The 57,671-nt window shown below is 73.0% G+C and carries 49 protein-coding genes (2 of these 49 cut by a window edge); 31 read left to right on the forward strand and 18 right to left on the reverse strand.

The window, feature by feature from the left end; genetic code table 11:
* From HDG69_RS01395 to HDG69_RS01435, 9 genes are all read left to right on the forward strand, one after another.
* Positions 1–56: the end of an aminotransferase class I/II-fold pyridoxal phosphate-dependent enzyme gene (locus HDG69_RS01395; RefSeq protein WP_171781996.1), read on the forward strand. It extends 1,159 nt beyond the left edge of the window; 56 of the gene's 1,215 nt are visible here — the last part of the coding sequence; its start codon lies off the left edge, out of view; it ends in the stop codon at positions 54–56.
* Between the two features lie 94 nt (positions 57–150).
* The gene (locus HDG69_RS01400; RefSeq protein ID WP_171781997.1) at positions 151–1,407 is read left to right on the forward strand and encodes an MFS transporter; all 1,257 of its coding nucleotides are present in this window, start codon (positions 151–153) and stop codon (positions 1,405–1,407) included.
* A gap of 6 nt (positions 1,408–1,413) precedes the next feature.
* Entirely contained in the window at positions 1,414–2,244 is an 831-nt protein-coding gene (locus HDG69_RS01405) for a MerR family transcriptional regulator (RefSeq protein WP_171781998.1), read from the forward strand.
* 149 nt (positions 2,245–2,393) lie between these two features.
* A complete protein-coding gene (locus HDG69_RS01410) occupies positions 2,394–4,055 on the forward strand; it encodes an ATP-binding cassette domain-containing protein (protein ID WP_171781999.1) in 1,662 nt (553 codons plus the stop codon).
* A 76-nt stretch (positions 4,056–4,131) separates the two neighbouring features.
* On the forward strand, positions 4,132–5,196 hold the full coding sequence (locus HDG69_RS01415; protein ID WP_171782000.1) for a LacI family DNA-binding transcriptional regulator: 1,065 nt from the start codon (positions 4,132–4,134) through the stop codon (positions 5,194–5,196).
* A 77-nt stretch (positions 5,197–5,273) separates the two neighbouring features.
* The gene (locus HDG69_RS01420) at positions 5,274–6,566 is read left to right on the forward strand and encodes a sugar ABC transporter substrate-binding protein (RefSeq protein WP_171782001.1); all 1,293 of its coding nucleotides are present in this window, start codon (positions 5,274–5,276) and stop codon (positions 6,564–6,566) included.
* A gap of 202 nt (positions 6,567–6,768) precedes the next feature.
* The gene (locus tag HDG69_RS01425) at positions 6,769–7,611 is read left to right on the forward strand and encodes a carbohydrate ABC transporter permease (RefSeq protein ID WP_171783119.1); all 843 of its coding nucleotides are present in this window, start codon (positions 6,769–6,771) and stop codon (positions 7,609–7,611) included.
* Between the two features lie 2 nt (positions 7,612–7,613).
* Positions 7,614–8,525: a carbohydrate ABC transporter permease gene (locus tag HDG69_RS01430; protein WP_171782002.1), complete on the forward strand. Its 912-nt coding sequence runs from the start codon at positions 7,614–7,616 to the stop codon at positions 8,523–8,525.
* Between the two features lie 14 nt (positions 8,526–8,539).
* The gene (locus HDG69_RS01435) at positions 8,540–9,484 is read left to right on the forward strand and encodes a glycoside hydrolase family protein (protein ID WP_171782003.1); all 945 of its coding nucleotides are present in this window, start codon (positions 8,540–8,542) and stop codon (positions 9,482–9,484) included.
* A 50-nt stretch (positions 9,485–9,534) separates the two neighbouring features.
* Here HDG69_RS01435 and HDG69_RS01440 read toward each other — a convergent pair whose 3' ends face one another.
* Together HDG69_RS01440 and HDG69_RS01445 are read right to left on the reverse strand one after the other, a co-directional pair.
* Complete coding sequence (locus tag HDG69_RS01440) at positions 9,535–10,188, reverse strand: trimeric intracellular cation channel family protein (RefSeq protein WP_171782004.1); 654 nt, start codon at positions 10,186–10,188, stop codon at positions 9,535–9,537.
* A gap of 75 nt (positions 10,189–10,263) precedes the next feature.
* The gene (locus tag HDG69_RS01445; RefSeq protein ID WP_343036202.1) at positions 10,264–10,722 is read right to left on the reverse strand and encodes an alpha/beta fold hydrolase; all 459 of its coding nucleotides are present in this window, start codon (positions 10,720–10,722) and stop codon (positions 10,264–10,266) included.
* 126 nt (positions 10,723–10,848) lie between these two features.
* Here HDG69_RS01445 and pdhA point away from each other — a divergent pair, with 126 nt between their 5' ends.
* The 3 genes from pdhA to HDG69_RS01460 are packed head-to-tail and all read left to right on the forward strand — an operon-like array spanning position 10,849 to position 14,485.
* On the forward strand, positions 10,849–12,000 hold the full coding sequence (pdhA, locus tag HDG69_RS01450; protein ID WP_171782005.1) for a pyruvate dehydrogenase (acetyl-transferring) E1 component subunit alpha: 1,152 nt from the start codon (positions 10,849–10,851) through the stop codon (positions 11,998–12,000).
* Positions 11,997–13,001 carry an alpha-ketoacid dehydrogenase subunit beta gene (locus tag HDG69_RS01455; RefSeq protein WP_171782006.1) on the forward strand — a complete coding sequence of 335 codons (1,005 nt, stop codon included), beginning with the start codon at positions 11,997–11,999 and terminating at the stop codon, positions 12,999–13,001. Before pdhA ends, HDG69_RS01455 begins: the two co-directional genes overlap by 4 nt.
* A gap of 23 nt (positions 13,002–13,024) precedes the next feature.
* Positions 13,025–14,485, forward strand: a complete 1,461-nt coding sequence (locus HDG69_RS01460) for a dihydrolipoamide acetyltransferase family protein (protein ID WP_171782007.1) — start codon at positions 13,025–13,027, stop codon at positions 14,483–14,485.
* 42 nt (positions 14,486–14,527) lie between these two features.
* Here the strand turns inward: HDG69_RS01460 and HDG69_RS01465 are convergent, their stop codons facing one another.
* From HDG69_RS01465 to HDG69_RS01490, 6 genes are read right to left on the reverse strand one after another with little or no spacing between them, the layout of a single operon-like run.
* Complete coding sequence (locus tag HDG69_RS01465) at positions 14,528–15,559, reverse strand: hypothetical protein (protein WP_171782008.1); 1,032 nt, start codon at positions 15,557–15,559, stop codon at positions 14,528–14,530.
* On the reverse strand, positions 15,556–16,563 hold the full coding sequence (locus tag HDG69_RS01470) for a vWA domain-containing protein (protein WP_171782009.1): 1,008 nt from the start codon (positions 16,561–16,563) through the stop codon (positions 15,556–15,558). Before HDG69_RS01470 ends, HDG69_RS01465 begins: the two co-directional genes overlap by 4 nt.
* Entirely contained in the window at positions 16,560–17,612 is a 1,053-nt protein-coding gene (locus HDG69_RS01475) for a VWA domain-containing protein (protein ID WP_171782010.1), read from the reverse strand. Before HDG69_RS01475 ends, HDG69_RS01470 begins: the two co-directional genes overlap by 4 nt.
* A gap of 1 nt (position 17,613) precedes the next feature.
* Complete coding sequence (locus tag HDG69_RS01480) at positions 17,614–18,102, reverse strand: hypothetical protein (protein ID WP_171782011.1); 489 nt, start codon at positions 18,100–18,102, stop codon at positions 17,614–17,616.
* Positions 18,092–19,000, reverse strand: coding sequence for a DUF58 domain-containing protein (locus tag HDG69_RS01485; protein ID WP_171782012.1), 909 nt, complete (start codon positions 18,998–19,000; stop codon positions 18,092–18,094). Before HDG69_RS01485 ends, HDG69_RS01480 begins: the two co-directional genes overlap by 11 nt.
* Before the next feature lie 4 nt (positions 19,001–19,004).
* Positions 19,005–20,033, reverse strand: coding sequence for an AAA family ATPase (locus HDG69_RS01490; protein ID WP_171782013.1), 1,029 nt, complete (start codon positions 20,031–20,033; stop codon positions 19,005–19,007).
* Positions 20,034–20,249: 216 nt separating this feature from the next.
* Between HDG69_RS01490 and HDG69_RS01495 the strand changes: the two genes are divergently transcribed.
* A complete protein-coding gene (locus HDG69_RS01495; protein WP_171782014.1) occupies positions 20,250–21,011 on the forward strand; it encodes a hypothetical protein in 762 nt (253 codons plus the stop codon).
* A 196-nt stretch (positions 21,012–21,207) separates the two neighbouring features.
* A complete protein-coding gene (locus HDG69_RS01500) occupies positions 21,208–22,497 on the forward strand; it encodes an ABC transporter substrate-binding protein (RefSeq protein WP_171782015.1) in 1,290 nt (429 codons plus the stop codon).
* Positions 22,498–22,579: 82 nt separating this feature from the next.
* On the opposite strand, the gene HDG69_RS01505 is transcribed toward HDG69_RS01500, so the two are convergent.
* Positions 22,580–23,647, reverse strand: a complete 1,068-nt coding sequence (locus tag HDG69_RS01505; RefSeq protein WP_171782016.1) for a substrate-binding domain-containing protein — start codon at positions 23,645–23,647, stop codon at positions 22,580–22,582.
* An 88-nt stretch (positions 23,648–23,735) separates the two neighbouring features.
* On the opposite strand from HDG69_RS01505, the gene HDG69_RS01510 reads away from it, so the two are divergent.
* The 4 genes from HDG69_RS01510 to HDG69_RS01525 all read left to right on the forward strand — a co-directional run bounded on the left by HDG69_RS01510 (position 23,736) and on the right by HDG69_RS01525 (position 31,743).
* Positions 23,736–25,781 (forward strand): DUF2264 domain-containing protein, encoded by a 2,046-nt coding sequence (locus tag HDG69_RS01510; RefSeq protein ID WP_343036203.1) that lies wholly within the window; start codon positions 23,736–23,738, stop codon positions 25,779–25,781.
* Complete coding sequence (locus tag HDG69_RS01515; RefSeq protein ID WP_171782018.1) at positions 25,778–26,779, forward strand: hydroxyacid dehydrogenase; 1,002 nt, start codon at positions 25,778–25,780, stop codon at positions 26,777–26,779. The genes HDG69_RS01510 and HDG69_RS01515 overlap by 4 nt, the downstream gene beginning before the upstream one ends.
* 129 nt (positions 26,780–26,908) lie before the next feature.
* Positions 26,909–29,635, forward strand: coding sequence for an exo-rhamnogalacturonan lyase family protein (locus HDG69_RS01520; protein ID WP_171782019.1), 2,727 nt, complete (start codon positions 26,909–26,911; stop codon positions 29,633–29,635).
* A 74-nt stretch (positions 29,636–29,709) separates the two neighbouring features.
* Entirely contained in the window at positions 29,710–31,743 is a 2,034-nt protein-coding gene (locus HDG69_RS01525) for a cytochrome c oxidase assembly protein (protein WP_171782020.1), read from the forward strand.
* 8 nt (positions 31,744–31,751) lie between these two features.
* On the opposite strand, the gene HDG69_RS01530 is transcribed toward HDG69_RS01525, so the two are convergent.
* A complete protein-coding gene (locus HDG69_RS01530; protein ID WP_171782021.1) occupies positions 31,752–32,924 on the reverse strand; it encodes an FAD-dependent oxidoreductase in 1,173 nt (390 codons plus the stop codon).
* A 172-nt stretch (positions 32,925–33,096) separates the two neighbouring features.
* Here HDG69_RS01530 and HDG69_RS01535 point away from each other — a divergent pair, with 172 nt between their 5' ends.
* From HDG69_RS01535 to HDG69_RS01545, 3 genes are read left to right on the forward strand one after another with little or no spacing between them, the layout of a single operon-like run.
* On the forward strand, positions 33,097–35,226 hold the full coding sequence (locus HDG69_RS01535) for a prolyl oligopeptidase family serine peptidase (RefSeq protein WP_171782022.1): 2,130 nt from the start codon (positions 33,097–33,099) through the stop codon (positions 35,224–35,226).
* A 56-nt stretch (positions 35,227–35,282) separates the two neighbouring features.
* Positions 35,283–36,656 carry a heparan-alpha-glucosaminide N-acetyltransferase domain-containing protein gene (locus tag HDG69_RS01540; protein WP_171782023.1) on the forward strand — a complete coding sequence of 458 codons (1,374 nt, stop codon included), beginning with the start codon at positions 35,283–35,285 and terminating at the stop codon, positions 36,654–36,656.
* A 52-nt stretch (positions 36,657–36,708) separates the two neighbouring features.
* Positions 36,709–38,199: a mannitol dehydrogenase family protein gene (locus tag HDG69_RS01545; protein ID WP_171782024.1), complete on the forward strand. Its 1,491-nt coding sequence runs from the start codon at positions 36,709–36,711 to the stop codon at positions 38,197–38,199.
* Position 38,200: 1 nt separating this feature from the next.
* Here HDG69_RS01545 and HDG69_RS01550 read toward each other — a convergent pair whose 3' ends face one another.
* Positions 38,201–39,181, reverse strand: coding sequence for a helix-turn-helix transcriptional regulator (locus HDG69_RS01550; RefSeq protein ID WP_171782025.1), 981 nt, complete (start codon positions 39,179–39,181; stop codon positions 38,201–38,203).
* A 99-nt stretch (positions 39,182–39,280) separates the two neighbouring features.
* On the opposite strand from HDG69_RS01550, the gene HDG69_RS01555 reads away from it, so the two are divergent.
* On the forward strand, positions 39,281–39,742 hold the full coding sequence (locus HDG69_RS01555) for a VOC family protein (protein WP_171782026.1): 462 nt from the start codon (positions 39,281–39,283) through the stop codon (positions 39,740–39,742).
* Between the two features lie 45 nt (positions 39,743–39,787).
* On the opposite strand, the gene HDG69_RS01560 is transcribed toward HDG69_RS01555, so the two are convergent.
* Positions 39,788–40,753 (reverse strand): sugar-binding domain-containing protein, encoded by a 966-nt coding sequence (locus HDG69_RS01560; RefSeq protein ID WP_171782027.1) that lies wholly within the window; start codon positions 40,751–40,753, stop codon positions 39,788–39,790.
* Positions 40,754–40,916: 163 nt separating this feature from the next.
* On the opposite strand from HDG69_RS01560, the gene HDG69_RS01565 reads away from it, so the two are divergent.
* The 3 genes from HDG69_RS01565 to HDG69_RS01575 are packed head-to-tail and all read left to right on the forward strand — an operon-like array spanning position 40,917 to position 44,133.
* Positions 40,917–42,305, forward strand: coding sequence for an ABC transporter substrate-binding protein (locus tag HDG69_RS01565; protein WP_343036204.1), 1,389 nt, complete (start codon positions 40,917–40,919; stop codon positions 42,303–42,305).
* On the forward strand, positions 42,305–43,261 hold the full coding sequence (locus tag HDG69_RS01570) for a carbohydrate ABC transporter permease (RefSeq protein WP_171782029.1): 957 nt from the start codon (positions 42,305–42,307) through the stop codon (positions 43,259–43,261). The genes HDG69_RS01565 and HDG69_RS01570 overlap by 1 nt, the downstream gene beginning before the upstream one ends.
* Complete coding sequence (locus tag HDG69_RS01575; RefSeq protein ID WP_171782030.1) at positions 43,258–44,133, forward strand: carbohydrate ABC transporter permease; 876 nt, start codon at positions 43,258–43,260, stop codon at positions 44,131–44,133. Before HDG69_RS01570 ends, HDG69_RS01575 begins: the two co-directional genes overlap by 4 nt.
* On the opposite strand, the gene HDG69_RS01580 is transcribed toward HDG69_RS01575, so the two are convergent.
* Complete coding sequence (locus tag HDG69_RS01580; protein WP_171782031.1) at positions 44,126–44,794, reverse strand: TetR family transcriptional regulator; 669 nt, start codon at positions 44,792–44,794, stop codon at positions 44,126–44,128. The genes HDG69_RS01575 and HDG69_RS01580 overlap by 8 nt on opposite strands.
* A gap of 138 nt (positions 44,795–44,932) precedes the next feature.
* On the opposite strand from HDG69_RS01580, the gene HDG69_RS01585 reads away from it, so the two are divergent.
* A complete protein-coding gene (locus tag HDG69_RS01585) occupies positions 44,933–47,803 on the forward strand; it encodes an efflux RND transporter permease subunit (RefSeq protein ID WP_171782032.1) in 2,871 nt (956 codons plus the stop codon).
* Positions 47,800–50,025, forward strand: a complete 2,226-nt coding sequence (locus HDG69_RS01590) for a YhgE/Pip domain-containing protein (protein WP_171782033.1) — start codon at positions 47,800–47,802, stop codon at positions 50,023–50,025. The genes HDG69_RS01585 and HDG69_RS01590 overlap by 4 nt, the downstream gene beginning before the upstream one ends.
* A 2-nt stretch (positions 50,026–50,027) precedes the next feature.
* On the opposite strand, the gene HDG69_RS01595 is transcribed toward HDG69_RS01590, so the two are convergent.
* On the reverse strand, positions 50,028–50,243 hold the full coding sequence (locus HDG69_RS01595) for a hypothetical protein (protein ID WP_171782034.1): 216 nt from the start codon (positions 50,241–50,243) through the stop codon (positions 50,028–50,030).
* 125 nt (positions 50,244–50,368) lie between these two features.
* Between HDG69_RS01595 and HDG69_RS01600 the strand changes: the two genes are divergently transcribed.
* Positions 50,369–51,445, forward strand: coding sequence for a chymotrypsin family serine protease (locus HDG69_RS01600; RefSeq protein ID WP_171782035.1), 1,077 nt, complete (start codon positions 50,369–50,371; stop codon positions 51,443–51,445).
* A gap of 113 nt (positions 51,446–51,558) precedes the next feature.
* On the opposite strand, the gene HDG69_RS01605 is transcribed toward HDG69_RS01600, so the two are convergent.
* Both HDG69_RS01605 and HDG69_RS01610 read right to left on the reverse strand, forming a co-directional pair.
* Positions 51,559–52,275 carry a UTRA domain-containing protein gene (locus HDG69_RS01605; RefSeq protein WP_171782036.1) on the reverse strand — a complete coding sequence of 239 codons (717 nt, stop codon included), beginning with the start codon at positions 52,273–52,275 and terminating at the stop codon, positions 51,559–51,561.
* A 7-nt stretch (positions 52,276–52,282) separates the two neighbouring features.
* Positions 52,283–52,735, reverse strand: coding sequence for a PTS sugar transporter subunit IIA (locus HDG69_RS01610; protein WP_171782037.1), 453 nt, complete (start codon positions 52,733–52,735; stop codon positions 52,283–52,285).
* 130 nt (positions 52,736–52,865) lie between these two features.
* Here HDG69_RS01610 and ptsP point away from each other — a divergent pair, with 130 nt between their 5' ends.
* A complete protein-coding gene (gene ptsP / locus HDG69_RS01615) occupies positions 52,866–54,539 on the forward strand; it encodes a phosphoenolpyruvate--protein phosphotransferase (protein ID WP_171782038.1) in 1,674 nt (557 codons plus the stop codon).
* Here ptsP and HDG69_RS01620 read toward each other — a convergent pair.
* On the reverse strand, positions 54,520–54,807 hold the full coding sequence (locus HDG69_RS01620; protein WP_171782039.1) for an HPr family phosphocarrier protein: 288 nt from the start codon (positions 54,805–54,807) through the stop codon (positions 54,520–54,522). The two genes, ptsP and HDG69_RS01620, sit on opposite strands and share 20 nt — an antisense overlap.
* Positions 54,808–54,915: 108 nt before the next feature.
* Between HDG69_RS01620 and HDG69_RS01625 the strand changes: the two genes are divergently transcribed.
* Complete coding sequence (locus HDG69_RS01625) at positions 54,916–56,499, forward strand: MFS transporter (protein ID WP_171782040.1); 1,584 nt, start codon at positions 54,916–54,918, stop codon at positions 56,497–56,499.
* Between the two features lie 12 nt (positions 56,500–56,511).
* Here HDG69_RS01625 and HDG69_RS01630 read toward each other — a convergent pair whose 3' ends face one another.
* Positions 56,512–57,264, reverse strand: a complete 753-nt coding sequence (locus HDG69_RS01630) for a TetR/AcrR family transcriptional regulator (RefSeq protein WP_171782041.1) — start codon at positions 57,262–57,264, stop codon at positions 56,512–56,514.
* Positions 57,265–57,369: 105 nt separating this feature from the next.
* On the opposite strand from HDG69_RS01630, the gene HDG69_RS01635 reads away from it, so the two are divergent.
* Positions 57,370–57,671, forward strand: partial view of an ABC transporter ATP-binding protein gene (locus HDG69_RS01635; protein ID WP_171782042.1) — the 5' portion only. The gene runs 697 nt beyond the window's last position; 302 of the gene's 999 nt are visible here — the first part of the coding sequence; its start codon is at positions 57,370–57,372; its stop codon lies off the right edge, out of view.

Genomic DNA, 57,671 nt, shown 5'->3' on the forward strand with positions numbered 1-57,671 from the left:
AGGTGCTCGAAGAGGCCATCGGCCGGATCGGGGAGTTCCTCGCCACGCGGCGGTAGTCGGGTCGCCCCGCGGCGGGCGACCGGTGCCGGACGGCCGCGTGTCGGACGTCACCCTTGACCCCGACGCGACGTCATAGTTCTCACTGGTCCCATGAGACTCGTACCCGTCGCCTACCTGGCGTCCTACACGCTGTCCCTGCTGGGCAACTCCATCGCCGGGATCGCGCTTCCGCTGATCGTGCTCCAGATGACCGGGAGCGTCCTGGGGATGGGGGCGCTCGCCGCGGCGACCGCCGTCCCCGCGGTGCTCGCCGGCCTCTTCATGGGCGTGGTGATCGACCGGATCAACCGGCGCACGTCCTCCGTGCTCACCGACCTCGTCTCCGCGGCGGCGATCGCGGCCCTGCCGGTCGTCGACCTGATCACCGGGCTGAACCTCGGCTGGTTCATCCTGTTCGGGATCATCGGCTCCGTCGGGGACGTGCCGGGCTTGACCGCGAGGGACGCCCTGCTGCCCGCGATCGTGCGGCACGGCAAGGTCTCCTCCGAGCGACTGATGGGCATGCGGGAGAGCCTGGGGGCGGTGGCGATGCTGATCGGCCCGGCGGCCGCAGGCACCCTCATGGTGCTGTTCGACGGGTCGACCGTGCTGTGGATCACCGCGGCGACGTCCCTGCTCGCCGCACTGCTCACGCTGCTCATCCCGCACCGGGTCGGTGACATCGCCCGCGACCTCCCCGAGGCCGACGCGGACGCCGTGCCGGCGAGCGGGTGGACCCAGCTGCGAGAAGGCTGGCGCGTGCTGTTCCGCAGCCGCTTCCTGATGGCGACCACGCTGCTCAGCCTTGCCTCCGTGGTGGTGCTCGCCGCGCTGCAGGCGCTGGTCCTGCCGGTCTACTTCACGCTCGCCGACCAGCCGGGCATGCTCGGCTACGTCCTGACGGCCCTGGCGGCCGGGATGCTCCTCGGCGGTGGCTCCTACGCGCTGTTCGGTACGCGGGGGCGGCGCCGGTGGTGGTTCGTCACCGGGATCGTCGGGACCACGGTCGGGTTCGCCGTCGTCGCGACGCTCGCCTCGGTGTGGGTGGTGTTCGCCGGCGCGTTCGTCGTCGGGCTGTCCGGCGGGCTGTTCAGCAGCCTCGTCGGCGTGCTGATGATCGAACGGATCCCCGAGCAGATGCGCGGGCGCGTCATGGGGACGCAGAACTCCATGATGACCGCCGCGCCACCGCTCGGCATCGTCATCGCTGCCGTCATCACCGAGTTCGTCAGCCTCGACGCAGCAGCGATCACGCTCGCGGGCGTGTGGCTCGTCGCCGCGGTGGTCGGGCTGCTCGCCCGGTCCTTGCGTAACCTGGAACGGCCAGAGGGGCCGTCCACAGGGACACAGAGGGGACGACGGTGGTGACGAACGGTGCATAGCAACGAGCTGGCCCGGCTCGCCGGGGTGTCCGTCCGGACGCTGCGCCACTACCACCAGGTAGGCGTCCTCGACGAGCCTGAGCGGAGCAGCAACGGGTATCGCCGCTACGACGTGCGCGACCTGGTGCGCGTGCTGCGGATCCGACGGCTCGCCGCCCTCGGGATCCCGCTCGACCAGGTGCCGGCCCTGCTGGAGAACGCGGAGGCCGGCGGTGCGGGGGGCGAGTCGGGTGAGCTCCTGGACGAGCTGGATCGTGAGCTGGCCGGTCAGATGGACCGGCTGGCCCGCCAGCGGGCGGTGATCGCCCAGCTGCGCGACCACCACGTGGCCCCCGACCTGCCACCCGAGCTGGCGCCGTTCTTCGGCGTCCACCCGTCGATGGGCATCCTGGCCAGGATCGACCGTGACCAGGCGGTGCTGCTGGCCCACCTGGCCGGCGAGGAGGGGATGCCGCACCTGGCCGGCCTCTACGAGAGGCTCGGCGACGCCGTCCTCGACGCGAGGGGGAACGACCTGCCGGAGCGCTTCGAGCGGCTCGGACCCACCAGCCCCGACGGGGAGATCTCGGCACTGGTCGAGGACTACCTGGAGGTCTACGGTCCGGTCGTGGACGAGCTCGCCGCGGCCGAGCTCCCGCTCGACCTGAGCGGGTCCGAGGAGGTCCTCACCGAGTACACCGACGCGGTGCTCAACGAGCAGCAGCTGCGGGCGTACCGGCTGCTCGAGTCCCGGATCCTCTCGCGGACCTCGGAGAATGCGGTTGACGACGAGCCGCCGCCGGTGACAGCCTCGACGTCGTCCCCGCGGGCAGGCCGCGTGTGAGAGGGGGCGGACGGAAGGTGAGTCGGGTGACGGACACGCACGGCGGTCCCACGACCTCGCGCTGACCCCTGCTCGCCCGCACCCGGACCGGTGCACCCCCGGTGGGTGGACGACGTCGGCGCACGCCATCGCGTCCCCTGGAGCCACCCGTGCCCCTCACCCCCGCCGTCGTCCTGCGCGACCTCACGTTCTCCTGGCCCGACGGGTCCACCCCCGTCGCCGGTGTCTCCGGTACCTTCACCCCCGGCCGCACCGGCCTCGTCGGTCTGAACGGCACCGGCAAGTCGACCCTGCTGCGCCTGGTCGCCGGTCGGCTGACGCCCACCTCGGGGACGGTGACGGTCGCCGGCACCGCCGACTACCTGCCGCAACGCCTCACCCTGGACACCGACGCGACGGTCGCCGACCTGCTCGGCGTGCGTGCCGTCGTCGACGCCGTGCGGGCCATCGCCGACGGCGACGTCCGTCCCGAGCTGTTCGACGTCGTCGGCGTGGACGGGTGGGACCTGGAGGAACGAGCCGTCGCCGCGCTCGCCGGCGCGGACGTCCTGCCCGCCTCAGCCACCGGGGTGCTCGACCGTCGGGTCGGGACCCTGTCCGGGGGTGAGGCCGTGCTCGTCGCGATCACCGGCATCCGGCTGGGCGGCGCCGACGTCGCCCTGCTCGACGAGCCGACGAACAACCTGGACGGCTCGGCCCGTGAGCGCCTCCACGAGCTGGTGCGCACCTGGCGCGGCGCGCTCGTGGTGATCTCGCACGACCGCGAGCTGCTCGAGCTGGTCGACACCACGGCGGAGCTGCGCACGGGCGCGCTGACCACGTACGGCGGCACCTACTCGCAGTACGAGGACCACCTCGCCGGGCAGCAGGAGGCCGCGCGCTCGGCGCTGCGCGACGCCGAGCAGACGCTGCGGCGCGAGAAACGGCAGCGCATCGACACGCAGGAGCGCATCGCCCACTCCGAGCGCCAGGGTCGCAAGGACGCCGCGAACCGCAAGTACGTCAAGGCGGTCGTCGACGACCGCCGCAACGCCGCCCAGAAGTCGCAGGGATCCCGGCGGGGCGCCGCCGCGGAGGCCGAGTCGCGGGCCCGTGAGGCCGTGGCGGTCGCGGAGCGTGCCGTGCGCGACGACGACCGCATCGTCGTCGACCTGCCCGACCCCGACGTCCCGGCCGGGCGCAGGCTCGCGGTGCTGCGCGGGGCCGACGGGCGCGAGACGGTGATCGCGGGCCCGGAGCGGGTCGCCCTGACCGGGCCCAACGGCGTGGGCAAGACGACGCTGCTGGAACGCCTCGTCCGCGGCGGCGGGGCCGGGCGCGGCGGCGGCACGCGCGCCACGGCGCAGCCGCTCACGGAGCGCGTCGGCTACCTGCCGCAACGCCTCGACGGGCTCGACGACGGCGCGACCGTGCTCGACGAGGTGCGCCGCCGGGCGCCGCACGTGGCGCCGCGGGAGCTGCGCAACCGTCTGGCGCGGTTCCTCGTGCGGGGCGACCAGGTCGACCGGCCGGTGGGCACCCTCTCGGGCGGGGAACGGTTCCGGGTGGCGCTGGCCGGCGTGCTGCTCGGCGACCCCCCGGCCCAGCTCCTCGTGCTGGACGAGCCGACCAACAACCTGGACCTGGCCAGCACGGACCAGCTCGTGCAGGCGTTGTCGTCCTACCGCGGCGGCCTGCTGGTGGTCAGCCACGACCGGGCGTTCCTGCGGCGGCTCGGGCTGACCGGCGAGCTGGTGCTCGGGGCGGACGGGTCGCTGGTCGCGAGTCGCCCGCTCGCCGACGTCGCGCAGGGCGGCCCCGCAGGACGTTGACAAGTGGGGAAGGTGCGGGTCACACTTGCTCAATCGATTGACTGCTCAATCGATTGAACCGGTAAGGAGGCCGATCATGGCGCGAGCGCGGATCTCGGACGTGGCCCAGGTGGCCGGCGTCTCCACGAGCACCGTCTCCCTCGTGCTCAACGGCCGCACCCAGCGCATCTCGCCCGCCACGCAGGACCGCGTCCGCGAGGCCGCCACCACCGTCGGCTACACGCCCAACTCCGTCGCGCGCGGGCTGCGCACCCAGCGCACCCGGACCCTCGGTCTCGTCTCCGACCAGATCGCCACCACCCCCTTCGCCGGACGCATGCTCGCCGGCGCCCAGGAGGTCGCGCACGAGCACGGCCACCTGCTCTTCCTCGTCAACACCGACGGTGACGCCGCGGTGGAGGCCGAGGCGGTGCAGGCGCTCACCGGTCACCAGGTGGACGGCCTGGTCTACGCCGCGATGTGGCACCGCGTCGTCGACGCCCCCGCCGGGCTGCCGGCGGGGACCGTCTTCCTCGACTGCCGGCCGGCCACCGGCGGGTACCCCGCCGTCGTCCCCGACGACCGGGCGGGCGGCCGTGACGCCACCCGACTGCTCGTGGAGGCCGGGCACCGGCGGATCGCCTACGTCGACGTCGACGAGGACAGCCCGCCGATCGCGTCCGCCCTGCGGCACGAGGGGTACCTCGAGGTTCTCGCCGAGGCGGGCATCCGGCCCGACCCGGCGCTCCACGTGCGGTACGAGTCGTCGGCCGCCGGCGGTCGCGCAGCGATGGTGGAGCTTCTCGACCTGCCCGCCGAGCGCCGTCCGACGGCGATCTTCTGCTTCAACGACCGCATGGCCGCCGGCGTCTACGTCGCCGCTCACCGCCGGGGGCTCGACATCCCCGGCGACCTCTCCGTCGTCGGCTACGACGACCAACAGCTCGTCGCCGGGGAGCTCGACCCGCCCCTGACGACCATCGCCCTGCCCCATGCACAGATGGGGCGCTGGGCCACCGAGGTCGCGCTCGGGGTGCGCAAGCCCCCCGAGGACGACCAGCCCCACCTCATGCCGTGCCCGGTCGTGCACCGGGACTCGGTGGGTCCGCCGCCGGCAGCAGCGCCAACTCCGGCCGGCGACGGACCTGGAACCACCCCCTGACCGTCCGGTCGACCGACCGGACGGTCACAGAGCGAGTGTCGCGGCGCTGATGCCGCGACACCTGGAAGGAACTCCAGATGAACCGCAGATCCCTCGCGACGATCGTATCCGCCTCCGCCGTCTCAGCACTCGCCCTCACCGGGTGCGGGCAGGCAGGCCAGGGCGACACCACCCCGGACGGCGACGGCCCGGTCGAGCTGACCATGTGGACGCACTCGGCCGGCAACCCCGCCGAGCTCGAGGTCTACGAGCAGATCATCGCCGACTTCAACGCCTCGCAGGACGACTACGAGGTCGTCACCGAGGCCTTCCCCCAGGGCGCCTACAACGACGCCATCGTGGCCGCCGCCGCGGCGAACGACCTGCCCTGCCTGCTCGACATGGACGGGCCCATCGTCCCGAACTGGGCGTGGGCGGGGTACATCCAGCCGCTCGACCTCGACCCGGCCGTCACCGACTCCCTCCTGCCGACCGCCGTGGGCACCTACCAGGACGAGATCTACTCCGCGGGCTACTGGGACGCGGCCCTGGCGATCTTCGCCCGGCAGTCGGTCCTCGAGGACAACGGCATCCGCATCCCGACCGCCGACGACCCGTGGAGCGTCGACGAGCTCGACGAGGCGCTCGCCACCCTGCAGGACGCGGGCTACGACACGCCCCTCGACATCGGCGCCGAGGACACCGGCGAGTGGTGGTCCTACGCCTACTCGCCGATGCTGCAGAGCGCGGGGGGCGACCTCGTCGACCGTGACACCATGCTCACCGCCGACGGTGCGCTGAACGGCCCCGAGGCCGTGGACTTCTTCACCTGGTTCCAGGGCGCCTTCGAGCAGGGCTGGGCCAGCGACTCGGGCACGGTCGGCAACGAGGAGTTCAACAACGACGAGGTCGCCCTGAGCTACACGGGCGTGTGGAACGCGATGGACTCCCTCGACGCGGTCGGCGACGACCTGCTCATCCTGCCCCCGCCGGACTTCGGCGACGGCCCGCGCATCGGTGGCGGCTCCTGGCAGTGGGGGATCTCCTCGACCTGCAACGCGCCCGACGGTGCGCGCGCCTACCTGGAGTTCAGCTTCGCCGACGAGTACGTCACGGCGTTCGCCGACAACCAGGTCGTCATCCCGGCCACCCCCGGCGCCGTCGAGGCCTCCGTGCACTTCTCGCCCGACGGCGACCTGCGCCCCTTCGTGGAGCTGTCGGAGCGTTTCGCGCTCCTGCGACCGGAGACGCCCGCGTACCCGGTGATCTCCTCGACCTTCGAGAAGGCGGCGAAGGACATCATGAACGGCGCGGACATCCCCTCCACGCTCGACGGCGCCGTCGCCGAGATCGACGCCAACATCGAGTCCAACGACGGGTACGGCTTCTGAGCCGTCCCTCCTGACCGGCGCGGGGCGGAACCCCTCGGGCGACCGCCCCGCGCCCGGACGGAGCAGACCCATGACCACTCCCACCAGCACCCCTGTGCCCCCGCACGCGAGCCGACCCGGGGACCGTGCACCCGCCGCCGCCGCCGGCCGCCGCCACGGCACCCGTGCCGCTCGACGCCGCGAAGGCCGCGCCGGGTTCGGCATGGCCGCACCGGCGCTCGTCCTCCTGCTGCTGTTCCTCGTGATCCCGGTGCTCCTCGCGTTCGGGCTGTCGTTCACCAACGCCCGGCTCATCTCGCCCAACCCGCCGCGGTTCGTCGGCCTGGACAACTTCCTGCGGGCGTTCACCGCGGACCCGGTGTTCCTGCGGTCGATGCTCAACACCTTCGTCTTCGCGGCCGTCGTCGTCCCGGTGCAGGCGGCCCTCGGTCTGCTCCTCGCGGTGCTGGTGAACCAGAAGATCCGCGGCGTGACCGCCTTCCGGGTCATCTTCTTCATCCCGGTCGTGACGTCGATCGTCGTCGTGTCGATCCTGTGGCGGTTCATGTACCAGGAGAACGGTCTGATCAACTCGATGATCGACACGATCACCTTCGGGGCGTGGCAGGGCATGGCCTGGCTGAACGACCCGAGCACGGCGCTCGGCGCGATCATCGTGCTCTCGATCTGGCAGGCGGTGGGCTTCCACATGCTCATCTGGCTCTCCGGCCTGCAGACCATCCCGGAGGCGCTCTACGAGGCCGCGCGCATGGACGGGGCCACGCCCCGGCAGCAGTTCGCCAACGTCACCTGGCCGGGTCTGCACTCGACCATGGTCTTCGTGCTCGTCACGATCACGATCGCCGCCCTGGGCCTGTTCGTGCAGGTCGACGTCATGACGCAGGGCGGACCGGTGAATTCCACCTCGACGCTCGTCTACCACGCCGTGCGCAAGGGCTACCGGGAGCTGGAGACGGGCTACGGCGCCACCATCTCGCTCATCTTCTTCGTCCTGGTGCTGATCATCGCGCTGGTCCAGCGGCACCTGACCCGAGACAAGGACTGATCATGACGACGCCCAGGACCGCTGCACCCCTCGCCGAGCACGACGTGCGCCGTCGGCGCAAGGTCTGGTCGTACGCCGCGATGAGCGTGCTGGCCGTGATCTTCCTCTTCCCGCTCGTCTTCATGCTCGTCTCGAGCCTGAAGCCGGACTCCCAGATCCTGTCCGACATCGGCTCCCCGCAGGCCTTCCTGCCGGTGGGCGACATCAGCCTGGACAACTACTTCGGTGTGTTCGACCGCGTGCCGGTCAGCCGCTTCCTGTTCAACTCGGTGCTCGTCACCGTGCTGACCGTGGGGCTGGGCCTGATCGTGAACTCGATGGCGGGCTTCGCCCTGTCCCGGATGCGGTGGAAGGGGCGCTCGCTCGTGCTGAGCCTCGTCATCGCGACGCTCATCGTGCCGTTCGAGACGATCGCCGTGCCGATGGTCTACTGGGTGTCCAAGCTGCCGACCCTCGTCCTGGAGGGCGGGGTGCCGAAGTACGACTTCGGCTGGCTGAACTCCTACCACGTGCAGATCGTGCCGTTCATCGCCAACGCGTTCGCGATCTTCCTGTTCACCCAGTACTTCTCGACGATCCCGAAGTCGTTGGACGAGGCCGCACGCATCGACGGCGCGGGCTGGTTCACCATCTACCGGCGCATCGTCGCCCCGCTGGCGGGGCCGGCGTTCGCGACCGTCGCGATCCTGACGTTCCTGCCGGCCTGGAACCAGTACCTGTGGCCCCTCATGGTCGTCCAGCAGGAGGACCTGCGCCCCGTCATGGTCGGCATGCAGTACTTCTTCCAGCTCAACACCGCCTGGGGCGAGGTCATGGCCTACACGTCCCTCATCACGATCCCCGTCCTCGTCGTCTTCCTGTCCTTCCAGCGTGCGTTCGTCTCCAGCGTCGCCGCGAGCGGGGTCAAGGGCTGACCCGAAAGGTACTCATGTTCACGCTTCCCGACTCCTGGGTGTGGGACTTCTGGTTCGCCGACGACGGCGACCGCCACCACCTGTTCTTCCTGTACGCCTCGCGGGCCCTGCACGACCCGGACGCCCGCCACTACCGCGCCTCGATCGGCCACGCGGTCTCGGACGACCTCGTGCACTGGGACCGGCTGCCCGACGCGCTGGTCCGCGGCGAGCAGGGCTCCTTCGACGACCTCGCCACCTGGACCGGCTCGGTGGTCCGGCACCCCGACGGCACCTGGTTCCTCTTCTACACCGGGGCGAGCCTCACGCCGGCCGGCAACGTGCAGCGCATCGGCTACGCGACGTCGTCGGACCTGACGACCTGGCACAAGTCGCCGGACAACCCGGTGCTGACCTCCGACGGCTCCTGGTACGAGACGCTGGCCGACGGCCAGTGGCACGACGAGGCGTTCCGCGACCCGTGGGTGCTGCCGGACCCTGACGGCGAGGGGTGGCACATGCTGCTGACCGCGCGCGGCCGCACGGGTGAGCCGTTCGAGCGGGGCGTCGTCGGGCACGCGCGGTCCGCCGACCTGCGCTCGTGGGAGCTGCGCCCGCCGCTGACGGACGTCGGGCAGGGCTTCGGGCAGCTCGAGGTCGTCCAGGTCGAGGAGGTCGACGGCCGTCCCGTGCTGCTGTTCTCCTGCCTCGCCTCCGACCGGCCGGACGACCGGCGGGACGTGCCCGGCGGGGTGTGGGCCGTGCCCGCGGAGTCGTTGCTCGGCCCGTTCGACGTCGCCGGGGCGTACCCGCTGACCGGCGCGAGCCTGTACAGCGGGCGCCTGGTGCGGGCCCGCGACGGCGGCTGGCGGTTCCTGGCGTTCCACCACGACGGTCCGGACGGGGAGTTCGTGGGGAGCATCAGCGACCCGATGCCCGTGCGCTGGGCGGGGGAGCGGCTCGTCGTCGGGCAGGGCTGACGACGAGCCGCGGCGGACCGCACCGAGACCGAGGTCCGAGGCGGTCGGCGTCACTGCGGCTCTCGAGGGTGGATCACCGCGCGCTGCTCGGGGAAGGTCCACCCGAAGAAGACGCTGCCGAGGCGCACGAGGGTGGTCACCGCGACACAGACGACACCCGCGACCACGATGGGTGCGCCGAGGAGAAGGAGCACGACGAGAGAGACGACGCCGGCCCCGGCTGCGACGGCATAGAGGGTACCGACGTGGAGGAAGGAGATCGGGCGGTTCAGGATGAGGTCACGGAGCATCCCACCCCCGATCGCGCCGATGACGCCGACGAACAGGGCGCCGGTGGGACCGACGCCCAGGGCCAGTGCTTTCGAGGCGGCGATCGCGCCGAAGACGCCCATGACGATCGCGTCGAGCACGGTGAACACGCCATCCGCTCGCGTGAAGAGAGGTTGCAGCAGCATGCCGAGGACGGCGGCCGCGGCAGCAGCCACCAGGTACCAGTTCATCCAGATCACGACCGGTGGCTGATTCAGCACGATGTCACGCAGGAGGCTTCCACCGAGCGCGACGGTGAGTCCGAGGGTGATGACGCCGAGCACGTCGAGACGGCGCCGCCTCTCTCCCGCCGCGAACATCGCGCCGTGGATGCCTCCGAGGCTCGCGGCGAAGAGCTCGATCCACAGGGACACCTGGAAGGTGGTGGTGATCATGCTGCTGGCCTCCCGGGTTCGGGGGCCGGTCCGCACGCGTCGTGCGGACCGGCCCCGACGGTGATGTCGCGGAGCTCAGCCCGCGACGCGCACCGCGTTCTTCGCGGCGGTGGCGATCACGTCCGCCACGACGTCGGACCGCGTCATGAACACGGCGTGGCTCGCCGAGACGTTCGTGATCTCGGCACCGGCCCGGGTGGCCATGTGCTGCAGCATCGCCTGGTCGAACGACATGTCCTCCGTGGCGATGACCGCCCAGGCGGGCTTGTCGCGCCAGGCCGCGTGCTTCACCGCCACCCCGAAGGCAGACATGTTGATCGGCACCTGCGAGTCGCGCAGGAACGCGGCGTCCGCGTCGGTGGCGTCTGCGGCGAACCCGATCTTGAACATGGGGTCGAGCCCGGCGAGGGTTCGATCCCTCAGGATCAGGTGTGAGCCGAGCTGTTGTGAGGTTCGCGCACGGGCACCTGAACACCTCGGGCACGCGTCCGCATCGGCGGGTCCTGCGCGATCCGTGTCCTGGAGGATTCCCACAAAGTGCGGGAGCGAGTCTTGGGCGGCGCGCCGACAGACCTGACCGGGAGCGTCAACCTACGCTGGCGTAGGCTACGTGACCGTAGGTTGACCCGGTACGGGCCGCCACCGAGAGGAGACCGCGAGATGCTCAACGCCCCTGAAGGGTCCGACGGCGCATCCGCCGAGGGCGTGCCGTTCGTCCAGCTCGTCGGCCCCGACGGCCGCCGGACCGAGGGTGCGCAGGACGCCGCCTATCGCGACCGCACGGCCCACCTCGGCACCGAGGAGCTGCGCACGATGTACCGCGACATGGTGCTCACCCGCCGGTTCGACGACGAGTCCACCGCCCTGCAGCGGCAGGGCGAGCTCGGCCTGTACCCCCAGGGACGCGGCCAGGAGGCGGCTCAGGTCGGCTCGGCGCGCGCCCTGCGTCCGCAGGACTTCGTGTTCCCCTCCTACCGCGAGCACGGCGTGCTGCAGGTGCGCGGCGTCGACCCCGTGGACCGGCTGCGCATCTACCGCGGCACCGAGCACGGCGGCTGGGACCCGGCCGACCACCGCGTCCACCTGAACACCCTCGTCCTCGGGTCGCAGACCCTGCATGCCACCGGCTACGCGCTGGGCCTGCAGCGCGACGGGCTCGTCGGCACCGGTGACCCGGAGCGCGACACCGCCGTCGTCACCTACTTCGGCGACGGGGCGTCCAGCCAGGGCGACGTCAGCGAGGCGCTCGTGTTCGCGGCCGTGAACAACGCCCCGGTGGTGTTCTTCTGCCAGAACAACCAGTGGGCGATCTCCGAGCCCACCTCGCGCCAGACCCGGGTGCCGCTGTACAAGCGCGGCGAGGGCTTCGGCATCCCGGGCGTGCGCGTCGACGGCAACGACGTCCTGGCGTCCTACGCCGTCATGACGGAAGCGCTGGAGCGCGCCTACGCCGGCGGCGGTCCCACCTTCGTCGAGGCCTACACCTACCGGATGGGTGCGCACACGACGTCGGACGACCCGACGCGCTACCGCGAGCGCGCCGAGGAGGAGGAGTGGGCGCTGCGCGACCCGATCGACCGCCTCGCCGCGCTGCTGCGTGCCGAGGACCGGTGGGACGACGACTGGGCGGCCGGGGTCGCGGCCGACGCCGAGACGCTGGCCGAGCGGCTGCGCGCCGACGTCCGCTCGATCGAGGACCCGCCGTCCGTCTCGATGTTCGACCATGTCTACGCGACGCCGCAGGCCCAGGTGGAGACCGAGCGTGCGTGGTTCACGACCTACCAGGACGAGACCGCGGAGGCCGCCCGATGAGCACGCAGACGATGCCTTTCGCGAAGGCCCTCACCGCGGGACTGCGTGCCGCGCTGGACGCGGACGACAAGGCCCTGGTCATGGGGGAGGACGTCGGACGTCTCGGCGGCGTCTTCCGCATCACCGACGGGCTGCAGAAGGACTTCGGCGAGCACCGGGTCGTGGACACTCCGCTGGCGGAGTCCGGGATCGTGGGCACGGCGATCGGCCTGGCGATGCGCGGCTACCGCCCGATCTGCGAGATCCAGTTCGACGGGTTCGTCTTCCCGGCCTACGACCAGATCACCACCCAGCTCGCCAAGCTGCACTACCGCTCCCGCGGCCGTATCCAGGTGCCCGTGGTCGTCCGGATCCCCTACGGCGGGGGCATCGGGGCCATCGAGCACCACTCCGAGTCGCCCGAGGCGCTCTTCGCCCACACCCCCGGGCTGCGCGTCGTCTCGCCCGCGACGCCGCAGGACGCCTACGACATGATCCGCGCCGCCGTCGTGTCCCCGGACCCGGTGATCTTCTTCGAGCCCAAGGGCCGGTACTGGTCCAAGGGCGAGGTGGACCTGGACAGCCCCGTCCCGTCGCTCGACGGCGGTGGCCCGGACCCGCTGGGCACCGCCCGCATCGCTCGCACCGGCACCGACGTCACCCTCGTCGCCTACGGCCCGACCGTCGCCACGGCACTGTCGGCCGCGGACGCCCTGGCCGCCGAGGGCACCAGCGCCGAGGTCGTGGACCTGCGCTCGATCTCCCCGCTGGACGTGCCGACGGTCGTCGACTCGGTGCGCCGCACCGGCCGTTGCGTCGTCGTGCACGAGGCACCCACGTACTTCGGGCCCGGTGCCGAGCTCGCCGCCCGGGTGACCGAGGAGTGCTTCTACTCGCTCGAGGCACCCGTGCAGCGCGTCGGTGGTTTCCACACCCCGTACCCCGTGGCGAAGGTCGAGCACGACTACCTGCCGGACGTCGACCGCGTCTGCGACGCCGTCGACCGCGCCCTGTCCCACTGAGCCGGCCGAGAACGAGGAGCACGATGAGCAACCAGCGCTTCCCCCTCCCGGACGTGGGCGAGGGACTGACCGAGGCCGAGATCGTCGAGTGGAAGGTCGCCGTCGGCGACACCGTCGCGGTCAACGACGTCCTCGTCGAGATCGAGACCGCCAAGTCCCTCGTCGAGCTGCCGTCCCCGTTCGCCGGGACCGTCGTGGCCCTCCTCGCGGAGGAGGGCACCACCGTCGACGTCGGCACGCCGATCATCGAGGTCGGGTCGGCGGACGCGGTCGCGAGCCCGCCGTCGGGAGCCGCAGCACCGGCGTCCGACGCAGCGACGCCGGCCGGGGCCGAGGGCTCCGGGTCGGTGCTGGTCGGCTACGGCACGGCCGCTGCTGCCGGTGGTGCGCGCCGTCGTCGGCGCTCCGCGGCCTCCGCGCCCGCTGCGGCGGCCCCGGCCTCCGCGCCCGCCCCGGTGCCCGCACCCGTTCCGGCCGCACCGGAGAAGCAGCCCGGGATCGCCAAGCCGATGGTGAGCGTCCCGGCCGACGTCGGCGCGAGCGGCGCCGCGCCGTCGGGCACGACGCCGGCGACCCGTGTCCGGGTGCTCGCCAAGCCACCGGTGCGCAAGCTCGCCAATGACCTCGGGGTCGACCTGGCTTCCGTGCAGCCGACCGGCCCCGGGGGGATCGTCACCCGCGAGGACGTCGTGGCCCGCGCGGACGCCGCCGCTCCGCAGGCGCTGGCGACCTACCCCGACGACGACCAGCCCTGGCTCGCCTCGGGATCGGTGACGAACGACGGGCGCCAGACGCGCGTCCCGGTCAAGTCCGTGCGCAAGCGGACCGCCGAGGCCATGGTGGCCAGCGCGTTCACCGCCCCCCATGTCACCGTCTTCCGCACGGTCGACGTCACCAAGACGATGAAGCTCGTCGAGCGGCTCAAGGCGGACCGGGACTTCGCCGACGTGCGGGTCACACCGCTGCTGATCGCCGCCAAGGCCGTGCTGCTCGCCATCAAGCGCCACCCGGAGATCAACGCGAGCTGGGACGACGAGGCCCGCGAGATCGTCTACAAGCACTACGTGAACCTGGGGATCGCCGCGGCGACACCGCGCGGGCTCGTCGTGCCGAACGTCAAGGACGCCCACCGTCACGAGCTGCTGCCGCTCGCCCAGGCGCTCGGGGAGCTGACGGCCACCGCCCGGGCGGGGCGCACCAGCCCCGCGGACATGTCCGACGGGACGTTCACGATCACGAACGTGGGCGTCTTCGGCATCGACACGGGCACGCCGATCCTCAACCCGGGCGAGGCCGGGATCTTCGCGTTCGGGGCGATCCGGCAGCAGCCGTGGGTGCACCAGGGCAAGGTCAAGCCGCGCTGGGTGACCCAGCTCGCGCTGAGCTTCGACCACCGGCTGGTCGACGGCGAGCTCGGGTCGCGGTTCCTGTCCGACGTCGCCCGGGTGCTGGAGGACCCCGCCCGCGGGCTCGTCTGGGGCTGACGCACGCCGGCGGGTGCCGCCAGGAGAGCTACCGGCAGGGAGCTACCAGTTCCGCGGGAGGGAACCGGGGCCCTCGCCCTCGTCGCCGTCGCCGTCCCCACCGGTCGAACCGTCGGTGTCCTCGCCGACGTCCTCCTCGGTGTCCCCGTCGTCGCCCGTGCCGCCGAGCTCACGCGCCTCCGCCTCGTCCATCTCGACGTCGCGGGCCGCCTGCTCGTTGCGCTCGCCGAGCGACTCCTGGCGCTGCGCCTCCGCCTCCTCGGGGGTGGCAGGCTCCGGCTCGGGTTCCGGGGCGCCCTGGTTCTCGGTCTGCGCGTCGTGCGCCTGCTGCTCCTTCTCCTGCGCCCGCTCCTGCGCCTCGGTGGCGTCCTGCGTCTGCGACGAGTCGGCGCAGTCCGGCAGGGACCGGACCCGTTGGGTCCGGCCGTAGTCGTACTCCGCGAGCCAGTAGTTCGTGTCGGCCTGCTCGCGCAGGTCCTCGGGGTCGCGCTCGTCGCCGTACTCGCCGTAGGGGTCGATGACCTCTTCGTCGTACGGCTTGCCCGCGTCGCGCTTGGCGATCTCCGCGGCGACCGCCTCCGACTCCTCGGCGAGCTCGTCGCCGCGCTCGAGCCAGGTGTCGCCGCTGATCTCGAGCGCAGCCGCCCAGTTCGTGACGATCGCGCAGCGCACCTCGGCGGACTGGTCCTCGGCGCCGGCATAGGCGGCCTCGAGACGGTCGGCGCCCTCCCCGGCGAGCCAGCCGCGCTCGTCCGCCACCGCCTGGGCGGCCAGCGACGTGCCCAGGTTGTAGTCGGCACGCCACTGCTGCGGCACGATGCCCTCCGCCTGCGCGCGGAAGCGGTCGGACGCCGTCTCCAGGTCGCCGGACGTGTAGTCGCGCACACCCCAGGAGGAGACCAGCGGCGCGAACGTCAGCTGCAGGCCCGTCGTGAGCCCGAGGAGCGCCACGAACCCGGTCGGGACCCACAGCCAGCGTCGACGACGGCGCGGTCGGCCGTCGCCCGCCGCGCCACCGGGCGGCTTGCGGGACCGTGCCCACCGGGGGACCTCCTGCGACCCGACGCCGCTCATCGTGCCGCCCCCGTCCGTCGTCGTGCCGGCACGGTCCGGGCGACCGCCCGGGACCAGGCGCCGGCCTCCCCGGCGAGCAGCGCACCGAGCACGAGCGCCAGCGGCCAGACGACGGGGCGGTACGTCGTCACCTCGCGGCGTCCGTCCGCGGCCACCTGGGCCGGGTCGATCCCGTCGACGAGCGCGGCGACGTCGTCGGGCCCCGTGCGGTGCACGTACGGCAGGCCGAGCTCGTCGGCCAGCGCCTGCAGGGTCGTGGGGTCGGCGACGGAGAGCCCGTCCCCGCCCGCCGGGTCCTGGATGTACCCGGGGCCGACGCCCGCCGGGGTGCTCTCCAGCATGCGACCTCCGTCGGTGGTGCCGTACCCGAGCACGGCGCCGGCGTCGATCAGCGGTGCGAGGTCGGCGAACGAGCGGGGCTCACCGCCTGCCGTCTGCTCGCCGTCGGTGAGGAAGTACACCACCCGCATGTTCGCCGGGTTCTGCTCGCGCGAACCCTCGAGCGCCGCGGCGAGGTCGTCCAGCGGGCGGTCCACGAGGGAACCCTGGGAGAAGTCGGTCAGCTCGTGCGTCACCGACTGCGCCCAGGACCCGAGCGCCCCACGGTCCCAGGTCAGGGGCAGCTGCCGGGTCGCCTGGGAGTCGTAGGCGATCACGGCGAAGCGGCCGTCACCGACCGACTCCGCGAGGGCCGTCACGTCGTGACGGACCCCGTCCAGGCGCGGGGCGTCCTGCTCGGGTCCCCAGTCCTCGGCGGCCATCGACCCCGTCCGGTCCACGACGAAGTACACGTCGACCGCCGCCACGGTGGTGTCCAGGCTGGAGGTGGCCGTCGACGGGCCGGCGCCCATCAGCCCGACGACGGCGACGATCGCCGTGCGTCGGACCCACCCGAGACGCTCGGCGGCCGACGTCGAACGCACCAGCGCGGTGATCGTGACGGCCGCCAGCAGCGCGACGACGGGGACCAGCAGCCAGGCGCTGACCAGCGGGGCGAACGTCATGGGCGCACCCTCCAGGCGGCAAGGACGAGCATCCCCGTGCCGAGCAGCAGGACGGCGTACCACCGGCCGGGCACGTCGGTCAGGACGGACTCGGCGTCGGCGTCCAGCGCGACCGCCTGCTGGGCCTGCACGTCCGCCACCAGCGCTTCCACGGCGCCGGGGTCGTCGAGCGTGAAGTACAGGCCGTCGTGCGCGCCGACCACCGCGCGGTAGTCGGACTCCTCGGCACCTCCGACACGGTCCGCGGGGCCGCCGTACAGGCCGTAGAGGGTGATGTCCCGCGAGGCCACCAGCTCGGCGGCCTCGCCCAGCGAGTAGACGGGGTCCTCACCGACGAAGTTGTCGGTGGCCAGCAGGATCGAGCGCGACCGCTCGGTGCCGTGCTCGTCGAACTGCAGCGCGCAGGTGGCCAGGCCGTCGCCGATCAGGCTGGAGTCCTCCAGGGAGGTGGTCCCCGCGGTGAACGTCAGGAGGTCCTGCACCTGGGCGAGCTCGCGGTCGGACATCTCCTCGAGGGTCTTGCTGCCGAGCCGCTCCGTGTCGAGCCCGACGGCCTCCGCACCCGCGGCGAGCTGCTCGCCCACCAGGGTGTAGTCGTCGGTGAGCGGGAAGACCGTGCGGGCCGTGGAGTCGAAGACCACCAGCGCGATGCGCTCCCCGGCGAAGTGCTCGGTGAGATCGGCGTACAGGGACAGCACGGCGGCGTCGTACGGGAGCATCGACCCCGACACGTCCAGGCACAGCACGATGTCCCGCGTGGCGAGGCGCTCGCTGGTCACCTCCCGCTCCACGGGGCGGGCGGCGAGCGCCGCCGTGGCGACCACGCACAGTCCGAGCACGAGCATGCCGGCGACCTGCCAGGCGCGATGACCGAGCAGCGCCCGGCGCACCTCGGGCAGCCGGAGCAGAGCGTCGGTGTGGGCGACGCGCAGCGAGTCCTGGGCGGGTCGACGACGTCGGGCCAGCAGCACGACGAGCACCACCGTCAGCACGACGACGGCGGCGAGCGCGACGGCCACCCAGGGCCACAGCAGCATCCGGTCGGGCACGTCACCACCTCCGGACGAACGAGCGGGCACGCTGCAGCGAGCGGTGCGGGCGGGCGATGCGCCGACCGTCGGGGCCGAAGGTCGGCTCGAGCAGCCGTTCCATCTCGCGGCCGAAGGTCTTGGTGCCGTGCAGGTCCCGCAGGTCCCCGACCGTCATCGTGGAGACGTCGTGCCCGGTCCGGACGGCGGCGAAGCGGCGCAGCTCCTGGCGCAGGGCGAGGTGCAGCGCGCGGTCGTCGATCTCGTCGTCCCGCCAGCGTCGGTCCAGGTCGTCGATGCGTCCCAGCGTGGCCGCGCGTGCCGCGGCGAACCGGTCGACGGGCTGCGCCTCGGGTGCAGGGGCCGGCGCCGCCGGTTCCGGCACGGGCGCGGGTCGGGTCAGCCGCACGGTCAGCACCACGACCGCGACGGTCAGCAGCAGGACGGCGACGCCGACGAAGGTCCAGGGCCAGGCCCAGGGCAGGGGGTCGACCAGCTCGTCAGCGGGCACGGCGCTCCCTCCGGGCCAGGGAGACCAGGCCGCCGACGACGTCGTCGGTCGAGGCGACCCGGACGCTGCGGACCTGGCGCCGGGCGAGCAGCGACTCCGTCTGCGCGCGGCGTCGGGCCGTCTCGCGGGCCGCGGCCTCGGCCGGGCGCCGCCGTCCGCGCAGGAACCGGGGCACCGACCAGCCGGAGGTGACGTCCACGACGTCGGAGCCGCGGCGTCCGCGCAGCATCCCGGGGAGCCGGGGGTCGAAGGGGTCGAGGTCCTCGACGGCCACGACCAGCACCTCGTGCTGCACGGCGAGCAGCTTCAGCAGGCGCTCGTGCTCCTGCCACGGCTGGGCCTCGTCGGTCACGAGGACGATCAGGCTGCGCCGGCGGAACGTGGACAGCGCTCGGCGCAGCAGCACCCCCAGGTCCGACGGCGGCGCGTCGGGCGACCACGTCGCCTCCAGCGCGCGCAGGGTCGCCTCGATCTCCCCGGCGCTCGCCCGGGCAGGCCGGTGGACGAGCCGCTCGGCGTCCCCGGCCAGCAGGGCCACCCGGTCGCCCCGGGAGGTGGCGAGGTAGGCGGTGACGGCGGCCGTGTAGTCCGCGACGGTGGACTTCTCCTCGCCGCCGGCGGCGGTGGCGGTCATGGTGCGCCCGGTGTCGACCAGCAGCACGACCGTCAGGCTGGACTCGTGCGCGAACCGGCGGATGATCGGTGCACCGGCGCGGGCGCTGGCCTTCCAGTCGATGTCACCGACGTCGTCGCCGACCTCGTAGTGCCGCAGGTCGTCGAAGTCCTGGCCGTGACCCGTGAGCACCGAGCGGTGGCGGCCGGCGAGGATCCCGGTCGCGCGCCGGGTGACGGGCAGCGAGACGCGCGCGCGGACGAGCGCGAGCCGTGAGGCGGCCACGGCGTCAGGGGACGGGGACGGCGTCGAACACGGCGTCGACGAGCTGCTCGGCGGGGACGTCGTCCGCCAGGGCCTCGAAGCTGCGCACGAGACGGTGCCGCAGCACGGCGTAGCGGGTGTCCTTGACGTCGTCGGGGGTGACGTAGTCCCGGCCCTGGGCCAGCGCGCCGGCCTGCGCGAGCTGGACGAAGGCGATGGCACCACGCGGGGAGGCCCCGACCCGGACGAGCCGCCGCAGGTCCTCGACCGGGCGCGGCCCGGCACCGCGGGTCGTGGCGACGAGGTCGACGACGTACCGCTTGATCTCGGTGTCCACATAGACCTTGTCGGTCAGGGCGCGGAGCTCGCGGACGTCGTCGAGGCTGATCGGCCGGGCCGTCAACGGGGCCGTCATCCGGCCGGAGGTGATCCGCTCGAGGATCTCGACCTCCTGCTCGGCGGTGGGGTAGGTGAGCACCTCCTTGACCAGGAACCGGTCCATCTGGGCCTCGGGCAGCACGTAGGTGCCCTCCTCCTCGATGGGGTTCTGCGTGGCGAGGACCATGAAGGGGTCCGGCAGGGGGTGCTCGACGCCGCCGATCGAGGTCTGCCGCTCCTGCATGGCCTCGAGCATGGCGGACTGGGTCTTGGCCGAGGACCGGTTGATCTCGTCGAGCAGCACGAGGTTGGCGTGCACCGGTCCGAGCTGGGTGCTGAACGTGTTCGTGGTGTGGTCGAACACCTGGGTGCCCACGATGTCGTTGGGCATGAGGTCCGGGGTGCACTGGATGCGGGCGAACTTCCCGGCCACCGCGTCCGCGAGGGTGTGGGCCGCCGTCGTCTTGGCGAGGCCGGGCACCGACTCCAGCAGCACGTGGCCCCCGGCCATCAGCGTGCGGACGAGCGTGGTCCGCAGCCGGTCCTGGCCGACCAGGCGCTGGTCGAAGACCTGGTCGATCCGCGCCAGGAGGTCTCGTGACCGAGCGAGCTGGGAACGGTCGATGGCCGCCTGGGACGGCCGGCGCGTGAGCCAGTCCGCGATCGGGAGGGTCATGGCACGGCAGTCTAGAGGGATGACGTCGGCGTGGGCAGACCGTTCCTCTGCCCGGGACCGTCGCTCTCGGGGGCCCGTCTCGGGGGACGAGAAGCCTGCCGACACGCGGGTGACCCGGGGCCGGAACCGAGCGTCCGCGTGCTCTACTGCAGGTGCCCCCAGCACGCCGGTCCGGCGCGGTGGGCACCCACTCCCTTCCGAACCTGGAGATCCTTGATGCGCTCTGCCCGTTCCACGACCACCCTCGCCCTGAGCTGTGCCCTCGTCCTCGGTCTCGCCGCCTGCGGGACGGGCGACGAGGCGGAGACCGTCGACACGTCGTCCGCCGAGACTGCCGAGGACGCCGACGCCGTGGCGGACGACGTCGAGGAGCCGACCGAGGACGAGGCCGAGGAGCCCGAGGACGCCGAGGAGGAGCCGGCCGACGACGCGGCCGGCGGCAGCGGGGCCGAGCCCGAGTGGGCCAACCCGCTGACCACCCCGGGCGAGGAGATCACCTCGTTCACCGTCGGCGACGTGCGCGTCGACGTCTACCAGGTGGGGGTCACGCAGGCGCCGAAGGACGGGCTCTTCGTCGACCCCGAGAAGAACGAGCCGATCATCGCCGAGGGCGACGACATCGTCTTCGTCAACTACGTGATCACCAACGAGGGCGACACGGTCGACCTCGGCTCCAGCCTGGTGAACATCAGCGCCCGCTACGAGGACTGGCCGTACATGCAGGGCATGGACACCATCACAGGCGCGGAGCTCTACGAGGAGCAGGAGGTCAACGACTCCGGGACGCACCAGACCGCCTACCGCGACCCGGCGGTGTACCCCTTCGAGTCGGGCCAGTCGTACTCGACCGGCATGAACTTCCACTACCAGCCCGGCACGGACGTGATCTTCGACGCGACGATCGTCCCGGTGGACGAGAACGGTGACCTGCTGCACGACGACAAGGTCGAGGGCGAGGGCACCGGCACCATCTCCTGACCTCACCCGCGAGATCGACCTACCCGTCCCGAGATCGACCTACCGTCGGTCGATCTCGGGACGGGTAGGTCGATCTCGCGGTGTGCATGCGCCGGTGTGCGTTTTTGTCCGGTCGATCGTCCTCGCCTCCACTGCCTGCCAGCATCGAGCGGCAGGACGCCGTCGCCCGACGGCACACGTGCGCAAGGAGGCACACATGGTGACGACAACCGGCCGGCGGACGAAGGCAACAGCAGCTCTCGCCGCGGGCGCGCTGGCGCTGACAGGCTGCGCGGGGAACAGCGACGGCGGCGATGAGGCCGACGGCGACACGACCCTCACGTTCGCGTGGTGGGGCGACGCGACCCGCGCGGACCGCTACGAGGCCGCGATCGACCTGTACGAGGAGCGGAACCCCGGGCTGACGATCCAGTCCTCCTACGCCGGGTGGGGCGACTACTGGACCGCGCGGAACACCGAGGCTGCCGGCGGCGCACTGCCGGACGTCTTCCAGATGGACGTGGCCTACCTGCGCCAGTACGGGGCCACCGGTCAGATCCAGCCGCTCGACCAGTACGTCGGCGAGCAGATCGACATCTCGTCGTTCCCCGAGTCGGTGATGCCGGGGACGAAGATCGACGACCAGGTCTACGGGATACCGACGCAGACGACGGTGCTCGCGACCTTCTTCAACACCGCGCTGATGGATCAGGTGGGCGTCGACCTGCCGTCCGGCGACCTCACCTGGGACGAGTACGACGCGCTCCTCGGCGAGATCGGTGCGGCTGACGCGGACACGGACCCGCCCGTCGACGGTTCCGTTCAGTACACGCAGATCTGGTCGGTCTTCGAGATCTGGCTCCTGCAGCAGGGCAGGTCCCTGTTCGCCGAGGACGGTGGGTTCGGCTTCACCGAGTCCGAGCTGGCCGAGTGGTGGGGCCGGGCGACGCCGCTGTTCGAGAGCGGCGGGTTCATGGATCCCGGCCGGGGCGAGCAGATCGAGAGCGACCCGCTCAGCGCGCAGTACACCGCGAGCGAGATCAGCTTCTACAACTTCCTGGTGCGGTTCACCGAGGGCACGGGCGGCGACGACTTCACCATGCTGGAGGTGCCTGCCGACGACCCCACGAGCCGTGGTGTCTACCTGAAGCCGGGACTGCAGCTGTCGATGTCGGCTCAGACCGACCACCCGGAGGTCGCGGCCGACTTCATCGACTTCCTCACCAACGATCCCGCCGTCGAGGAGATCTTCGCGATGTCCCGCGGGGTCCCGATCTCCGCGACCGCCCGCGAGGGCAACCAGCCCGAAGGGCTCGACCAGGAGATCCAGGACTACTGGGAGGCGGTCGAGGCGACGGCGATCGACGCACCGGCGCCGCCTCCCGAGGGGGCAGGGGCCGTCGAGGCCGAGTTCACCCGGATCGCGCAGGACATCGGCTTCGGTGCCCTGTCGGTCGAGGAAGGCGTCGAGCAGTTCTTCCTCGCGGGCGCGGACCTGCTCGGTTAGACCTGCGCGAGCAGACGTGTGGCCGCCGGCACGGGCCCTGATCCCGCGTCGGCGGCCACCTCTCGTGTCGGGGTCGAACCAGTCAGTCCCTGATCGCCCCGCACGACTCGCGGACGGTGAGCCGCGGGAGCAGCTCGACATGGCGGGGAGGTCGCCGGTCGCCCTCGTCCTCGGTGAGCCGGTCGACGACCAGCCGCAACGCTTCCCTGCCCAGCTCACGGCGGGGCGGGGTGACCGTGGTCAGGGGCACCATGGCGAGCTCGGCGTTCTCGTCGTCGTAGGCGACGACAGCGAAGTCGTCGGGCACCGTCATGCCGCGGTCGAGCGCAGCCTCCAGCAGGCGCGCGGCGTGGTCGTCGGTGTGGACGAACGCGGCGCGAGTCCCGGTGGCGAGGCACTCGTCGAGGAAGGTGTCCAGCTCGGAGCGCAGCAGCGCGGGGTCGTCGTCGCCCTTGGACAGCGAGACGTCGGGTGCCGGCGACAGGCCGAGGCGCTCGACGGCGGTCATGAACCCCTGTCGCACGTGGCGTGCGGTGGGCGTGCGGTCGTAGACGGCGGCGGCCACCTGCCGGTGTCCCAGCGCATGCAGGTGCTCGACGGCCACGACCGCGCCGTGGGCGTGGTCGGTCCGCACCAGGTCGAGCTCGCTGAGGCTGGTGGTCCCGTCGATCCGCCGTTCGACGAGCACGACCGGCACGGGGATCGACCGCAGCCAGCCGGCCAGCTCCTCGGACGTCCGCCCGCTGGTGGTCGGGGCGATGGCCAGCGCCGTGGCGCCGAGGGACAGGAGACGCTCGACCTGGGCGGCCTCGACGTCGGGCCGGTAGTGCGAGACGCCGAGCACGAGGCGCACGCGCAGCGCGGGCGCGAGGGCTTCCATGCCGCGGACGACGTCGGGGAAGTGGGCGGAGGTGCTCGGCACGACCAGACCGACGAGTGCCCGCGCGGCCTGTGGTCCCCGGGTGGCGCTGAGCGCGATCGCGCCCCCGTGGACCCGGGCCAGGCTGCCCGTGCGGTCGAGCTCGATGATGTCGCGTCGCACGGTCACCTCGGAGACCCCCAGGTGCGCCGCGGCGTCGGCCGAGCGCACGCTGCCGCGCAGCGCGACCTCCCGCAGCAGGTACTCGTGCCGTGCACGGGGCAGATGCATCGGATCACACTAACGCCGACGGGTCACGTGCTGATCGAAAATGTCCGAGCGGGCGTCACCGGACCGACCTGCGACGCAGGATCGCGAGGTGACGGATACGACGACGACTGGGCTCCCTGCGGCGCTGGGCCCGACCCGGCGGTGGACCCGGGAGCACTGGGTGGCGACGGCCGACGGCCTGCTCACCGCCACCGAGCCGTACGTCTCACCCGGCCGTTCCCTGGTCCGGCTGCCCGGACCGACCAGTGCCTCAGGGGCCTGGAGCGACGGCCTCGAGGGGTTCGCGCGCACGTTCCTGCTCGCTGCGTTCCGGGTTCGCGGTGAGCGTGGCGCCGACCCGGCCGGGCTGCTGGGACGCTACGCCGAGGGTCTGCGGCACGGCACCGATCCCGCAGGAGCCGAGAGATGGCCCCGGATCGACGAGAGGCGGCAGGCCGTCGTCGAGGCGGCCTCCGTGGCGATCGGACTGTCCGAGACCCGGCCGTGGCTGTGGGACCGTCTCGACGACGCCGTCCGTGGTCGCGTCGTCGACTGGTTGGCGGGCATCGTGGGCACGAGCGGCTATCGCAACAACTGGGTCTGGTTCCAGAACGTGGTCGAGGCGTTCCTCGCCTCGGTCGGGGGGCCGTGGGACCAGGCCGACCTCGACCGCAACGAGGAGATCGCCGAGTCCCTCTACGTGGGGGACGGGTGGTACTCCGACGGCCGGGGTCGCGACGGGCGCCGGCAGTCGTTCGACTACTACGCCGGTTGGGCCTGGCACCTGTACCCGCTGCTGCACGCCCGGATCGGCGGGCACACCCTGGGCCAGCGGCACTCCGAGCGCCTGTCGGCCTACCTGGAGCAGGCGCAGCACCTCGTCGGCCCGACCGGCGCGCCCGTGCTGCACGGCCGGTCGGTCACGTACCGGTTCGCGATGCTGGCTCCCTTCTGGGCAGGGGCGCTCGCGGGCGCCACCCCGCTGACGCCCGGGGCGACGCGGGCGATCACCTCGGCGGTCGCCGAGCACTTCGTCGCGGCGGGGTCGATCGACGAGCGCGGCCTCCTGCCGACGGGCTGGCACCACCGGTACGACGGCGTCCGTCAGCTGTACAGCGGCGGCTCGTCGCCGTACTGGGCGGCCAAGGGATTCCTCGGTCTGCTCCTCGACCCGACCGACCCGGTGTGGGCGGCGGAACCGGAGGTGCCGCCGTCGTGGCTCGAGGACCGGGTGACCTCGCTGGCGGTGCCGGGCTGGCTGGTCTCGGCCACCCCGGGCGACGGCATCGTCCGGGTCCTCAACCACGGGGCGGACCGGTCGGTCGAGCCCGCCGTGCAGCAACGTGCCGACGACCCGTTCTACCGTCGCCTCGGCTATTCGAACGTCACGTCGCCGCAGCTGACGGCCGACTCCGTCGCGGCCCCGGTCGAGTCGCACGCCGCGCTGCTGGACGCCTCCGGGGCGCCGTCGCACCGCGACGGGATCGACCGGGTGCGCCTGGAGTGCGGCACGGCGGTGTCCCGGTCACGCGTCCACTGGCTCGACCTGCCGGGCAGCGGGGCACCGGGCGACGCCGCGGTGTGGTCGTCGCTGCGGCGCGGACCGGTCCTGACGACGGCGACCGTCGTGCGCGGACGCTTCGAGGTGCGCCTCGCGTGGTGGGTCCCGGCCCCGGAAGTCGACGGCGGCCCGCCGCCCGCGTCGCCCGTCTCGGCGGCCGCCCTGGACGCGGACGCGGCATGGCCGGCCGACCCCGGGCCCTGGCGCCTGCACCTCGGCGGCTGGCCCCTCGCGGCGGGGCGCGAACGCGAGCTCCACGTCGAGACCGACCCGGACTGGGTGCGCATCGTCCGCCGGGACGGCACCTCCTCGATGGTGCGCGGGCTTCTGGGCCTCGATCTGCCCGGGACGACGCGTCGTACCGGGGCTGACCCCTTCGGCGAGCTCTCTGCGACGCCCTGGGTGCGCGGCCGGGACGCCGCAGCGTCTGGCGAGGTCGCGGCGGCTCTCGTGGTGCTCAGCGGTCGTGGCGTCGCCTGGGTGCGCGACGTGGAGGCGGTGACCGAGGTCCGCCAGGACCAGGGCGAGGTCCACGTGGTCTGGCGTGACGGCCGGGTCGACTCCCTGCCCGTGACCGAGGGGGTGGACGGATGAGGCGCCTGCACGCGGCCTTCGCCCTGCGCGACCAGCAGCTCCTGTCCGAGCTCTTCGACAACGGCGCTCGCGCTCGCCTCTCCGCCGTCGCGGACGTCGCCGGTGACGTGGTGACCACTGCGGACGGTCGGGGCGCCGATCACGTGCTGCGCGACGTCGAGGTGCTCGTGACCGGCTGGGGGCCGCCACGGCTCGACGACGCCTTCCTCGCCCGGACGCCGCGGCTCCGAGCCGTGGTGCACACCGCCGGCACGGTCAAGTCGTTCGTCACCGACGCGATCTGGGAGCGCGGGATCGAGGTCTCCAGCGCCGCGTGGGCGAACGCCAGACCCGTCGCGGAGTACACGCTCGCGATGATCCTGCTGGCGGGCAAGCGGGTGCTGGAGTCGGCCGCGGACTACGGCAGGACCCGTTCGCTCACCGGCCGGCACCTGCCGCCGCACGGGAACCACGGCCTCGTCGTCGGCATAGTCGGCGCCTCACGGACCGGGCGCCAGGTCATGGAGCTGCTCGCGCCCTTCGACATCGACGTCCTGCTCCACGACCCGTTCGTGGACGCGGCCGGGGCGCAGGGGCTCGGCGCCACGGCCGTCGGGCTCGACGAGCTCCTGCGCCGATCGGAGGTCGTCTCGCTGCACGCGCCGTCCCTGTCCGAGACCTACCGCATGGTGGGGGCGCGCGAGCTGGCGCTCATGCGGGATCACAGCACGCTGCTCAACACCGCGCGAGGGCAGCTCGTCGACACGGAGGCCCTCACCACAGAGGTGCTCGCCGGCAGGCTGCGCGCGATCCTCGACGTCACCGACCCCGAACCCCTGCCCGCGGACCATCCGTTGCACGGCGCCCCGGGGGTGCTGCTGACGCCGCACGTCGCCGGGTCCTCGGGCAACGAGCTGCGCCGGCTGGGGGCCAGCGCCGTGGCGGAGATCGAGCGGCTCGCCGCGGGGCTGGAGCTCGCCCATCCCGTCCGGCGCGAGCACCTCGCCCGGACGGCCTGAGCCGGCCCGGACCGCGGGCGCCCGGCGAGCGTCCGATTTTGATCGTTTGCCCCGCGCGCGGAGCCGGTCGACCCACGATGAGGGCGTCCAACGCCGGACAGACGTCCCCGTCACGAAGGAGTGACCACCGTGGTCAATGTCAGTCGTCGTACCGTCCTCACGTCGGCCCTGGCGGCCGGCGCGGGAGCGGTCCTCGCACCTCACGTGGCATCCGCGGCGCCCGCCGCCGCTGCCACCGCGCTCACCCTGACCGGGCACGACCCGGTCGACCTGCGCTGGCTCGAGGGCGGGACGCCCGGAGCGCTCGCCGCGGGCGCCACGTGGGGCGTGCCGTGGGCACGCGGTGCCCTCGCCCCCGACCAGTCGTTCGCGCTCACCACCGCCTCCGGCGAGCCCGCCCCCGTGCAGTCCTGGCCCACGGGCTGGTGGCCGGACGGCTCGGTGAAGTGGACGGCCCACGCCGTCAGCGAGGCAGCCCCGCGCGCGGAGACCTACCGGTTGGCGCCGGGCCGCCCGGCGTCCCCCGCGACCGCCGTCACGGTGCGGGAGCGCGGCAACCAGGTGGTGGTGGACACCGGCGCGATCCAGGTCACGTTCGCGCGCAACGGCAAGAAGATCGTCAAGTCCATCCGTCGCGGGGACGACGTCGTGGCCGCGGCCGGCCGGCTCGTCGTGTCCCGGCAGGACAAGGCCGACACCGACGACCCGCAGAACCTGCGGTACGAGTCGTTCGACGGCACGGTCGAGGACGTCACCGTGGAGCAGTCCGGGCCCGTGCGGGCCGTGATCAAGGTCGAGGGCAAGCACGCCAAGGGCGCCCGCGAGTGGCTGCCGTTCGTGCTGCGCTTCTCCCTGTACGCCGGGTCGGACGGCGTCCGGCTCGTGCACACGTTCATGTTCGACGGCGACGAGGACAAGGACTTCATCCGGGCCATCGGCGTGAAGTTCTCCGTGCCGATGCGGGGCGAGCTCTACGACCGCCACGTGCGTCTCGCCGGCGCGGACGGCGGGGTGCTCGCCGAAGCCGTCAAGGGCATCACCGGTCTGCGCAGGGACCCGGGCCAGGCCGTCCGCACCGCCCAGGTCGAGGGTCGGGCGCTGCCGGACCCGGCCACCTGGGACACCCGGGTGACGGACCGGCTGCACTGGATCCCCGACTGGGGCGACTACAGCCTGAGCCAGCTCACGGCGCACGGGTTCGAGATCCGCAAGCGCACCGGCACGGGGCACTCGTGGATCCGTGTCGACGCCGGGGAGCGGGCGGCCGGCCTGGCCTACGTCGGCACGCCGTCCGGCGGGCTCGCCTTCGGCATGCGCAACTTCTGGCAGCTGCACCCCACCGAGCTCGAGATCTCCGGTGCGGCGGGCGACGAGGCGGAGGCGACCGTGTGGATGTGGTCGCCGCGTGCCGAGGCCATGGACGTGCGGTTCTACCACGACGGCATGGGGCAGGACACGTATGCCGAACAGCTCGACGCGCTCGAGGTCACCTACGAGGACTACGAGCCCGGGTTCGGCACCCCGTACGGCGTGGCCCGGACCACCGAGCTCATGTTCTGGGCGCTCGACGCGACACCCACCGCGCAGCGCTTCGCCGAGCTGGCCGAGGCCAACAGCGCCCCGCCGCTGCTGATGTCCGGCCCGGAGCACATGAGCTCCGCCGGAGTCTTCGGCTCCTGGTCCCCGGTCGACAGGTCGACGCCGGCGAAGGCGCAGCTCGAGGACAGGCTGGACGCGATCCACGGATACCACGTGGCGCAGCAGGAGCAGCGGTCCTGGTACGGCTTCTGGGACTACGGCGACGTCATGCACTCCTACGACGGTGACCGGCACCAGTGGCGGTACGACGTCGGCGGGTACGCGTGGGACAACTCCGAGCTGTCCACGGACATGTGGCTCTGGTACCACTTCTTGCGCACGGGCGACGCGACGGCCTTCCGGTTCGCCGAGGCGATGACCCGGCACACCGGGGAGGTGGACGTGTACCACCTCGGACGCTGGAAGGGGCTGGGGACGCGGCACAACGTCCTGCACTGGGGCGACAGCGCCAAGCAGGTGCGCATCAGCAACGCGAACTACCGCCGGTTCTACTACTTCCTCACCGCCGACGAGCGGGTGGGCGACCTGCTGCACGAGCTCGTCGACTCCGACCGCACCTACCTGGTGCTCAACGCCACCCGGAAGATCGACGGCTCGACGGGCGAGTACGACCCGGACCCGTCAGCGCTGCCGTTCGGCAAGACGACGGACTGGGGTGCGGTCGCCGGTGCCTGGCTCACCGAGTGGGAACGGGGCGGCGACCCGAAGGCACGGGAGCGGCTGCTCGCCTCCGCGCGATCGATCGCCGCGCTGCCCAACGGCTGGGCGCAGGGCGAGACCACCTACGACCTCGAGACGGCGGAGTTCAGCTCGGGGGCAGAACCGTCGGTCTCCGTCGGGTCCCTCGGTGGTGTCTTCGGACTCATCGAGGTCATGACCGAGCTCCTCGACCTGGTCGAGGAGCCCGAGGTCGAGGCCAGGTGGGTGGAGTTCTGCCGTCTCTACAACGCCACCCGGGACGAGCAGGCCGAGGTCACGGGTGAGCACTGGGGCAACCTGAACCTCCGGCAGTCGTACTCCCGCGCCACCGCGTACGCCGCGGTCCGGCTCGAGGACCACGCGCTGGCAGCGCGGGCGTGGCAGGAGCTGCGCACCGGACACGCGGGCTACCCGGACGACCACGACTGGGGCACCCGACGTATCGAGCCGCCCGCTGTGCTGCGCCCGGTGGACGAGGCGAGCTTCTCGACCAACGCCAGCGCGATGTACGGCCTGGCCACGATCCAGTGCCTGGCGCTCGTGGGTGACCGGCTCTGAGCCGCACGGCCGGGGCGGACGACGTCACACCGGCGGCGTTCGGTCCGGCGGGTGCCCGCCTCTAGGCTGGAGCGGTGACGTCCACCGCCCCTTCCGCTCCCGCGAGCCGCGCCACGGAGCCACCGCGCCCCTGGTGGGTCGTCGCCGCCGGGCCGGGCGCCGTCGTCGCCGCGATCCTGGCGTTGCTCGCCGCCGGGACGTACTCGGGCGCCTTCGAGGCGCTGGGGACGTTCTCCGACCCGGGCGCCGTCGCGCGCTGGGGGACGCCGCTGGCGACGGTCGTGGCGGAGCTCGGGGTGTCGGTGACGCTCGGTGCGCTGTTCGCCGCCGCCTGCCTGGTGCCGCCCGGCCGGGCGCAGGCACGTCTGCTCGCCGTCGCGGGCTGGGCCGCCGCGGTGTGGGCCGTCGCCGCGGTGGTCGAGCTCGTGCTGCAGTACGCGGTCGTCTCGGCGCTCTCGCCCACGGCGGGCAACTTCGGGGCCGGGCTGGCCCAGTTCGTCGCCGACGTCGAGCTCGGCCGGATCATGGCCGGCATCGTGGCCCTGGCCGCGCTGACCTCCGGGGTCGCGCTGGCCGTCCGCGGACCGGTGGGCGCGCTGTGGACGGCACTGCTGCCCGTCGCGGCCCTGAGCATGCAGTCCACGACCGGGCACGCCGCCGGCGCCGCCGACCACTACCTGGCGATCGGTGCGATGTGGCTGCACCTGATGGGTGCGGCCCTGTGGGTCGGGGGACTCGCGGCGCTGGTCGTGCTGATCCTCCTGCGCCGGGACGACGTCACCGCCGTCGCCGTGACACGGTACTCGCCGGTCGCGGCCTGGTGCCTCGTCGCGGTGGCGGTCTCCGGGATCGTCAACTCCTGGATCCGGATGGAGGGCCTCGACGACCTGGCCACCCGGTACGGGGTGCTGCTGCTCGCCAAGGCGGCGCTCACGGTGGTGCTCGGGGTGCTCGGGCTGGCGCACCGACGCCTGGTCGTCGGCCGACTGGCGGCGGGCCCGGACCACGCCGGGACCCACCGTCGCCTGTTCTGGCGGTTCCTCGCCGTCGAGCTGCTCGTCATCGGCGCTGTGTCCGGTGTGGCGGTGGCCCTCGGCTCCACCGCACCCCCCGTGCCGGACGAGGTCCCGGTGGACGCCTCGCCCGCCTACCAGCTCACGGGCTACCCGCTGCCCCCGGAGCCGACGGCGGCGCGCTGGTTCACCGAGTGGGCGCTCGAACCGATCCTCGCCTTCGCCTGCGTCGCCGGAGTCGTGGTGTACCTGCGCTGGGTGCTGCGGCTCCGGCGTCGAGGCGACCGGTGGCCCCTGGCCCGGACGGCGTCGTGGTGCGCCGGCATGCTGGTGATGGTCTGGACCACCAACGGTGCGCCGACGGTCTACGGTCACGTGACCTTCAGCGGGCACATGGTCCAGCACATGACCCTGGCGATGCTGGTGCCGCTGCTGCTCGTGCTCGCCGCCCCCGTCACGCTGTTGCTGCGCGCGGTCCCGACGCGCAAGGACGGCTCGCGGGGCCCGCGCGAGTGGGTGCTCGCGCTGGTGCACTCGCGGTGGGGGGAGTTCCTCGCCCGACCGGTGGTGGCCGCCGTGCTGTTCGCGGGCGGCATGACGGTCTTCTACTTCACGCCGGTGTTCGAGTTCGCCCTGACGAACCACGTGGGGCACCTGTGGATGATCGTGCACTTCACGCTCGTGGGCTACCTGTTCGCGAACGCGCTGGTCGGCATCGACCCCGGTCCGCAGCGCCCGAGCTTCCCGATGCGGCTGGTCCTGCTGTTCGCCACGATGGTGTTCCACGCGTTCTTCGGGGTGGTGCTCACCACCGGCACGTCGCTGCTCGTGGCGGACTGGTACGGGAACATGGGGCGCGACTGGGGCCTGAGCGCGATCGAGGACCAGCAGCGCGGCGGCGGCATCGCCTGGGGGATCGGCGAGCTGCCCACCCTGGCGCTGGCGATCATCGTCGCCGTCCAGTGGACCCGGTCCGACGAGCGGGAGGCGCGCAGGAAGGACCGTCAGGCGGACCGCGACGGTGACGCGGAGCTGACCGCGTACAACGACATGCTGGCCAGGATGTCGGAGCGCGACGGACCTGTCGGCCGCTGACGCGAGCCTCAGAACAACGAGTCGACGACCCGGGGAGCCAGGCCGAGCGCCGTCGTCGTCGCCAGGCCGTCCGCGATCGTGACGGCGCGGACCCCGGGCAGCGGCTCCGTCACCACGAAGGGGTCGCCGGAGCCGGGGCCGGGGGCACGGACGACCTCGGTCACCGACCAGCGGCTGCGCACGACGGGCCGGTCGCTCCCCAGCAGGGCCGCCGTCTCGCGCAGCAGCAGCTCGTCCACGTCCTCCGACCGACCCGTGACGTCGGCGGGGGCACGTCCGTCGCCGACGACGACGGACCCGTCGGGCTGGGCGGTCAGCGTCAGGTGCACCTCGGCGGCGAGCAGGTCGGGGTGCCGGGCACGCAGGCGCTCGCGGACCTCGCCCAGTGCGCGGCTGTGCAGGTAGGCGCTGTCCCGCAGGAGTGTGCTGGCACCGACCAGCACGGGACCGGCCGCCAGCCGTTCGGCGGCGGGGACGCCGTCGGGCAGCGGTGAGGCGATCCGCAGCATCTGGCGCCGGACCGGCAGCAGGCCGTCACCGAGCTCCCCGAAGAGCTGGCCGACGTCGTGCCCCACCGCGACCACCACGCGCTTGGCGACGACCTCCCCCCGTGAGGTGCGCACCAGGGTGCAGCCGCTGCCGGCGTCGAAGGTCTGGGCAGCGGTGGACCAGGCGACGTGCACCTGCGGGCGTCCTGAGAGCCAGTCGGCGATGATCCCGAGCGCGGAGGCGGGTTCGATACGCAGGTCCAGCGGGAGGAACGCCCCGCCGGCGGAGTCCTGGACGGGCGTACGGTCCGCGACCTGCGGCCCGGTCAGGAGGGTGGCGTCCCCGGCGCGCGCCGCGACGAGGTCGTCGAGGACGGCGAGCTCGTCGCGGTGCCGGGCGACGACGACGGCGCCGCACTCCCGCACGCCGAAGCCGGCTTCCCGGCCGGCCTTGAGCCATCGCTCACGGGAGGCCAGGGCACAGGCGAGCGCGGTCGAGTCCTGGGTGGTGATCGCCAGGTGGCCTCCGCGACGGGCGGTGTTGCCCACCGGTCGCTGGGCGGCGTCGACCACGAGCACCGAGAGGCCGCGGGCGTGCGCCTCGACGGCGTGCGCCAGACCGACCGCACCGGCGCCGACGACCGCGAGGTCGACCTTGGTGGGGAGCGGAGGCAGGGCGCTGTCGGGGTTCACGTCCAGAATCTGCCTGAGCACAGGGCCTGCGTTCAAGGCAGCAGCGGCCTGTGGACAAGGTGTTCGACCAGTGTTCACCTGCGGTTCCGCCGGGCGTTCCCCGAGCGTCGCGGTGCCCCGTCGCGAGGATTTCCGTGAGGTGGTGGCGGCGGCTTGTGATAGACCCGGGTAGGTGACCCAGGACACCACGGCAGACACCTCCACCCGACCGCCCACCCCGTTCCACGACCTCGACGCCTTTCTCGAGGTCGGCCGCCTGAGCGGGCTGGTCCTCAGCGGTGACGGCACCCGTCTCGTGACGGCCGCCCAGTCCCTCGGCCCGGAGCGCACGGGCTACGTCTCGGCGCTGTGGGAGGTCGATCCCACCGGGGAGCAGCCGGCACGGCGCCTGACCCGCAGCGCCAAGGGCGAGTCGTCGCCCGCGTTCTCCGCGGGTGGCGACCTGCTGTTCACCTCGGCCCGGCCGGACCCCGAGGGCAAGCCTGACGACGATGCTCGCGCCGCCCTGTGGTGCCTGCCGTCCGGCGGTGAGGCGCGCGTGGTCGCGACGGCGCCCGGCGGGATCGGTGGCCTGCTGACGGCGAGCGACGCCGACGTCGTGTCGGTGACCGCGCCGGTGCTGCCCTCGGCGGCGGACCTGGCCGAGGACGGCGAGCTGCGCACGGCGCGCAAGGACCTCTCGGTCGACGCGATCTGGCACACGGGGTACCCCGTGCGGCACTGGGACCACGACCTGGGGCCCGACGCCGACCGTCGCTTCGCGACCTCCGTCGCTGCGGCCGAGGGTGGGCACGCCGAGCTCCGTCAGCTCACCGGGGCGGGTCGCCAGCTCGACGAGGCCGGTGCCGCGCTGTCCCCGGACGGCGCGACGCTCGTCACGGTCTGGACCGTGGACGACCCCGGTGCGGCACGGCGAGGGACGCTGGTCGCGATCGACACGAGGACGGGGGAGCGGCGCACGCTCGTCGACGACCCGGACGCGGAGGTCGCCTCGCCCGTCGTCTCGCCGGACGGCCGGTGGGTCGCCTACGTCACGGAGACGGTCACGTCGCCGACCGATCCGCCGGTGGTGCGGGCGGCCGTCGTGGCGCTCGACGGCACCGGCGAGCCCGAGGTGCTGGCGGACGACTGGGACCGTTGGCCCACCTCGCTGACGTGGCTGCCCGGCTCCTCGGGCCTCCTGATCACCGCGGACGACGACGGTCGCGGCCCGGTCTTCCTGCTCACCTTCGACGCAGGGCCCGGCACGGGCCCGGTCACCGTGGAGCAGGTGACGGCCGACGCCGCGACGTTCACGGACGTCTGCGTCGCCCCCGACGGCTCCGCGGCCTACGCGCTGCGCACCTCCTACGCGGCGCCGTCGGAACCGGTCCGGGTCGATCTCGCCGCGTTCGTCGCGTCGGGCCCCGCGGGGGAGCGTGAGCCGGTGCCCGCCGTCGTGCTCCCGTCGCCGGTGGTGGCCCCCGAGCTGCCGGGTGTGCTGACCGAGGTGGAGACGACGGCGCCCGACGGTGCGCGGGTGCGGGCGTGGCTGGCCCTGCCGGCCGGGGCGTCGGCGTCGGACCCCGCTCCCTTGCTGCTGTGGATCCACGGCGGCCCGCTGGGCTCCTGGAACGCGTGGTCATGGCGCTGGAACCCGTGGATCATGGTGGCCCGCGGGTACGCGGTGCTCCTGCCCGACCCGGCGCTGTCCACCGGGTACGGCCAGGAGTTCGTGCGGCGTGGCTGGGGTGCGTGGGGCGACAAGCCCTTCACCGACCTGCTGGCGATCACCGACGCCGCCGAGTCGCGCGACGACGTCGACGAGACGCGCACGGCCGCGATGGGAGGGTCGTTCGGCGGCTACATGGCCAACTGGGTGGCCGGTCACACCGACCGGTTCCGCGCGGTCGTCACGCACGCCTCGTTGTGGGCCCTGGACCAGTTCGGCCCGACGACGGACCACGCGTACTACTGGGCGCGCGAGATGACGCCGGAGATGGCCCGCGAGCACAGCCCGCACCGGTACGTCGGGCAGATCCGCACGCCGATGCTCGTGATCCACGGGGACAAGGACTACCGGGTGCCGATCGGGGAGGGGCTGCGGCTGTGGCGCGAGCTGCTCGCCGACTCGGGGCTGCCCGCGGCCGACGACGGCTCGACGGTGCACCGGCTCCTCTATTTCCCGACGGAGAACCACTGGGTGCTCTCCCCGCAGCACGCCAAGGTCTGGTACGCCGGTGTGCTGGCGTTCCTGGCCGAGCACGTCCTCGACGTGCCGGAGGGCGAGGGGGACCGGGTGCTGCCGACCACGCTCGGCTGACCAGGATCCACCCTGGGGTGGATGGTGGCACCTCGCGTGCGGGCTAGCTTCAGCGCATGACGAGAATCGCAGAGCCGCCGGTGGAGCCGGTCGGTCTGGTGGAACCGGTCGAGGTGGGGGACGAGGACCGGTCGGCGGGGCGCAGCGGTCGGCCTCGGCTGGTCGGCATCGACCTCGCCCGGGGCCTGGCGATCATCGGGATGTTCGGGGCGCACACGCTGGTCACGGTGGAGCTGGGGTGGCAGCCCTCGACGTGGGCGGGGGTGGTGCACGGGCGGTCCTCGATCCTCTTCGCCACGTTGGCGGGCGTCTCGCTCGCGCTGATGTCCGGGGGTCGCCGCGCGGTGGGCGGAGCGGCGTTGCGCGACGCGCGCACCCGGGTGCTCGTGCGCGCCGCGCTGCTCTACGCGCTCGGCGCGTTCCTCGCGCTGTTCGGCACGGTCGCGGTCATCCTCGAGGTGTACGCCGTGCTGCTGGTGGTCGCGCTGCCGTTCTTGCGGTGGTCTGCTCGACGGCTGCTCGTCCTCGCGGGGGTGCTCGCGGTCGTCGGCCCTCTGGCGCGGTCGCTGGTGGTGCTGCTCGTCGAGTCGCAGGGCGTCTATCCGACCGGCTTCCTGGAGATCGTGCTCACCGGGACCTATCCGGGTCTCGTCTGGATCGCCTTCGTGCTGCTGGGCCTGGGGGTCGGTCGCCTGGACCTGACGAGCCGTCTGGTCCGGGTGCGGGTCGTCGTGGCGGGCCTGCTCCTCGCGGTCGTCGGCTATGCAGGAGGGGCGGTCTCGGCGCAGGCGACCGGGCTCGACGGCGACCAGGGGTACTCGGGCTCGGACTCGTGGTCGTCGGGCTCGGACTCGTGGTCCGGGTCGAGCTCCGTGGACGCGGTCGCGGAGGGGGTGCCGGGGGACACCGTGGACCTGTCCGACAGCATCTGCTACCCGGAGGGCGGCGGGTACGTGTACTGCGAGCCGTCGTCGTGGTCGGAAGGGGCCGACGACGAGTGGTCGGAGGACGAGTGGTCCGAGGGGGAGGGCGAGCCCGCTCTCGTCAGAGGTCTGGCGATGCTGGTGGGCGCTGCGCCGCACTCGGGCACGCCGTTCGAGGTGGCCGGGTCCGGGGGTGTCGCGCTGCTGGTGATCGGCCTGTGCCTGCTGGCGCCGCGGCCGGTCCGTCGGGTGCTGTCCCCGGTCGCGGCCGCGGGCACGCTCGCCCTGACGTTGTACACCGCGCACATCGTGGCGCTGAGCCTCGGTGGCGCGTGGGTGTACGAGCGCCCGGCGGTGTTCTTCGGGCTGCTGGTCCTCGGGGCGCTGGTTCTCGCCGTGGTGTGGCGGCGCTGGTTCGGTCAGGGGCCGTTGGAGCGTCTGGTGTCCAGCGTCTCGCGCCGTGCTGCTGCGCCGCCTGCACCGAGTGCTCATATGCGCGACGACTGACGCTCATCTGTTACGTTGGTCTTCCCAGGACCCGACGGAGCAAGGACGCACCATGACCGCACTCACCGACGAGACCGTGGACGACCTGCGGGGCGCCGACCGCGGGACGGAGCCGCTCGCCCTGCCGTCGTACGACCGGTCGGCCCTGCGGGCCGGCATCGTCCACCTCGGGGTGGGCGGGTTCCACCGCGCACACCAGGCGATGTACCTCGACCGTCTGATGGAGCAGGGCAAGGCGCTCGACTGGGCCGTCTGCGGTGTCGGCGTGCTGCCGCAGGACGCGCGCATGCGCGACGCGCTGATGACCCAGGACGGTCTGTACACCCTGGTGCTGAAGCATCCCGACGGGACCCTCGAGGGCAGGGTGGTCGGGTCGATCGTCGACTTCCTCCTTGCGCCGGACGACCCGGAGGCGGTGATCGAGAAGATGGCCTCGCCCGAGATCCGCATCGTCTCGCTGACCGTCACCGAGGGCGGGTACAACGTGCACCCGGTGACCGGTGAGTTCGACGAGACCGACCCGGCGGTGCAGGCGGACCTGGCGCCCGGCGCGGTGCCGGCCACCTCCTTCGGCCTCGTGACCGAGGCGCTGCGCCGCCGTCGGGACCGGGGGGTCGCGCCGTTCACGGTGATGAGCTGCGACAACATCCAGGGCAACGGCGAGGTCGCGCACCGCATGTTCGGCGCGTTCGCGCGGCTCAAGGACCCGGAGCTGGGTGCATGGATCGAGCAGAACGTGCCGTTCCCGAGCTCGATGGTCGACCGGATCACGCCGGTCACCACGGACGAGGACCGGGCCATGGTCGCCGAGCGCTTCGGGGTCGCCGACGCCTGGCCCGTGGTCGCCGAACCCTTCACCCAGTGGGTGCTCGAGGACCGGTTCGCCGACGGGCGCCCGCCCTGGCAGGACGTCGGCGTCCAGATGGTCGACGACGTCGAGCCCTACGAGCTCATGAAGCTGCGGCTGCTCAACGCGAGCCATCAGTCGCTGTGCTACCTCGGCTACCTCACCGGCTACCGGTACGCCCACGAGGTCTGCGCCGACGAGACGTTCGTGCGGTTCCTGCTCGACTACATGGAGCGCGAGGCGACACCCACGCTGCAGGCCGTCCCCGGGATCGATCTCGACGACTACCGGCGCACGCTCATCGAACGGTTCGCGAACCCCGCCGTGCGGGACACCCTCGCGCGGCTGTGCGCCGAGTCGTCCGACCGGATCCCGAAGTGGCTGCTGCCCGTGGTGCGCGAGAACCTGGCCGACGGCGGAGAGGTCCACCGGGCGGCCGCCGTCGTCGCCGCGTGGGCGCGTTACGACGAGGGCGTCGACGAGCAGGGAGAGCCGATCGAGATCGTCGACCGGCTGGCCGACCGGCTGCGAGCTGCCGCCGCCCGGCAGGGCGAGGACCCGCTCGCGTTCCTGCGCGACCGGGAGCTGTTCGGCGACCTCGTCGACGACCAGCGGTTCACGGCCGCCTACCTCGCGGCGCTGGAGTCGCTGCACCAGGTCGGTGCCCGGGCGACGGTCGAGCGTCTGGTGGGCTGAGTCAGGGACCCCCTGGGCTCGCGTACCGCTCGGCGAGCGTGGCGAAGGCGGAGACGAGCTCGGGAGGGCCGACGGCCTCCATCGGTACGTCGAACCTCCCGAACGAGGCGGCGAGCGCTCCCCACGACCAGGCGCCCGCTTCGAGGCGGCAGGTGTGCTCGTCGACGGCGGTGACCGTCCCGTCGCCGGCGAAGGGGAGCACGTCGCGCGCGGGCAGGTGGAGGACGACGGTGCCGCGGCACGGCCACGCGTCGACGTCGGACCCCTTGAAGCGGGCGGAGACGAAGGCGTCGACGTCGCCACCGGGCACCGTGCGCGGGGCGAAGCGCGGGCCGTGGGGGAGGCGCGGACGCAGGCGGTCGACGCTGTAGAGACGCCAGTCGTCGTGGTCGAGATCCCACCCGACCAGGTACCACCGGCCGTGAGAGGTCACCAGGTGGTGCGGTTCGGCCCGGCGCGGCGCGAGCGCCTGCGGGTCGTCGCCGACGGCGGCGTGGCGGGCCGCGTAGTCGAAGCGGAGGGTCGCTCGGTCGCGGATCGTGCTCGCGAGCGTGACGAGGACGTCGAGCGGGACGGTGGGGGGCGCCGGGTCGCCGGCCCGACGGACGGCGGTGACCTCGAGCGCGTCCAGGCGGTGCCGGAGCCGTGCGGGCATGACCTGACGGATGGTGCCGAGGGCGCGGGCCGCGGCCTCCTCGACGTCCGCGCCGAGGGCCGGTGCCACCTGCAGGGCGACGGCCACGGCGACGGTCTGGTCGTCGTCGAAGAGGAGCGGTGGCAGCTCGCTGCCGACGTCGAGGCGGTATCCGCCGTCCGGGCCCATGGTGGCCCGGATGCTGTAGCCCATCTCTCGCAGGCGGTCGACGTCCCGGCGGACCGTGCGGTCGCTGACGTCCAGCCGGGATGCCAGGAGCGGCCCGGGCCAGTCCCGGCGGGTCTGCAGCAGCGACAGCAGCGTGAGCAGCCGCGATGTCGTCGTCATGTCCTCCACAGTAGATCCGGTCCAGGACAGAAGCTGACCTGGACAGGTGTGAGGGTGGAGGCACGGGCCCAGTCGGGCCGACCTCACCAAGGAGCAGAGATGACCATCCAGACGACCACCCACCTCAACTTCCGTGGCGACGCGCGCCAGGCGCTGGAGCTCTACCGATCCGTGTTCGGTGGGCACCTCGTCATCAACACCTACGCCGACGTCGGCATGCCGGCCGAGCTTCCCGGCGCGGACCGGGTCGTCTTCGGCCTCGTCGCCGCGGAGAACGGCTTCCGGGTGATGGGCTACGACGTCCCCGGCCGGGCCGAGGGCTCGATCGTCGGTGGTGGCTCGACCCGCCGTGAGAACGGCTCCACGGTGACCGACCAGGCGCTGTTCGTCTCGGTCGGCTCCGAGACCCTCGACGAGCTCCAGGGCTACTGGGACGCGCTGGCGGTCGACGCCGTCGTCGTCGAGCCGCTGGCCGCCTCGGCATGGAGCGCCGGGTTCGGCATGCTCACCGACCGTTTCGGTGTCACCTGGAGCTTCGGCGTCACCGCCGCCGAGGCGTGACGTCCCGCGCGAGGTGGAGGCCTGCTGCCGGGCGCGGTGGAGGTGTCAGGGATCGGTGACGACGTCTCCGGGCGGGGCGGCCAGCAGGTGCTCGAGCTCGACCGCGGCGGCGTCGTCCATGACGAGCACCGTGGCGATCCCGCCGAGGACGGCGGCGCGCAGCCCGGCGGCGGCCTCGGCCCCGTAACCGATGGCGATCACTTCCGGGGTACGGACGAGCTGGTCGAGCGTGACCCCGACGACGCGGGCGTCCAGGGGGGTGACCACGGCGCGCCCCCGGGCGTCGAAGAGCCGCCCGGAGCACTCGGCGACCGCGCCGTTCTCGGTCGCGGCGCGACGCTCGGGTTCGGTGACCTGGGGGTAGACGGTCGAGCCGGTGGCGTTCCAGGCGCCGATCGACACGACGGCGAGGTCGAGGGAGTCCGCGCGGTCGAGGGCGGCGGCGATCTCGGGCTGCTGCCGCATCCCCGCCGCGGTCGCCGGGTCACCGACGAGCAGCGGCGACCACACGGGCCAGGTGCGCACGCCGTCCATGCGGGAGAAGCGCTGGATGAGCTCGAGGGAGTTGCCGCTGCCGTGCACGGGCAGCGCGCCGACGAGCTGGACGACGTCGCACGGGGGCAGCGTCCCGAGGCTGCGGACGGCTGCCTCGATGGTGCGCGACCAGGAGACGCCGACGGTGGTGTCGGCCCGGGCCCGGGCGGCGATGACCCGGGCGAGCTCGCGGGCGAGCAGGTCGCGGGTCGAGTCGCGGTCCGAGCCGCCGGGGACGATCACGACCTCGCGGGCTCCCAGCCGCTCCGCGAGCACGCGAGCGCGGCCGGTGTCGAGGTGGGCCGGTGCGGCGATCTCGATCTTCACCACCCCGCTCTCACGGGCCTCCGCCAGCAGGCGGGCGACCTGGAACCGGGAGATCCCCCGGTGCTTGGCGATCTCGACCTTGGACCGGCCGTCGAGGTAGTAGTCCGTGCTCACGTCCACCAGGAGGCGGGTGTGCTCAGGGTCGGTCACGGGTCCTCGTCTCTTCCCGCGACGACGGCGTGGCGCGGGAGTTTGAGCGGATGGCCTTGCTCACGTGAGCATATCGAACTATGGTCGCTTCAGATGAGCAGCACAAGCGCTCTCAGATGAGCGAGAGAACGACGTGAGGACAACGATGTTCCATCCATCCGGCGTGCGACGCCGATCCCGACGTCCCGCTCCACGGCTCGTCGCCGGGGCCGCGGCCGCCGCCCTCGCCCTCGCGGGCTGCGCCGGTGCCGGTGCGGTGAGCGGGGACGGGGAGCAGATCGTCGTCGCCATCGTCTCGAACCCCCAGATGCAGGACGCGATCTCGTTGCAGGAGCACTTCCGCGCCGAGCACCCCGGCGTCGACGTCCGCTTCGTCAGCCTGCCGGAGAACGAGGCCCGGGCGAAGATCACCGCCTCCGTGGCCACCGGCGGCGGCGAGTTCGACGTCGTCATGATCTCCAACTACGAGACCCCCATGTGGGCGGAGAACGGGTGGATCGAGAACCTCCAGCCGTACGCCGACGCCACCGAGGGCTACGCGCCCGACGACTTCATCCCGAGCGTCCGCGAGGCGCTGTCGGTCGACGGTGACCTGTACTCGGTGCCCTTCTACGGGGAGTCGTCCTTCCTCGCCTACCGTCAGGACCTCTTCGACGAACGAGGTCTGGAGATGCCCGAGCGTCCCACCTGGGACGACGTCCGTGAGCTGGCCGCCGAGCTGCACGACCCCCAGCAGGACTTCTCGGGGGTGTGCCTGCGCGGCCTGGCCGGCTGGGGCGAGGTCATGGCCCCGATGGGGACGGTCATCAACACCTTCGGCGGGCGGTGGTTCGACGACGGGTGGAACGCGCGCCTCGACAGCCCGGAGGTGCGCGAGGCCGTGACCACCTATGTGGAGACGGTGCAGCAGTACGGCCAGCCCGGGGCGGCCACCTCCGGGTTCGGGGACTGCCTCACCCGGTTCGCCCAGGGCAACGCGGGGATGTGGTACGACGCGACCTCCATGGTCTCCAGCGTCGAGGACCCGGCGTCCTCGAACGTCGCCGGCGACGTCGGTTACGCCCCCGCACCGGTCAGCGAGACCCAGGCCGCCGGCTGGCTCTACTCCTGGTCGCTGGCGATCCCCTCGACGAGCGAGTCGAAGGACGCCGCCTGGGACTTCGTCTCCTGGATGACCGACCAGGACTACATCGAGCTCGTCGGCGAGGAGCTGGCCTGGGAGCGGGTCCCCCCGGGAAGCAGGCTGTCCACCTACGAGATCCCCGAGTACGCCGAGGTCTCGCAGGCCTACGCCGAGGCGACGCTGACGTCGATGGGCGAGGCGACCCAGGACAACACCATGACCGAGCCGGTGCCGTACCCCGGGATCCAGTTCGTGGGCATCCCGGAGTTCCAGGATCTTGGCACCCGGGTCGGCCAGCAGATGTCGGCGGCGATCGCCGGGCAGCAGACCGTCGACGAGGCGCTCGAGCAGGCGCAGGCCTTCGCCGAGACCGTCGCCGCGACCTACCGGGCCGAGGCCGACGCCGCGTCCACCACCGGAGGTTCCTGATGACCACGCTCACCACCCAGGCAGCGAGCGCGCGTCGCGCGCAGCAGCTGCGGGCCGCACGGGACAAGCACGAGCTGCCGCGCGCGGAGCGCTGGCGCCGCCGGGGCCCGCTGCTGCCGGCGCTCCTCTTCACCATCGTCGTCACGCAGATCCCGTTCCTGGTGACGATCTGGTACTCGCTGCACTCGCGCAACCTGCTGCGACCCGACTCCGACCTGTTCGTCGGCTTCGCCAACTACGGGGACATCGTCCGGGACTCGACGTTCCGCGGTGCCGCACTGAACTCGGTCGTCATCACCCTCGGGTGCGTGCTGGTCGCGATGGTCCTGGGCATCGTGCTCGCGCTGCTGCTCGACCGGCCGTTCCCTGGTCGGGGCGTGGCCCGCACGCTGCTCATCACACCGTTCCTCATCATGCCCGTCGCCAGCTCGGTGCTCTGGTCCATGGCGATGCTCAACCCGACCTACGGCCTGTTCAACTGGACGCTAGGCCTGGTGGGTATCGATCCCGTGGACTGGACGTCCACCTACCCGATCGTCGCGATCCTCATGGCGCTCGTGTGGCAGTGGACGCCGTTCATGATGCTGCTCGTCCTCGCCGGCCTGCAGGCGCAGCCCAAGGACGTCCTGGAGGCGGCGTCGGTCGACGGCGCCGGGCCGTGGCGCACGTTCACCTGGATCACCATGCCGCACCTGCGCCGCTACGTGGAGCTGGGCGTGCTGCTCGGGATCATCTACGTCGTCAACACCTTCGACCAGATCTACCTCATGACGGCCGGCGGTCCCGGCACGGCGAGCGCCAACCTGCCCTTCTACATCTATCAGCGAGCCTTCCTCGGGTTCGACATCGGGCAGGCCGCCGCGATGGGCGTGGTCGTCGTGATCGCCACGATCTTCGTCGCGATGGCCGCGTTGCGCCTCATCTTCCGCAGCTTCGACGTCAAGGAGCACTCATGACCACCACCGCACCGGCCACGACCTCGTCGCGGCCCGCCGCGCCCGGTGGTGCGCCGCGGTCGCGCCGCCGTTCCACGGGCACGCTCCTGACCGCCCTCACCTGGATCCTCGCCGTCGGGTTCTTCTTCCCGGTCGCCTGGATGGCGATGACGGCGTTCAAGCAGGAGAGCCAGGCGTCGTCGAACCCGCCCACCTTCTTCTTCGAGCCCACGCTCGACCAGTTCCGTGCGGTGATCGGCGAGTCCGGCACCTACGTGGCGAACTCGCTCATCGCGACCGGGTTCTCGACGGTGCTGGTGCTGCTCCTCGGGATCCCGGCGGCCTACGCCCTGTCGATCCGCCCGGTGGAGAAGGTCGGCGACGTGCTGTTCTTCTTCATCTCGACCAAGATGCTGCCGGTCGTGGCGGTGATCGTGCCGATCTACGTCATCGCGGGCCAGCTGAAGGTGCTCGACAACATCTGGACCCTCGTGGTGCTCTACACGGCGATGAACCTGCCGATCGCCGTGTGGATGATGCGCTCGTTCCTCCAGGAGGTGCCCGCCGAGGTCCTCGAGGCGGCGTCGGTGGACGGCGCCGGCCTGCTGCGGACCATGCGGTCCGTGCTGCTGCCGATGGTCGCACCGGGCATCGCCGCGACCGCGCTCATCTGTGTGATCTTCGCGTGGAACGAGTTCTTCTTCGCGCTCAACCTCACGGCGTCGCAGGCGGCGACGGTGCCGATCTTCATCGTCTCGACGATGACGAGCGAGGGGCTGTTCCTCGCCCGGCTCTGCGCCGCGGCCCTCCTGGCGTCGCTGCCGGTGATCCTCGCGGGATGGATCGCGCAGAAGCAGCTCGTGCGCGGTCTGTCGATGGGCGCCATCAAGTAGCGGGGCGGGGCTCCGGCGGGGCCAGCAGGAGGTCGACGAGGGCCTCGAGACGGCGGTCGGGCGGCGCCGCCCGGTCGCCGGACCGGTCGTCCAGCAGCGCGGCCCGGCTCGCGGCGTCCTCCGCGGACAGCAGGAGGTCGACGGCGGTCGGGGTGTCGATGACGAGCCGGAGCCCGAGGCTCGCGAGGATGCGGTCGAGCACGGCGCCGACCTCGGCGCGGATGCGCCGGTGCTCGGTCAGGTAGAGCGTGGCGACGTCGGGCTCGCGCAGTGCCAGGAGCTCGAACTCGGCGGCCACCAGGCACCACTGCCGGCGGGCGCCGCCGTCGGGCCGGACGGCCGACATCACGGTGCCCAGCGCCGCGCGGAAGCCCTCCGGGGTGGTGAGGCTGTCGGCGTCGATGGTCTCCACGACCTCTTCGAGCGTGCCGAGCTGGCGTTCCGCGTCGCGCTGCATGAGCGCGAGGAACAGCTCTTCCTTGGACGCGAAGTTGGAGTAGAACGCTCCACGGGTGAAGCCGGCGGCCTCGCAGACCGCCTCGATGGACGTCGCCTGCATCCCGACCTCGGCGAAGACGTCGAGGGCCGCGTCGAGCAGGCGTTCCCGGGTGCGCTCGCGGCGGGGGGAGCGCACGGCGGCGGCGTGCTCGGCGGTCGTCACGGCAGGGCTCCTCGGTCGGGTGGTGGACCGTGCTGGTCAAGACAGCACTGTATCGGATACATTCCTGTATCGGATACAGTGCCGTATCGAAGTGCTGCCTCGATCGTCCACCCGCCACACGCTGCCCGGGAGCCACCTGTGTCCTCCGTCCTGTACTCGCTCGGTCGCTGGGCCGTGGACGCACGCCGTCTCGTCGTCGCCGCCTGGGTCGGCCTGCTCGTCCTCACCGGCGCGGGCGGGGCCTTCGTGTTCCAGGGTTTCGACAACTCCATCACCATCCCCGGCACCGAGTCCCAGCAGGCGCTCGACCAGCTCTCGGCGACCTTCCCGGAGGTCAGCGGTGCCTCCGCCCAGGTGATCGTCGTCGCACCGGACGGGACCACGGTCGACGACGACGCCGTCCGCGGCCCGGTCGAGGACGCCGCGGACGAGATCGCCGACCTGGACGAGGTCGCCGCCGTCGCCACGCCCTACGACGAGCAGGGTGCCTCCCCGGTCAACGACGACGAGAGCGCCGCGATCCTCTCCGTCCAGCTCGACGGCGACGCCTTCGCGATCAACGACACCACGAAGGACGCCCTCGCGGACATCACCGACGAGCTCGCGCAGGCGCTCCCGGCCGGCTCCCAGGCCGTGCTCGGGGGCCAGCTGTTCGCCAACGAGCTGCCGCACCTGAGCATCGTCGAGGTGGTCGGCGTCGTCGTCGCCCTCATCGTCCTGCTGTTCACCCTCGGCTCGTTCGTCGCCGCGGGGCTGCCGCTCGTCAACGCCCTGCTGGGTGTGGGCGTGTCCATGCTGCTGCTGCTCGCCGCCACCGTCTTCGGACCGATCAACTCGACCACGCCGATGCTCGGGCTCATGCTCGGCCTCGCCGTCGGGATCGACTACGCGCTGTTCATCGTCTCGCGGCACCAGGAGCAGCTCCGTGACGGGGTCGAGGTGCGCGAGTCCGTCGCCCGCGCGACCGCCACGGCCGGGTCCGCCGTCGTCTTCGCCGGGCTGACCGTCATGATCGCGCTGGTCGGGCTCGGCGTCGCCGGCATCCCGTTCCTGAGCGTCATGGGTGTGGCTGCAGCGGCCGCCGTCGGGATCGCCGTCCTGGTCTCCCTCACCCTGCTGCCGGCCCTGCTCGCCATGGCCGGTGACCGGCTGCGCCCGCGCCCGCCGAGGCGGCGTGGTGCCCGTCGAGCGCAGCGCGACCGCACCCCCGTGCCCGACCCCACCCACCACAACCGCTTCTTCGCCGGCTGGGTGCGGGGGGTGACGAAGCGGCCGATCGTGACGATCCTGCTCGTCGTCGTCGCCCTCGGTGCGCTCACCCTGCCCGCCACGAACCTGCGCCTGGCGCTGCCCGACGCCGGCTACCTGCCGGAGGACACCTCGGCGCGCCAGACGTACGACCTGGTCAGCGAGAACTTCGGGGAGGGCTTCAACGGCCCGCTCATCGTCACGGGCTCGATCATCACCAGCACCGACCCGCTCGGGCTCATGGACGACCTCGCCGCCGAGATCGAGGACCTGCCCGGCGTCGCCGACGTCCCGCTGGCCACCCCCAACCCGACGGCGGACACCGGCATCATCCAGGTGGTGCCCGAGGGTGCGCCGGACTCCGAGGAGACCAAGGCGCTCGTCGCGGAGATCCGCGGGCTGCACGACCACTTCCTCGACGAGTACGGGGTCGACCTCGCCGTCACGGGCTTCACCGCCGTCGGCATCGACGTCTCCGACAAGCTCGGTGACGCGCTGGTGCCCTTCGGGCTCGTCGTGGTGGGGCTGTCGCTGCTGCTGCTGACGATGGTCTTCCGGTCGGTCTGGGTGCCGGTCAAGGCGACGCTCGGCTACCTGCTCAGCGTGGGTGCGGCCTTCGGCGCCGTGACGCTCGTCTTCGAGAACGGCCTGTTCGCCGACGCGATGAACGTGACCAAGCTCGGCCCGGTGATCAGCTTCATGCCGATCATCCTCATGGGCGTCCTCTTCGGGCTCGCCATGGACTACGAGGTGTTCCTCGTCTCGCGCATCCGCGAGGACTACGTGCACAACGGCGGCCGGGCACGCCAGGCGATCCTCACCGGCTTCCAGGGGTCGGCGAAGGTCGTCACCGCCGCCGCGATCATCATGTTCAGCGTCTTCGTGGCGTTCGTCCCCGAGGGGGACATGACGCTCAAACCCATCGCCCTCGGCCTTGCCGTCGGCGTGGCCGTGGATGCCTTCGTCGTGCGCATGGTCCTCGTGCCCGCCGTCCTGGCGCTGCTCGGCGACAAGGCGTGGTGGATGCCCCGCTGGCTCGACCGTGCCCTGCCGACGTTCGACGTCGAGGGCGAGGGCCTCGCGAAGGAGCTGCGTCTCACGTCGTGGCCGGGTGACCGCGCCGACGGCCGGGCCGACGCCGTCGCCGTCCGCGACCTCGAGGTCGCCGGCCCGCGCGGCCCCGGCCTGGGTGAGCCGCCGCTGGTCGGCCCGGTCAGCGTCCGCGTGCCCGACGGCGGCACGCTCGCCGTGCACGGCGACGTCGCCGCCCCGGTGAGCGCGTTCCTGCTGGCGGTCGCCGGGCGCCTCCACCCCGACGGCGGCGTCGCGAAGGTCGCTGGGCTCGTGCTGCCCGAGAGAGCGCCCGCCGTGCGCTCCCGCGTCGCCGTCGTGGACGGGGTGTCGGAGGGCGGCGACCCCGCGGACGCCGTCACCACGGCCGTGCGCGAGGGCGCGAGCGTCGTCGTCGTCGACCGCACCGACGTCGTCGCCGACCGCCCGGCCCGCGCGGCGCTCGCCACGGCGCTGGCCGAGGCGCACGCCGCGGGAGCGACGCTCCTGGTCGGGGCGACCGGGGTCGCCGCGACCGACCTGCTGCCACCCGGCGCGCCGGTGCTCGACGTCGGCGCCGGCTGGGGGGCGCACGCGACCCTGCACGGCGGTGACGTGCCGCCACCGGTGCCCGAGCACGACCTGACGGGCGACGCCCCACTCGTCACCGAGACCACCGAGACGTCCACCACCGAGGAGGTGCGGGCATGAACCGCGTCAGGCAGAACCCGTGGACGATCGCCCTCGTCGCCCTGCTTCCCGTGCTGGTGCTCGGCATCCTGCTGGCCGCGCTGTGGAACCCGATGGACCGCCTGGACACCGTCCCGGCCGCCATCGTCAACAACGACGAGCCGGTCGAGGTCGACGGGCAGACCGCGCCCCTCGGGCGCCAGCTCGCCGCCGGCCTGGTGGAGGGCGCGGAGGACTCCGACGTCAACTACGACTGGACCATCACGGACACCGAGCACGCGGCCGACGGGCTCGCCGACGGCACGTACGCGGCCGTCGTGACGATCCCCGAGAACTTCTCGGCCGCCGCGACGTCCTTCGGCTCCGAGGACGCCGCCGACGCCCGGCAGGCGACCATCGACATCGCCACGCCGCCCGGTGGCCGGGTGGTCGACGACGCGCTCGCGCGGATCGTCGCCACCACGGCGACCTCGGTGATGGGTGCGACCCTCACCGAGACCTACGTGGACAACGTGCTCATCGGCTTCAACGAGCTCTCCGACGGGATCGGCGAGGCGGCCGGTGGCGCCGGCGAGCTCGCCGACGGGGCCGGCGACGCGGCCGACGGCGCCGGAGAACTCTCCGACGGGGCGGGACAGCTCGCCGACGGCGCCACCCAGCTCGCGGGAGGTGCGACCGAGGCCTCCTCCGGTGCGTCGCAGCTGGCGGACGGGGCCACCCAGCTCGCCGGGGGAGCGCGAGAGGCCGCCGACGGGGCGGGACAGCTCGCCGACGGCGCCGGGCAGCTCGAGGAAGCCTCCCGGGCGATCACCGGAGGCATCGAGGAGAGCGCCGACGGCGCGGCGGACCTGGCCACGGGCGGCTACGAGCTGGCCGACGGCGCCGACGAGGTGGCCGCCGGCGTGCGCGAGCTCGCCGACCAGGCCGCCGTGATCGACGACGAGCTGCCCGCGACGGACGAGCTCCAGGCCGGTCTCGACGAGATCGGCGCCGAGCTGCCGACCGCGCTGGCGGACGTCGGTGAGGCGCTCGGCGCGGCCTGGATCATCCTCGGCTGCGACGTCGCCCCCGGCAGCGAGGACTGCGTGGGTCTCGCCGCGGTCCAGCAGACCCTGGGCTCCGTCGACGTCACGCAGGAGCTCGCCGAGGCCTCCGACGCGCTCGTCGGGGCCCGCGAGCAGCTCGGCACGCTCGCCGAGGGCACGTCCCAGCTCGCCGACGGCGCCGAGCAGGTCGCCAGCGGCACGCGCGGGATCGCCGACGGCAACGCCGAGCTCGGCGACGGGCTCTACGCCCTGGCCGAGGGCAACCGGCAGGTCGCCGACGGCGTCGGTGGGCTCGCCGACGGCGCATCGGAGCTGTCCGGCGGCGTCGCACAGCTCGGCACCGGCGCCGACGGGGTCGCGACCGGTGCGTCCGGCCTGGCCGACGGCGTGGGTCAGCTGGGGACGGGAGCGACCGAGCTCGCCACGGGCACCGGCGGACTGGCGGACGGCGCCGGGGAGCTCGCGGACGGCGTCGGCCAGCTGGCCGACGGCAGCGGTGACCTGGCCGACGGGCTCCAGGAGGCGGCGGACGGGATCCCGACCTACTCCGACGGGCAGCGGGAGAACCTCGCGACCGTCGTGTCGGACCCGGTCGGCGCCCCCGGGGTGGACGGCCTCTCGACCGGTGCGACCGGCCCGCTGTTCGCCGTCGTCGCCCTGTGGCTCGGCGCGCTCGGGCTGCTGACGATCTTCCCGCCGGTGGCGGCGCGAGCCCTCGGCTCGACCCGCTCCGCGCTGCGGCTGACGCTCGGGGCCTTGAGCCTGCCCGCCGGGGTCGGGGCGGGGACCGGTGCCGCGGTCGGGGCGATCCTCGCCGGCGTCGAAGGGCTGTCACTCCTGGGCTGGATCGGCACGATCGTCCTCGGCGCGCTCGTCTCGGTGAGCTTCGTGGCCGTCCACCTCGGCTTCATCGCCTGGCTGGGCAACGTGGGGCGGGGGATCAGCCTGCTCGTCGTGGTGCTGATGATCGGCACCGGCGTCGTGGCGACGGTCCCCGCCGTGTTCGTGTCCCTGGCGGACGCCCTGCCGACCGGGGCGGCGCGCGACGCGTTCGCCGCCGCCGTCGTCCCCGAGGTCGGCGGGCTCGCCGGCGCGGTGACCGTGGTGGTGCTCTGGGGCCTCGTGGGGCTGGGCCTGGGTCTGGGCGCGGCGGTCCGCGCCCGCCGGACCCGGGTCGCGGCGCTGCTGCGAGCCTGACCTCAGCAGTGCGCGCGCGGGTGCTCGGCCACGCGCCTGCGCGCGCTGCCCTGGTCGTCGGTGGCGTCGTGCCAGCGCGCCACCAGGGCGGCGTCGGCCTGCCAGCGGGCGCCCTTGTCGAGGTGCGCGACCTGGCGGTACGCCAGCAGCGCCGCGAGGTCGTGGGTCAGTGCCCAGTCGACCGCGGCGCGGACATCGTCGATCGTCGGATTCCTCATCACTGGTTGAGAGGGTCGGGACGGCGTTTCGTGACGCGGACCGGGTGAAATTTTTCGGACGAGCGCGTCGACCCGCCCGGCGTGCCGGACCGTTGCCGCCCGCACGGGTCCGTCAGACTCCCTGCATGGACCTGACGCACGCACGCGAGACGAAGGTGCAGCTCGCCGGCTACGCCCGTGACCTGGCGGCACGGTACGGGGGCGCCGTGGGGACGCGGTCCGTCGGCGAGCCCGCCGACGCCGTCCGGGCACCGACGCTCGCCATCGGCATCACCCGGGCCGACGGCGCCGGGGAGTACGAGATCGCGGTCCGCTACCGGCTCGGCGTCCCCGCTGCCCGCGCCGTCGTGCGCAAGGTGGTCGCCGAGGCGGGCCCGACGGCGGACGTGCGCCGCACGGGACGGATCCGGCGGCTGGGACCGGGACGCCGGGGGAGCGTGCGTGCCGACGCCCTCGAGCGTCAGCCGCCGGTCGCCACCGCGCTCGCCGTGGGGGAGACCGACCGGGTCCGACCGCTGCGCCCCGGGGTGTCGATCGCGCACGTCGACGTCACCGCGGGCACGCTCGGCGGGTTCGTCGTCGTCGACCCGAACGGCCCGGGCGCTCCGGACCGGCCCGACCTGCCCGGTGGGACGGACGCGCTGTACGCGCTGTCCAACCGGCACGTGCTCGACGGCGACCCCGGTGACGGCGTGCTGCAGCCGGGGCCCGCGGACGGCGGGAGCGACCCGGCGGACCGGGTCGGCACGATCGCGGCCGTCGCCCCGCTGGCGCGCGGCGAGCGGGCCGGCGTCGATGCGGCGATCGCGCTGCTCGACGACCCGCAGGTCGACCTCGACTACCCGGTCGGACGCCTCACCATGACGGCGGACGCCGTGCCGGGGGACGAGGTCGAGAAGATCGGCCGCACCACCGGGCACACCCACGGGCGCGTGTCCGCCATCGAGATGGACGACGTCCTGGTCGGTTACGGGCCCGAGCTCGGGGTGCTCGCCTTCGACGGGCAGATCGAGGTCGAGTCGACCGGGTCGGGGCCGTTCTCCCGCGGCGGGGACTCGGGGTCGCTCGTCTACCGGGCCGACGGCGTGGCGCTCGGGCTGCTCTTCGCCGGCTCGGAGACCGGTGGCGAGGGTGGGACCGGGCTGACCTACGTCAACCCGATCGACGTGGTGCTCGACGCGTTCGGCGTGCGGCTGCGGTGAGCCGCCGGGTGCCGTGCTCCCGTCTGTCCGGCACTTCGTGTTCTGTCCGGCAGTCCGGACTGCCGGACAGAACACGGACTGCCGGACAGATCAGGACCACCCGCAGTCGCGGCTCAGGCCCATCGGGGGACGGGGGAGCGTGCCTCGCCCAGCGGGACGAACACGCTGTACCGGTCACCCCGGTAGGTGAAGCGGGAGTGGATCAGCGGGGTGCGGTCGGCATAGGTGCGCCGCTCGATGCGCATCACCGCGTGCGTGGTCGTCATCGCCAGCAGCCGGCGCTCCGCGCCGGTCGCGTCCGCCGCGGTGATGGTCTCCTCCCCGCCGGTCGGCACGTGCCCGCGGTCCCGCAGCGCCTGGTCCAGCGACTCCGGCACACCGTCGTCGAGGAGGTCCGGCGCGGGGCCCGCCGGGATCCACGCGTCCTCCACGGCCCACGGCTCGCCGTCGGCGGTCCGCACGCGCAGCACCCGGTGGGCGGGGCCGCCGACGGGCAGGGCGAGCAGCTCCGCGACGGCGGCCGGGCACGGGGTGGTGCGCGCCTCCAGCACCTGGGACGCCGGGGTCATGCCGCGGCGGCGCACCTCCTCGCCGAAGGTCGTCAGCCGCATCTCGAAGTCGGCCCGCGGGGGTGCGACGAACGTGCCGCGGCCTTGGGCCCGCTCGAGGACGCCCTCGATGACGAGGGCGTCGATCGCCTGGCGGACGGTGGTCCGTGAGACGCCGAGCTCGCGGGTGAGGTCGCGCTCGGAGGGGACCGCGTCCCCCACGGTGAGGTCGCGCACCAGACCGGTCAGGTAGGTGCGGACGGCGGCGGACTTCTGGGTCACCGCCGCCTCATCGGTCGAGCTCGAGCAACGGGTCGCCCGCGGCGACCACCGTCCCGGGGGTCGCGGTCAGCCGGACGTCCTGCGGGGCGGCCTCCAGCAGCACCACGGGACACAGGGTCGACAGCCCGCCCTCGCGGACCGCAGCCGGGTCCCACACCACGAGCAGGTCGCCGGTGCGGACGGTGTCCCCCTCCGTCACGTGCAGAGCGAAGCCCTCGCCGGCGAGGCTCACGGTGTCGATGCCGAGGTGGACGAGGACCGCCGGGCCGTCCGGCACCTGCACGACGCAGGCGTGCGGGTGCACCTTGACGAGCCGGCCGTCGACCGGGGCCAGGACGGCGCCGTCGGTGGGTTCGACGGCGGTGCCCGGGCCGACCATCCCCTCGGCGAACACGGGGTCGGGCACGTCGGCGACGGGGACGACGGTCCCGCCGAAGGGCGAGCGGACGAGCAGTGACATCGGGCTCCTCGGGGTCGGGCCTACGGCGTGCCGTGTATTGACACAGGGTGCCGCATCGGTCACTGTGCGAGCCAATGGTCCCGTGAGCCCGTCGGACGACGGTGCCCGCGGGGGACGGAGGTCACTGTCGATGAGCATGACCCTCACCGGTGCGCCGGTCAGCCCCGGACGCGCGGCCGGGCCTGCCGTCACGATGCCCGATCCCGTCCCGGAGCCCCGCACGACCCGGCTCGGGAGCGCCGACGTCGAGGCCGCCGTCGAGCAGCTCGCCGCGGCTGCCGCCTCCGTGCGCGACGACCTCACCGAGCGTGCGGGCCAGGTGACCGGGACGGCGGCCGACCTGCTCGCGGTGACCGCCGCGATCGCGGCGGACCCGACGCTCGCCGCCGACGCCGAGCGCCTCGTCCGCGCCGACCGGCTCACCCCGGAGCGAGCGATCTGGGACGCGGCACGGGCGCTGGTCAAGCAGCTCGAGAAGCTGGGACCGCCGTTGTCCGAGCGGTCCCGCGACGTCCGTGACGTGCGGGACCGCATCGTCGCCGAGCTCATCGGGGTGCGCCCGCCCGGCGTGCCGCGTCCCGACCACCCGTTCGTGCTGGTGGCCGACGACCTCGCGCCGGCGGACACCGCGACGCTCGACCCGGACGTCGTCCTCGGGGTCGTGACCAGCGGGGGCGGTCCGACGTCGCACACCGCGATCCTGGCCCGGGCGCTCGGCATCCCGGCCGTCGTCGCCGTGCGGGGCTCCGAGGAGATCCGTGACGGCGAGACGGTGCTGCTCGACGGCGGTGCCGGCATCGTCGTGCGCGACCCCGCGCCCGAGACGGTGGCTGCGGCCCAGCAGCGTGAGGCGGCCCGGCGCTCGTTCGACGGCCGGGGCCGCACCGCGGACGGCACCCGGGTCGAGCTGCTGGCCAACGTCGCGGACCCCGCCGGTGCGCAGGCCGCGATCGAGGCCTCGGCGGAGGGTGTGGGCCTGTTCCGCACCGAGTTCTGCTTCCTCGGGCGCAGCACGGAGCCCGCCGTCTCCGAGCAGGTCGCCGCCTACCGCCGGGTCCTCGCCGCGTTCCCGCGCCGCAAGGTCGTGGTCCGCACCCTGGACGCGGGGGCGGACAAGCCGCTGCCCTTCGTCACCAGCGACGGTGAGCCCAACCCTGCGCTGGGCGTGCGGGGCCTGCGCACCGCGGCGACGCGGCCCGGGGTGCTGGACCGCCAGCTCCAGGCGATCGCCACGGCCGCCGAGGCGGAGAACGCCGAGGTGTGGGTGATGGCACCCATGGTCGCCACGGCGGCCGAGACGGCGGAGTTCGTCGCGGCCTGCTCCCGGCACGGGCTGAAGACCGCCGGGGTGATGATCGAGGTGCCGGCCGCGGCGCTGCGCTCGGCGGACGTCTTCGCCCACGCGGCCTTCGGGAGCCTGGGCACCAACGACCTCATCCAGTACACGCTCGCCGCCGACCGCATGCTCGGCGAGCTGGCGGCGCTGTCGACCCCGTGGCAGCCCGCCGTGCTGGATCTCGTGCGGCTCTCCTGCGAGGGCGCTGCCGCGCACGGTCGCCCGATGGGGGTGTGCGGCGAGGCGGCGGCGGACGCGACGCTGGGCCCGGTGCTCGTCGGGCTCGGCGTGCGGTCGTTGTCGATGACCCCGAGGGCGCTGGCGGACGTCGCCGCGGTGCTGGCCCGGGTCACGCTCGACGAGTGCCGCGAGCTGGCCCGCCTCGCCCTGGCCCAGGACGACCCGGTGGAGGCGCGCAACGCCGTGCGTGACGCGATCCGTCCGGTCCTCACCGACCTGGGTCTGTGAGGAACTCCTCGAGGGCGTCGAGCGCGTCGCGGGCGCGGTCCGTCTCCGCCTGAGCCGCGTCGTCAGGGACGTCGACGGTCAGCGTCACCGTGGTGCCGGCGTCGGCGCCGAGGGTCATGACCGCCAGGATGCTCGCCGCGTCCACCGGCGGGCGCCCGTCCCGGGAGATGCGGACGGGGACGGGCTGGTCGGCGGCGAGGCGGGCGAAGAGCGCGGCGGGGCGCGCGTGCAGACCCTCGGGGATCGCGACCACGGTGTGGCGTTCCATGGCGCCATCCTGCCCGATCCGAGAGTCCCCTGTTGACCTCAAGCTCGCTTGAGCTTCTAGGTTCGGTCTCGCCGGGACACGGCGGACGGACCGACGAAGGGCACAAGGATGACGGACGACACCGGGGCACCCCCCGTGACCAGGACGCGGACCGCGTCCGACCACCCGACGGGCGGCCCACCCCGCGCGGGCCGCAAGGAGTGGATCGGTCTGGCGGTCCTCGCGCTGCCGGCCATGCTCCTGATGATGGACATGACGGTGCTCCACCTGGCCGTCCCGCAGCTCACCGCAGACCTGGCACCCAGCGGGACGCAGCTGCTGTGGATCACCGACATCTACGGCTTCCTCATCGCCGGGTTCCTCATCCCGATGGGTGTCCTGGGGGACCGGGTCGGACGACGGCGCCTGCTGCTGATCGGCGCGGCGGCCTTCCTCGTGGCCTCGCTCCTCGCGGCGTTCTCGCCGACCGCGGAGCTGCTCATCCTGAGCCGCGCCCTGCTCGGTGTCGCGGGCGCCACGCTCATGCCGTCCACGCTCGCGCTGATCCGCAACATGTTCCACGACCCGGCGCAGCGCACGTTCGCGATCTCTTTGTGGATGCTGAGCTTCATGGTGGGTGGCGCCATCGGTCCGCTGGTCGGCGGGGCCCTGCTCGAGCACTTCTGGTGGGGCTCGGTCTTCCTCGTCGGCGTGCCTGTCATGGTGCTGCTGCTCGTCGCCGGCCCTCGCCTGCTGCCCGAGTACCGGGACCCGGCGCCGGGCCGCGTCGACCTGACGAGCGCGGCGCTGCTCGTCGTCGCGATCCTCACGACGGTCTACGGCGTCAAGGAGCTGGCCTTCTACGGCCTCGGCGCCGCCTCGGTGGTCACGACGCTCGTCGGTGCCGGGCTGCTCGCGGTGTTCGCGCGCCGCCAGCGCCGTCGCAGCGTGCCGATGATCGACCTCACCCTGTTCTCCCGGGCGAGCTTCAGCGCATCCCTGGCGCTGGTCGCGCTCGGCACCTTCGCGATGATGGGCTTCAACCTCTTCGTGGCGCAGTACCTGCAGCTCGTCGCCGGCCTGAGCCCGCTCACGGCAGGCCTGTGGACGCTTCCGGGGACGGTCGCCGGCATCGTCGGCGCCCTCGGTGCCGCCACCGCGGTTCGCAGGGTCCGGCCGGCGTTCGTCATGGCGACAGGGCTGGCCGTCAGCAGCGGAGGCTTCGCGCTGCTCCTGCTCGCGGACTCCGCGGCCGGGCTGCCGATCGTCGTGCTCGGCTCGGCGGCGGCCTTCGTCGGGCTGTCACCGGTCGCCGTCCTGGGCACGGACCTCGTGCTGAGCACCGCCCCGCCGGAGCGTGCCGGGGCTGCGTCCGCGATCTCCGAGACGGGCAACGAGCTCGGCGGTGCGCTCGGCCTCGCGGTGCTGGGCAGCATCGGCTCCGCGGTCTACCGAGGCCTCATGGTCGAGTCCGCGCCCGTCCTGGGAGACGTGCCCGACGCCGCGACGGAGACCCTCGGTGCCGCTCGGGCGGTCGCCGCCGACCTGGGTGGCGACCAGGGTGCGCTGCTGCTCGACACGGCGCGCGACGCGTTCACGTCGGGTCTGCACGTCGCGGCGGCGGTGTGCGCCGTGCTGGTCGTCGCGCTCGGCGTGGTCGCCCTGGTGACGCTGCGCCACGTACCGGCCGGTGGTGGGACCGGGGAGCACTGAGAGGCGGTCGTCTCAGACGGCGGCGCGGTCGATCGCCTGCTCGATCCCGTCGAGCAGGCGGTCGAGCGTCGCGTCGAAGGACGCGTGCCCGGTCTCGAAGCCACCCGCCTCCCAGATGCGGGTCATGGTGGGGTAGCGCCGGGGGTCGAAGTACGTGGTCCAGAAGTCCGACATGGAGTCCCAGTAGTCGTCGTTGCTCTGGCCGGACTCGGTGTCCTCGGAGCGTTCGGCGACGGCGGCGCGCGCGGCTCCGCGGACGTAGGTGTCGACGAGCCCGACGAGCTCGACCACCCGGGCGGGAGGCAGGCCGGCGTCGGCGAGGATGCGCAGTCCGGCCTCCTCGGCGTCGAGCACGTGGGGGGCCAGGGGCAGGCGCCACATGTTGGTCTGCAGGATCCACGGGTGCCGCAGGTAGAGGTCGCGGTGCTCGCGGGCATGGCGGGTGAGGGCCGCGCGCCAGGGCTGGCCGGGCTCGGGCAGGGAGAGCTCGCCGAAGGCGCGGTCGATCATGAGGTCGACCAGCTCGGTCCGGCCCGGGACGTAGGTGTACAGCGTCATGGCGCCGACGCCGAGCTGTGCGGCGACCTTGCGCATGGACAGGCCGTCCAGGCCGGTCTCGTGGACGACGGCGGTCCCGGCGGCGACGACCTCGTCGAGGGTGAGGCGGGCCTTGCGCCCGCGGCCCGAGGGTTGCGGAGGGTCCCACAGCAGCGCGAGGCGCCGAGCGGCGTCGGGGCTGGCGGACGGTGGCGTGCTGCTCGTCATGGACCTTGCTCCAGGCTTCCGTATCCGGGGTTCCGCGCGATTTCCGTACAGTGTATGCTAACGTCTCGACATCATTTCGGTACAACGTACGAGAGGCGGGTCGCGATGATCCGAGCGAGAGGTCTGACGAAGACCTTCACGCGGGGCAAGGACACGGTCGAGGCGGTGAAAGGTGTCGACATCGACGTCACGGAGGGCGAGCTCGTCGCCTTCCTCGGCCCCAACGGGGCGGGCAAGTCCACGACCCTGCGGATGCTGACGTCCCTGCTGCAACCCACGGCCGGCACCGCGAGCGTCGCCGGGTACGACGTCGGCACCCACCCCGCGCAGGTCCGCGCCCGGCTCGGCTTCATCGGCCAGGGCAACGGGGGCGGGTTCAGCTACCAGGTGCGCGACGAGCTGCACAA

Origin of the sequence: Isoptericola halotolerans, assembly GCF_013149785.1 — a bacterium.
Taxonomy (GTDB): Bacteria; Actinomycetota; Actinomycetes; order Actinomycetales; family Cellulomonadaceae; genus Isoptericola; species Isoptericola halotolerans.

Excerpts from the sequence above, each read along its gene's own strand:
- HDG69_RS01400 (WP_171781997.1), top strand. The coding sequence starts at position 151 with ATGAGACTCGTACCCGTCGCCTACCTGGCGTCCTACACGCTGTCCCTG.
- HDG69_RS01415 (WP_171782000.1), top strand. The coding sequence starts at position 4,132 with ATGGCGCGAGCGCGGATCTCGGACGTGGCCCAGGTGGCCGGCGTCTCC.
- HDG69_RS01420 (WP_171782001.1), top strand. The coding sequence starts at position 5,274 with ATGAACCGCAGATCCCTCGCGACGATCGTATCCGCCTCCGCCGTCTCA.
- HDG69_RS01425 (WP_171783119.1), top strand. The coding sequence starts at position 6,769 with ATGGCCGCACCGGCGCTCGTCCTCCTGCTGCTGTTCCTCGTGATCCCG.
- HDG69_RS01430 (WP_171782002.1), top strand. The coding sequence starts at position 7,614 with ATGACGACGCCCAGGACCGCTGCACCCCTCGCCGAGCACGACGTGCGC.
- HDG69_RS01435 (WP_171782003.1), top strand. The coding sequence starts at position 8,540 with ATGTTCACGCTTCCCGACTCCTGGGTGTGGGACTTCTGGTTCGCCGAC.
- HDG69_RS01440 (WP_171782004.1), bottom strand. The coding sequence starts at position 10,188 with ATGATCACCACCACCTTCCAGGTGTCCCTGTGGATCGAGCTCTTCGCC.
- pdhA (WP_171782005.1), top strand. The coding sequence starts at position 10,849 with ATGCTCAACGCCCCTGAAGGGTCCGACGGCGCATCCGCCGAGGGCGTG.
- HDG69_RS01455 (WP_171782006.1), top strand. The coding sequence starts at position 11,997 with ATGAGCACGCAGACGATGCCTTTCGCGAAGGCCCTCACCGCGGGACTG.
- HDG69_RS01460 (WP_171782007.1), top strand. The coding sequence starts at position 13,025 with ATGAGCAACCAGCGCTTCCCCCTCCCGGACGTGGGCGAGGGACTGACC.
- HDG69_RS01465 (WP_171782008.1), bottom strand. The coding sequence starts at position 15,559 with ATGAGCGGCGTCGGGTCGCAGGAGGTCCCCCGGTGGGCACGGTCCCGC.
- HDG69_RS01470 (WP_171782009.1), bottom strand. The coding sequence starts at position 16,563 with ATGACGTTCGCCCCGCTGGTCAGCGCCTGGCTGCTGGTCCCCGTCGTC.
- HDG69_RS01490 (WP_171782013.1), bottom strand. The coding sequence starts at position 20,033 with ATGACCCTCCCGATCGCGGACTGGCTCACGCGCCGGCCGTCCCAGGCG.
- HDG69_RS01495 (WP_171782014.1), top strand. The coding sequence starts at position 20,250 with ATGCGCTCTGCCCGTTCCACGACCACCCTCGCCCTGAGCTGTGCCCTC.
- HDG69_RS01500 (WP_171782015.1), top strand. The coding sequence starts at position 21,208 with ATGGTGACGACAACCGGCCGGCGGACGAAGGCAACAGCAGCTCTCGCC.
- HDG69_RS01505 (WP_171782016.1), bottom strand. The coding sequence starts at position 23,647 with ATGCATCTGCCCCGTGCACGGCACGAGTACCTGCTGCGGGAGGTCGCG.
- HDG69_RS01515 (WP_171782018.1), top strand. The coding sequence starts at position 25,778 with ATGAGGCGCCTGCACGCGGCCTTCGCCCTGCGCGACCAGCAGCTCCTG.
- HDG69_RS01540 (WP_171782023.1), top strand. The coding sequence starts at position 35,283 with ATGACGAGAATCGCAGAGCCGCCGGTGGAGCCGGTCGGTCTGGTGGAA.
- HDG69_RS01545 (WP_171782024.1), top strand. The coding sequence starts at position 36,709 with ATGACCGCACTCACCGACGAGACCGTGGACGACCTGCGGGGCGCCGAC.
- HDG69_RS01550 (WP_171782025.1), bottom strand. The coding sequence starts at position 39,181 with ATGACGACGACATCGCGGCTGCTCACGCTGCTGTCGCTGCTGCAGACC.
- HDG69_RS01555 (WP_171782026.1), top strand. The coding sequence starts at position 39,281 with ATGACCATCCAGACGACCACCCACCTCAACTTCCGTGGCGACGCGCGC.
- HDG69_RS01570 (WP_171782029.1), top strand. The coding sequence starts at position 42,305 with ATGACCACGCTCACCACCCAGGCAGCGAGCGCGCGTCGCGCGCAGCAG.
- HDG69_RS01575 (WP_171782030.1), top strand. The coding sequence starts at position 43,258 with ATGACCACCACCGCACCGGCCACGACCTCGTCGCGGCCCGCCGCGCCC.
- HDG69_RS01590 (WP_171782033.1), top strand. The coding sequence starts at position 47,800 with ATGAACCGCGTCAGGCAGAACCCGTGGACGATCGCCCTCGTCGCCCTG.
- HDG69_RS01595 (WP_171782034.1), bottom strand. The coding sequence starts at position 50,243 with ATGAGGAATCCGACGATCGACGATGTCCGCGCCGCGGTCGACTGGGCA.
- HDG69_RS01600 (WP_171782035.1), top strand. The coding sequence starts at position 50,369 with ATGGACCTGACGCACGCACGCGAGACGAAGGTGCAGCTCGCCGGCTAC.
- HDG69_RS01610 (WP_171782037.1), bottom strand. The coding sequence starts at position 52,735 with ATGTCACTGCTCGTCCGCTCGCCCTTCGGCGGGACCGTCGTCCCCGTC.
- ptsP (WP_171782038.1), top strand. The coding sequence starts at position 52,866 with ATGAGCATGACCCTCACCGGTGCGCCGGTCAGCCCCGGACGCGCGGCC.
- HDG69_RS01620 (WP_171782039.1), bottom strand. The coding sequence starts at position 54,807 with ATGGAACGCCACACCGTGGTCGCGATCCCCGAGGGTCTGCACGCGCGC.
- HDG69_RS01625 (WP_171782040.1), top strand. The coding sequence starts at position 54,916 with ATGACGGACGACACCGGGGCACCCCCCGTGACCAGGACGCGGACCGCG.
- HDG69_RS01630 (WP_171782041.1), bottom strand. The coding sequence starts at position 57,264 with ATGACGAGCAGCACGCCACCGTCCGCCAGCCCCGACGCCGCTCGGCGC.